Raw genomic sequence first — 57671 nt, 5'->3', positions numbered from 1 at the left:
ACCATTTTTAATACCGAAAAAACAGCGCTGATTGAGTATGCGAAAGGTCTAAACGAAGTAGAGCGGTTATTCGCTAATGTATCTACGTTAATGATATTTGATGATCATGATGTAACCGACGATTGGAACCTCACCGCAGGGTGGGAGCAAGCTATTAATCAAAACCCGTGCAGTAAGCGCATTATTAATAATGGCTTAATTAGCTATTGGCTATTCCAAGGAATGGGGAATGACGCACTAATAAAAACAGGTGAGCTATTAACGCCTTTTAAGCAAAGTAAATCTGCTAATAATGTTTGGCAGCTCCAAGCGTTTGATAAACTTTTAAATAATTTTAATTATTGGCACTACGAGTTAACAACAATACCTAAAGTTGTTGTGCTAGATACCCGCACACACCGATGGCGTAATGAGAGTAACTTTAATGAGCCTTCAGGGTTGCTCGACTGGGAAAGACTCACAGAGCTTGAAGAGAGCTTACTAAGCCACGATAAAGTGATTATTGTATCACCAGCCCCCGTTTTTGGTGTTAAATCAATTGAGGCAATACAAGCTGTGTTTAACATGTGCGGCCAACCGCTTATGGTTGATGTAGAAAACTGGATGGCTCACGAGGGCTCAGCTAAAAAATTACTCGATACCTTTAGACGAACCGATACCCCAAACGAGACACTTATTCTATCGGGCGATGTACATTACTCGTTTTGTTTTTCGGTGCAAAAACGTTTTGGTGATCACCCCAACCGAATATGGCAACTCACCGCCAGTGGAATTAAAAACGAATTTCCGCGTAAGCTAATTAACGTACTCGATAAGCTTGATTCAATTTTATACGGACCTAAAAGCCCGCTTAACTTTTTTACCAAACGCTGGCACATGGAAGTAGATAAACACCAAACCAAAGGCGAAGGTCAAAAGTATCTAGTAAGCGACTCCGCCATTAGTTTAATCACCCTAGAGCAGGGCGATTTAACGCGCTACCAATTAATCCATGGCGACGGCCATTTGACTGAGTTTAATTTAGAAGATAAATAAAAATGCCCAGAGCCATTTTGATGAGCTCTGGGCTACAAATGACTCTAAGTTGAGCCTTGCGCTAACTAAATGCACTTTCGTAATTCCTAGGGAGAAGAAAGTATTTAAAAGTTTAGTCAAGCTATTTAGAATTGCATAACTAAATCTGCCATTTTGTTACATTTTGCAACAAAATATTAGATTGATTATGCCCAGCTTATTAACTGAGTGTTTTGCACGAGATCCCGTGGTAAAGAGTTTTTGATCTTATTTTTTTGCCATTTACCTAGCCCAACAGGGCAACCACACAGCGTTAACACCACTTCACCTATTGTTTTAGTTACTTCAGTTAAACGTATATCTTTACCTTGAAAATAATCATTTGCTTGCTCGTTTGATAGAGCGTGCGTATTGCTTTTACATTCGCTCCCAAAAACGGTGGCAAATTCGTGAGTAAGCCTTACGCCATTTTTATGGATTATACCTATTTGAATACCTAAACGTGCGTACTTGATTTTATTTTGTACGGTTTCAAACCCGTCAGGAAATAACCACAGCTCTTTATCGCGTTGCATTAACTTACCTGGTAGTGTTTTTAACCCAAAATGCTTTTTAATCGATTGCATAAACGCGGCACTGTTTTTTTTATCAAACTCGCTAAACGGGAACGCACCTTTTTTAACAGTCTGGTTTGGGTTAATACAGCTTGCGTGTTTTTTAAATTTAGCAATAAAAAAGCCTTCGCTATCGAACGTTTGCGGCCATACATGTAAGTATCCCTCGGCGGTGGTGGCTTTTTCTGCGCCTTCAAATAAATCACTAAGCGATTGCGGCTCAATGTAGTCGCCAAATTCACTTAATAGGTAGTCGCATACTTGTTGGTTTTCGAGTGGAGTGAGCGTACAGGTTGAATACACCAGCGTACCGCCTGGTTTTAATGCGTAAAAGGCGCTTTTAATTAAGTCTTTTTGTACTTGAGCTATTTCTATATTTGATTCTATTGACCAGTTTTTAAGTGCGTCGGCATCTTTTCGCACTGTTCCTTCGCCTGAGCAGGGCGCGTCTAGCAAAATGCTATCAAAGCATTCAAACATGTAGTTACCAAATATAACGCCATCAAAATGCGAGAGTGCACAGTTACTTACACCCATACGTTTAAGCGTTGCGCTCAGTACTTTTAAGCGAGACGACGAAAGCTCGTTGGCAACAAGCACGCCTTGGTTATTCATAAGAGCGGCAAGTTGTGAGGTTTTAGAGCCAGGTGCTGATGCCATATCAAGCACATAGTTATTTTGTGAGTCTAAGCTTTCAATACTTTGCTTAAGTGCCATAGGCGGAAGCATTGAGCTTGCCTCTTGCACATACATGGCCCCACTTAGGTGTAAGTCGGTATTACCTAATGCTAAATTTTGTTCTTCATCGCTTGGGCGTTCTAGCCAAAAACCCTCACTACACCAAGGTATAGGTGTAAGTTGCCAGTTTTTTTGTTGCGCAAGTTTTAAAAATTCTTCAATCGTTATTTTTAATGTATTTACACGAATAGATTTTCTGAGAGGGCGACGACACGCATTTATAAAATCGTCTAAATGTAGATGCGCTGGTAAGTAGGTTTTTACGTCGTCAATAAAATGCTCAGGGATATAAGTGTTGGCGTTCACGGGTGGCTCGTACATTAAAAATAAAGCGTGATATTAGCACTTTTAAAGTGTTTTTTCAGAGTTAAATATTGAATTTGTTTGTTGATGATGTGTCGACACTTTGTGGCTTTAGTGCATTTTTAGTGTGTTTAAATGCGACTTTAGATTAACGGTGTCGACAATGGGTGTGTTTTTTACTCATTTAGGTAGGGCTAAGGGTTGACAAGGTTTTTTATTAAGCACATAGTTAACTTACCAATTGTCGACAATTTATTTATGAAACCATGACACAACCTTTTTTAAACGATACACCTATTACTACAGCATCTGATCAAGTGTTTGTAGATATGCGCCGCGAAATAGTAGAGGGCAGCATAGAGCAAGGCAGCAAAATATCAGAGCCGGAGCTTGCAAAGCGCTACGGTGTAAGCCGTGCCACACTTAGAGAAGCATTAAATCGTTTAGAAAGCTGTTACTTAGTGGAGCGTAAAGCCAACGTGGGCTGCCGCGTAGTTGCGCTTACAGCAGAACGTTTAATTGAAGTATACCAAGTACGAAGTTCCCTTGAAGGGTTAGCATGTAGACTTGCTGCCGACAATATGGAACCCGAAGAAGTTAAAGGCTTAAAGCAATTACTTAATCAGCATTTGCAAACACAACGTGTAAAAGAGGGCGAATCGTACTATCAAGAGGCAGGCGATTTAGACTTTCATTATCGCATTATTAAAGGCAGTAAAAACGCACACTTAATACATTTGTTATGTAACGGGCTTTATCAATTAATTCGTATGTACCGCGTTCAAATGGGTATGGTGGGGCCGCGTGTATCTAAAGCGTTTGACGAGCACTTAGCCATTATTAACGCGATAGAAAACCATGATGGTGAACTTGCCGAAATGCTGATGAAGCGACACATAAGTGCATCGCAAGCCAATATTCAAACCAAATTTGATTTTTTAGCGAAGTAGAGAGCATAAGCTGCTTCGCTACCAAAACAGCCAAAATTAAGATTAAAACTATAAGTTACTCCATGTAGCAACCGTTCAAAGTGAGGAGAAAGTAATGTCAGCAGGATTAAAATTTAAACAGGCTATTGCTAATAACCGCCCATTGCAGGTAGTGGGTACTATTAATGCCTACACAGCCATGATGGCTGAAAAAATGGGCCATCAAGCTATTTACCTCTCTGGTGCTGGTGTGGCAAATGCCTCTTTTGGTATGCCTGATTTAGGTATGACTAGCCTTGATAACGTACTTGAAGATATTCGCCGTATAACTGGTGCCAGCGATTTACCATTACTTGTTGATGCCGATACAGGGTGGGGCGGCGCGTTTAATATTGCGCGTACCGTTAAAGAAATGACCAAAGCAGGCGCGGCGGGTTTTCATATTGAAGACCAAGTAGCGCAAAAGCGTTGTGGCCATCGCCCTAATAAAGAAATTGTAAGCCAAGGTGAAATGGTTGACCGCATTAAAGCGGCGGTTGATGCAAAAACCGATAGCGACTTTTACATTATGGCCCGCACCGATGCGTTTCAAAAAGAAGGCTTAAGTGCTGCGATAGACCGCGCAGCCGCCTGCGTTGAAGCCGGTGCTGACGCTATTTTTGCAGAAGCCGTACACGACCTTGCTGATTATCAAGCATTTGCAAAAGCGATTAACGTTCCAATTTTGGCAAACATTACTGAATTTGGTCAAACACCTATTTACACAAAAGAGCAGCTAAGTGATGTAGGCGTTGAAATGGTGCTTTACCCATTAAGTGCATTTAGAGCCATGAATAAAGCCGCGCTTAACGTGTACTCTGCCATTTTAAATGAAGGTTCTCAGCAAAGCCAAATCGAGAACATGCAAACACGCGCTGAGCTTTACGACTTTTTAGATTACCACACATACGAAAACACACTTGATAACCTTTTTTCATCAAAATCTGACAAATAATAACTATTAAAATAAAAATCACACACAAATTTAAGATAGGAGAAGATCATGGTAGATAAAGCATTAGGCGGTGCAGGCTTACGCGGCCAAGTAGCAGGGCAAACAGCATTATGTACAGTAGGGCAAACAGGCTCTGGTTTAACGTATTGTGGTTACGATATTAGCGAACTTGCCGAAAAAGCACAGTTTGAAGAAGTGTCTTTTTTACTTTCGCGCGGCGAGCTACCAACAGCCAGTGAACTGGCTGAATATAAAGCAAAATTAAAAAGTTTACGTGGCCTGCCAGATGCACTAAAAACCGTGCTTGAAAATATTCCTAAAGACGCGCACCCAATGGATGTTATGCGTACCGGTTGCTCCATGCTGGGTAACCTAGAAATGGAACTTGATTTTAGCAAAGCAAACGATGCTATTGACCGTATGGTTGCGGTGTTCCCAAGCATTATTTGTTATTGGTACCGCTTTACACATGATGGCGTTCGCATTGAAACACAAACTGATGATGACTCAGTTGGCGCGCATTTTTTAAATTTATTACACGACAAAGCACCGAGTGAGCTTTCTGCCCAAGTAATGAATGTGTCGCTAATTTTATACGCAGAGCATGAGTTTAACGCCTCTACCTTTACGGGGCGTGTATGTGCATCTACTTTGTCTGATATCCATTCTTGTGTAACGGGCGCTATTGGCACGCTACGTGGGCCACTTCATGGTGGTGCAAACGAAGCCGCTATGGATATGATTCAAAACTTTACAAGTGCAGAGCACGCCGAGCAAGAAGTTATGGGCATGTTAGAGCGTAAAGATAAAATAATGGGTTTTGGCCACGCTATTTATCGCGAGTCAGATCCGCGTAACGTAATTATTAAAAAATTCTCTGAAAAACTAGCGGCTGAGGTGGGCGATGATGTGCTTTACCCGGTTTCTGTTCGTTGTGAAGAGGTTATGTGGCGCGAGAAAAAACTGTTTTGTAATGCCGATTTTTTCCATGCATCGGCGTATCACTTTATGGATATTCCAACCAAATTGTTTACGCCAATATTTGTTATGAGCCGTGTTACAGGCTGGACTGCACATGTTAAAGAGCAACGTGCTAATAACCGTATTATTCGCCCAAGTGCAGATTACACAGGGCCAGAGGCACGCAGCTACATGCCAATTGAATCAAGAGGCTGATTAGTTACGCATAATACCAATCCGCAATAATACTTAATTAAGCGGATTGGTATAGGGTGAGCAACAAGCTCACGTTTTCGTCTTTTACTTCCCGTCACTTATTAGCGAACATGTATTATGACCATAATTAATAACACCCAATACCGAAAACCATTGCCCGGCTCAAATATAGATTACTACGACACGCAAGCTGCGGTAGATGCAATAAAGCCAGGCGCTTATGCCACATTGCCTTACACATCGCGCGTACTTGCCGAAAACTTAGTGCGCCGCTGTGAGCCTGATATGCTAACCGATGCGCTTGAACAGCTTATTGAGCGCAAACAAGATTTAGATTTTCCGTGGTATCCGGCGCGCGTGGTGTGCCATGATATTTTAGGCCAAACTGCATTAGTTGATTTAGCAGGCCTGCGCGATGCCATTGCTGCAAAAGGTGGGGATCCTGCAAAAGTAAATCCGGTTGTGCCAACACAGCTGATTGTTGATCACTCATTAGCGGTTGAGCACGCAGGCTTTGATCCTGAAGCATTTGAAAAAAACCGTGCAATAGAAGATAGACGCAACGATGACCGTTTTCATTTTATAAACTGGACTAAAACCGCCTTTAAAAATATTGATGTTATACCGCCAGGTAACGGCATTATGCATCAAATTAATCTTGAGAAAATGTCGCCTGTTATTCAAAACCGCGATGGCATTGCATTCCCCGATACCTTAGTAGGTACCGACAGCCACACCCCGCATGTTGATGCACTTGGCGTAATTGCTGTAGGTGTAGGTGGGCTTGAAGCCGAAAGCGTAATGCTTGGCCGTGCCTCGTACATGCGCCTACCAGACATTGTAGGTGTTGAGCTTACAGGCACTCGCCAACCCGGCATTACCGCCACCGACATTGTGCTGGCTATTACCGAGTTTTTACGCGCTCAACGTGTAGTATCAACCTACTTAGAATTTTACGGAGAAGGCGCCGATGCACTCACCCTTGGCGACAGGGCAACTATTTCAAACATGACGCCAGAATTTGGTGCCACTGCGGCCATGTTTTATATAGATGACAAAACAATAGATTATTTGCGTTTAACAGGACGAGATGAAGAGCAAATAGCGCTTGTAGAAAACTACGCTAAAACGGCAGGCCTTTGGAGCGATAGTTTAAAAACCGCAAAGTATGAGCGTGTTTTGACCTTTGATTTATCAAGCGTTGGACGCAATATTGCTGGGCCTTCAAATCCGCATCGCCGTGTATCAACGAGCGATTTAGCAAAAAAAGGTATATCAGGCAAGGTTGAAAACGAGGAAGGCTTAATGCCAGATGGCGCGTGTATTATTGCGGCTATTACCAGTTGTACTAACACCAGTAACCCACGAAATGTAATTGCTGCAGGGCTTATTGCTCGTAATGCAAATGCTAAAGGCTTAATGCGTAAACCGTGGGTTAAAACATCTCTAGCGCCTGGTTCTAAAGCGGTGCAATCTTACCTTGAAGAGGCAAACTTACTCCCTGAACTTGAAAAGCTCGGTTTCGGTATTGTGGGTTTTGCTTGTACTACCTGTAACGGCATGAGCGGCGCATTAGACCCTGTTATTCAAAAAGAAGTAATCGATCGCGATTTATACGTAACAGCGGTACTTTCGGGCAATCGTAACTTTGATGGGCGTATTCATCCGTATGCTAAGCAAGCATTTTTAGCGTCACCGCCATTAGTGGTGGCTTATGCTATTGCGGGTACTATTCGTTTTGATATTGAAAAAGATAGTTTAGGGCAAGATCAAAACGGCGACGATATAACGCTAAAAGATTTATGGCCAAGCGATGAAGAAATAGACGAAGTAATAAAACAAAGCGTAAAGCCAGAGCAATTTAAAAAAGTGTACGAGCCTATGTTTGATTTAACCGTAGATTACGGTGAAGACAACGATCCACTTTATAACTGGCGCGAGCAAAGCACGTATATTCGCCGCCCGCCATACTGGGAAGGCGCTCTTGCAGGTGAGCGTACCATGACCGGCATGCGCGCACTTGCTGTACTTGGCGATAACATTACAACAGATCATTTATCACCATCAAACGCAATTATGGCAAGCAGTGCGGCGGGTGAATACTTAACTAAAATGAATGTCCCAGAAGAGGACTTTAACTCGTACGCAACGCACCGAGGCGATCACTTAACAGCGCAGCGTGCGACATTTGCAAACCCTAAATTGTTAAACGAAATGGTGCTTGATGAAAACGGCGAAGTTAAACAAGGTTCATACACGCGTTTAGAGCCTCAAGGTACAAATACCCGTATGTGGGAGGCAATCGAGACTTACATGAAACGTAAACAGCCACTAATCATTGTAGCGGGTGCCGATTATGGCCAAGGCTCATCTCGCGATTGGGCTGCAAAAGGCGTAAGGCTTGCAGGCGTTGAAGTGATAGCCGCAGAAGGATTTGAGCGCATACACCGTACTAACTTAATTGGCATGGGTGTATTACCGCTTGAATTTAAACCAGGCACTACCCGTAAAACCCTTAACATTGATGGTAGCGAAAGCTTTGATGTTAAAGGCGAACCAACACCTAGCGCGACCATTGATTTAGTGATTACGCGTAAAAGTGGTGAGGTGCTAATTGTACCGATGAAGTGCCGCCTTGATACCCAAGAAGAGCTTTCTATTTACGCCGCTGGCGGTGTACTACAGCGTTTTGCACAAGACTTTTTAGAAGCAACGCAATCAGCATAAGGGGCGTACACTATGTTTAAACCACAAATTAAAGTATCGGCAACTTACATGCGTGGCGGCACCAGTAAAGGCGTGTTTTTTAATTTAACTGATTTGCCAAAGCCCGCCCAAGTGCCAGGTGAGGCGCGCGATAATTTATTACTACGTGTTATAGGCAGCCCTGATCCATACGGCAAACAAACCGATGGTATGGGCGGTGCTACATCAAGTACCAGTAAAACAGTTATTTTAAGTAAAAGTGAGCAACCTAATCACGATGTTGATTATTTATTTGGTCAAGTTGCCATTGATAAGCCGTTTGTAGATTGGAGCGGTAACTGCGGTAATTTAACTTCAGCTGTAGGTGCATTTGCGATAACGAATGGCTTAGTTGAAAAAAATACAGTGCCCGACAACGGCGTTGCTATTGTGCGTGTGTGGCAAGCAAATATTAAAAAAAGTATTTTAGTTCATGTGCCTATGACCAATGGTGAAGTACAAGAAACCGGTGATTTTGAGCTCGACGGTGTTACCTTTGCTGCCGCTGAGGTAAAACTTGAGTTTTTAGACCCAGCCGACGGTGATGGCGCGTTATTTCCAACAGGCAATGTAGTGGATGACTTAGAAGTACCAAGTATTGGCACTTTAAAAGCGACCATGATCAACGCAGGCATTCCTACTGTATTTATCAATGCAAGCGATATTGGCTATACCGGCACTGAGCTACAAGATGACATAAATAATGATGTTGCAGCGCTTGAAAAGCTTGAAACTATTCGTGCTTATGGCGCAGTAAAAATGGGGTTAATTACTAATATTGACGAAGCACAAGCGCGCCAACATACACCTAAAGTAGCGTTTGTTGCTAAACCCGCAGACTACACATCGTCGAGTAATAAGCATATTAGTGCAAACAGTATTAACTTATTAGTACGCGCAATGTCGATGGGTAAGCTTCACCATGCCATGATGGGTACAGCCGCAGTTGCTATTGGCACAGCTGCAGCTATTGAAGGCACACTTGTAAATATTGCAGCTGGTGGCGGTGCGTTAAACGAAGTTAACTTTGGTCACCCCTCGGGCACGTTAAAAGTAGGAGCCGAAGCTAAAAATATAAAGGGTGACTGGCAAGTTACCAAAGCCAGTATGAGCCGAAGCGCTCGCGTACTGATGGAGGGGTTAGTAAAGGTTCCTCAATAGTTTTACGTTCTCATTAACGGCAACAAGCGTTGCCGTTAATGTTTAGCTAAAATTCATATTGATTCATCACGTTATAAACTTTGTGTTCAGGCTATCCCTCTAGAAACCCGCCTTTAAAGTCTCATGATTTTTCACTACACACTCCTAAATGAGTTTTTTTACATGTATATGCAGCATTTACTTGAAGAATCTTATTAACAAACTAAATTAAATGTAATATTCACTTAACATAGTGGATATATTGTACGTTAGAGCAATGCTTTTTAATGTCTTTAACATATGTTATTGAAAAATGGTAAAGGTTATAAAAAAGCATCGTTTGACTTGTTTTAAAAACATTCACTTTAATTGTATAGGAAGGTTGCAAAAAAAATATTATTTAACATAAATTCAACCTACTGGTAGTAAAGGTTTTAATTGTGTATGCGTTTGTATTTTATGTAAATCTTAACATTCATATTAATAAAATAATTACTGGTACTCATTGCAGGCTATCTAGGAGAGATAAATGGCACAACGTATGACTAAGATTACCCCAATCGCAGCTTCTGTTGCACTAACATTAGGTTTAGCTGGTTGTGGTTCAGACAACGATAGAAACATTTACGTTCCTCCCGTTGAATCGGTAACATCATCTGATGAAGCACAATTTAATGTAGAAGTAACAGGTAAAGCTGTTAAAGGTGCTATGAAAGGCGCCGTTGTCAGCGTAATGACTTTAGGCACATCGGGCGAAAGTGTACCTGTTGCATTTAGATTAGAAGCCTCAGCTGATGTTGAAACGTTTACAGGCGAGGCAACTTCTCAAGATACGGCAGATGCGGCAGTAGAAGCAAGCAAAATTGCAGGTAACCCTGATGCGCTAATCACTAACGATAGTGGTCGCTACAGCATTTACTTAGAAGATGATTTTTCTGGCCCTGTATATATTACAGTGACTACCTCAGAAGAAGGCGATGATAGTTTCTTAAGATGTGACGCTTACGTCGGTTGTGGAACTTACGATGAAGCCCCTGAAGAAGATGATGTTAACGATGGTGACACAAACATTGAATTTGGTGAGTGGTATAAAACAGATCTAGAGCTTTCCGTTGTTAAATATGTAGCGGCAGCAGAAGCCGACTCATCTGAGGCGAGCGGCGCAGCAGGCGATGCAAACGTAGCACGTTCGTTTAAAGCTAACGTAACCTTTTTAACTTCGCTAGTTGCTCAAACTCTGCTTGAAGTCGAGGGTGAAATTGACTCTGAAACTATTGCCTCAACAAACTTAAATACAGTAATTCAGGTTTTAGGACCAGATGCAGCAATTTTATTATCTGCACTTATTGGTGATCTATCAAATGGTGGCGCGGTAGATTTAAGTGATGTAGACGGCGAAGAAAGCCTTTCACAAGGTGTGTTGATGCTTGCTCAGTTGTCGTCTTCGGTACAAGGCTTACCATCAATTTCAGATGCTATGGCAAGTATTAAAGCCGGTATTGCGGCTGGTACTTTAAGTACAACTGATATTGCTGCAACATTGCAGACTTCTGTATCTAGCACTGCAAGCGTGTTTGTAGCTATTGCAACGGGTGATGAAGGTGCAATTAAAACGGCATTAGAAGCAGCCTACTTAGCTAATAACCCTAATGCATCAACTGCTGAGATTAATGCATTTGCACAAAACTCCGCTGGTATTGCAGCTAAAGCAAAAGAAGCAAAAGACAACGCAGTTAAAAACGGTGCAGCAACCGATGCAGAGCTGGCAGAGATTGCTTCTGTAGTACAAAGTGCTTTAGAAGAGCTGGGTTGTACTGGCGATGAGTGTGTTGCAGATGATGACTTTTTTGCAGATTTAGCGGTTGCGTTATCAGCGCAAATTGATGCATCTTCTACTGAGCTTACTGCTCTACAAACATCTATAGATTCAGCTGAAGAAATGCTTGCTGATGTTCAAGAAATCGGTGATGCCGTAACTGACGCAGCGACTGCAATTGAGTTTGTTGCGGCTGTAGCTGCACTTGAAAATGAAGCTGAAGCTGCTGGTTTAGCAATTGCGACAAATATAATTTATGTTAAAGCACAAGGTTATGTTAGCACCGCGTCTTTACTTGTAACTCAAAGCTCTGACTATCAAAGCATACAGGGTTCTGCAACTGCGCTACAGGCATTAGCTTTAAAAGAAGTTGAAAACGTAAGTACATATGATGCAGCGCTAGCACAGTTAGTTCTTGATGCAGAAGCCGCTATTACTGAATACGGAATTGAAGTTGAAGCTGCTAAAGAAATTGCGCTAAACACTGCCGATGCCGCAGATGTTAAGAAATCAGTTGCAGATACTGCTGAAGCCGCATCAACAAGTGCACTTGCTGATGCGCAAGCTGCCGTTGACTCGAGTGACGATGCACAAGCAACTGTTGAATCAGTTGATGTTGCGATAGCTGCTGCGTCAGAGTTTTCTGCTGCTGTATATGCACTTGAGCTTGCGATTGAACAAGCATTAGAAGCTGCAACGGAATATGAAGCTGTAGCAGTAACTGAAGCTGATATGGCTGAAGCCACAGAGTTAGTTGAAAGTGCAGAAATGATGGCCAAAGCTGCTGTAACTCAGGCTTTACTTGCTAATGCTCAGCTAGTAACCGCACTTGGTCTTAAAGCAGAAGCAGAGCTTGCGGTTGCAACAGCGTCGGTTAAAGAAACCTCAATGTCACTTTCTACAATGACGGTACTTACGAACTCTGGTGGCCACGCTGTTGTTGATGCAGCTGATGTTTTAGCAGACGTTATTGGTGAATTAGCTGAGATGGGTAACTCAGGTGAAGGCACTTCTACTCGTCAACCTGAGTGGGCTTACGAATATAGCTTAGACGATTTAACTTTAGTGCTTATAAACTCGATTACAGATAGCATGATTACAGCGTCTGCAGCTTATCAAGATAACCAATTAGTTGTTGCCTGGGGCGGTATGCTAACTACTGAAGGCGACGCAACAGTTGAGATTGTTACAGGTGATGTAGCCGAAGATGCACTTGAAGAGTGTCAAGCATTTGCTGATGGTACGATTACTGACTCTACACAAATTGATTCATGTTTAGTATTTACGTTTGACGAAGCAGTAGATGCAAGTTCAGTAGATGACGCTGAGCTAATTAAGTCTGAAGCTTGGAATCGTGTTGAAATTATGGATGGTGACTCAAGTTTTATGGGTATGCTAAACCTAAGCGTCATGGAAAACGCAGACATAACAATGCTAGAAGCAGCTGGTGTGTCGGGTGATTTAGACTTTAGTGTTATGTATGAGGTTGATGGTAGTGGTGACGAAGACAAAACCATGTTTGAAATTAAAGTAAATGGCGACGCCGCAATGGGCTACACCTTGTCTATGTCAGGTACTGAATCTGCAGGTTACATGGGCGATGTTAAAGCGATGTACGATGGCATGATGATGACCTTTGGTACAGCAACTAAAGTAACAAATGGGGTGTCGATTACGTATATTGATGATGAAGTAATTGATTACACAGATGTTGATTTAATCGACGCAAGTAAGTAATTTAAAACTTTAAAAGGGAAAAGCCGTGTGCTTTTCCCTTTTTTTATAGAAAGCGATTTTATTATGAAAAAAAAAATTCTCTTGGTAGGATTTTCGACAGCTCTTATTTCTCCACTTGCATCCGCAGATAATCAATTTCAAATTTTTACTCACTTTGACGCAGAAATTTATACCGAGGCACAACCAGTACAAGCCTTTGTTGATGATTTTGATGCGCCACTTAAATCGGGTGATAGTGCATTTACCTACAATATATTTGAAGTAGGTGTTGGTTACGGAAATTTTAAAGTTGGCTTACAGAGCCGTTACGATTACGTACTTAATTTTGATCCTGATACTGCGCTATATACACATACAGAAAAAAACGATTTAGCTTTTGAAGATAGGTTTTACACTTATTATCTAGATGCTAAACAAGCAACTTCTAATGGTGTTTTTGTATCGTATGACTTTAAATTTTTAGACAAAAGCGCATTAACGATTACACCCAAGCTATCTATTTTTGCCAGCTCTCACTTCCAAGATGCAACTGTAAACGGTCAAATATACAGTGATGAAATTGAAGGAGCTGTAACCGTAGATTACAACTTTTCAAGAGACATATTATTTAAAGAGTTTACTCCTTCTGATAGGCCTGATGGCTTAGGCTATAGCCTGGATATTTTTGCTGATTGGCAAGTAAACGATGAGCTTCAAGTAGGCCTTAGTGTAAAAGATTTACTTTATAACACTGATTACGACGATAGTGGTTCTGTAAAAGGGCAAACAACAGAGATCCCTTTTAGTGAAGACGATAATGGCGATATTGTTACTCAGCCAACAGTTTCACTACAAACATCTGCATATGGAAACACGCAATCACATGATTTAGAAATGGAGATGCGTTTACAAGCATTTGCTGATTACAGAATTAATGAGCGCTTTTCTACCCAGCTAACAATTAAACGCTACGATCAAGACACATTTAATCAGGTAAAAGGGCGTGTTCACTTTTGGGACCACTGGAAAGTGCAAGCTGGTTACGAAACAAAAAGTGAGGCTTTTTTGGTTGGTATAGAAAACGAGTATTTTGGTCTTAATTTACAAACTGATAGTTTAGATTTAGATAAAGCCTATTATGCAAATGTGAATTGGTATATGAACATTAAGTTTTAAGGAATGAAGATGCTAAAACAAATCTTACCTTTAGGGGCTGTTATCGCATTAGCTGGTTGCGGTGGTTCTTCATCTGATAGTGATGATACTCAAAGTGTTGCCGTTACTGTTGCTTCAACATCTTCCACTGTAAATTTTTATGTTGCAAATTGGCAGCCTTCTCAAGGCACTTTAAATGTAATTAATAGCGATGGGGTTGTTCAAGAGTCGATTGCAGTAGAGGATATCAACACCGCAAGCGTGAGTGTAGATCCACTTACCTTTAACAGCTTTGAATTTATTCCAGATGATACTACTTTAACATGTCCTCGTTTTACAGGTTGTGGTAGAACTGTTCGTGGGGATATTAACGATTTAAACGAAAACCGCTTGATTGATTATCAAGAGTCAACAGCGGTCATTTTAAATTACAAAGCGAGTGCTTTTAGTGCGCCAGGAGTAAATACAGTTTATTTATCGCCGCTTAGTAAAACGATTTCTGATGAAGGTTACAGTGCTGTTGCAGCAAGTTTAGCAGTAACTCCTTTTTACCATTTAACACATAGTAATTTAAGTGCAAGTGTTGAAGCTGAAATGGTGACTAATGCATTTACTTACGCTGCAATAATCGCGGGTGCCACAGATACAAGTTTTAGTGTTGAAAATGCATTTACTGACTTTGCTACTAAACAAGAAGACCAGCAAGCATGGCAGGATTATAGCGAGTTGGCAGCGCAATACGTTACCGATAATTTATTTAGTGAGCAAGGCAGCGCGTTATTACAAAACGTTGCTGGTGAAGTAAAACAAACGATAGCAAGTGTCACTACCTACTCTAATTGGCAAGCTAGAACACAAGACACTCAGAGCTTAGATTCAAGAGAATTACTTGTTGATACTCGTAATATTATTGGTGTTGCAAGGCTTCAAGAAAAAAGTTACTCAGATGAGCTGGATTCTAAATTTGAAGAGCTTGAGGGGGCTTTTGATGAGGATACTCAGCAAACGCTTAATGCACTTATTAACTCTCTAAACGAAGTTATTACTAATTACTCGCCATTAGCAGGTGATTCGACACCAGCAGGGCAATATAAACTTAGAGACTTAGATATTGATTATAGTAAATCGCCTTATGCTTGGGTTATAACCGGCACATATGATGATTTACCTATCACTATAGATTTATCTATTCCGACATTTCGTGTTAGCGGCGTGCTTGGCGATCAAATTGAAGGCGTGATGACTGCTTCAATCACTAATGGTGAAACAGTGCTCAATGTAGATGTAAGCGATTTACTTATACAGTTTGATGGAATTGACGTAGTTAATGAGTTAAACCCAGATGCCGAGACAGGCATTGCCCAGTTAACTACCAATGTAATTATTAGTAAAGCTGAAGGTAAGCTTGATGGTGATTTATCGCTAAGCTTAGAGCGCTTTGTAAACTCATTTGGTGAAGTATCAAACACATTATCAACATTCGATTTTGTTGGTAATTACGAAAGTAGTATTCAAAATACAGATTTTCATATTACAGCAGTGGAATCGTCACCATTTATAGGGGAAGAAAATGACGATTTAGCATTTACTTTTGAGCTAGATTTTCCCTTAAGTGGTGCGAGTGATTTTAAATTTGCGTATGTGGGTGATGCTGCAAACTTATCAGAGCTTACTTCAACAGATATTTTTGTGAGTGTACAAAATAGAGCTTTAGATCTTCGTATAAGAGATGTAAGTGGCAACCTTAATCTTATTGCTAAAGGTGAAAATGGCCGTTGGTTAGATGTAAAACAAAAAGGTCGTAACTACAGTGGAGGTCTATATTTTGGTGATACTAAAATTGCTGAAGTTACTGCAGTGAGAGGGATCCCAGGTGTATTATTTCCTAACGGTGATTTCGAATCGTTATTTTAACTAGCTTAAAGTACTAACTTATAAAGAAAAGCCCAACCTTTGTTGGGCTTTTGTTTTTATGAAATATATTTTACAAAAACTCTATACTTACCGTTTCACCTTTTGCGATGCTACCGCTTTGTGCGGGTACTACAATTAAGCAATTTGCTTTACTGAGTGACGAAAGTACGCCTGAGCCTTGTTTATTAAATGGCGTTACAAGCAAGTCACCTTGCTCATTTGTTGTAGCTGTAGCACGTTGAAAGTCGGCTCTGCCAGGGCGTTTTTTAACAACTGATGTTGTAATAGCATTAAAATGCATTTTAGGGGTTACTTGCCCAAGTCCAGAGAGCTTTTGTAGTGCAGGCTCTACTAGTTGATTAAACGTTACTGCAGCTGATACCGGATTACCTGGTAAGCCAAAAAAGTAGCTGTTCGGTAACTTACCAAAAGCGAAAGGTTTACCTGGCTTCATGGCTATTTTCCAAAAATGGATATTACCAATTTCATTTAATACTTCTTTAGTAAAGTCAGCTTCGCCAACCGATACACCACCTGAACTTATTACAGCATCTGCTTTTTCATCTGCACTTAAAAAAGCTTGAGTAATGAGCGCTTTATCATCGCGGATGATACCTAAATCAAGCACATCTATGTTTTGTTGCTGTAATGCACTAATTATTACGGCGCGGTTACTTTCATAAATAGCGCCTTTTTTAAGGGGCTGTCCAGGCTCAATGAGCTCATCACCTGTAGAAAACACGGCGACTTTTAATTTGCGAGTAACATTTATGTCGGCAATACCTAAAGAGGCGAGTAAGCCTACATCAACGGCTTTGAGTTTATCGCCTGCATCTAAAATAACGTCATTAATTGCAATGTCTTCACCGGCAAAACGAATGTTTTCATTAATGCCCGGCTGCGCAGTGAATGTGATTTGATCACCATCAGCCGATGCGTTTTCTTGCATTACAACGCCATTAGCACCCGGTGCAATGGCTGCTCCCGTCATTATTCTTACGCACTGTCCGGGAGTAAGTGTGCCTTCAAACGTTTGCCCTGCAAATACGCTCCCTACTTGTGTATAGGTTAAGCTTTTGTCTGAAATACAAACAGCATAGCCATCCATAGCAGAGTTATTGTGAGCAGGCACATTAATATTAGATTTAACATCACTGGCTAAAACCCGGCCAACACTTTGCATAATAGGAATGGTTTCATTATCCGAAATTGCATTGATAGAGCTTAGTATGTTTTGAATTGCCGTTTCTATTGGTAATAAACCGGGTGCATTGCAAACATCGTTCATATATATTGCTTACTTAAATCATTTTATTTTTAAAACAATACTTATAATGTCAAAGCTTTACAATACATTGCTGGGTTATTTTTTGTTTGTATTTTGTGTGTTCTCAAGCACGTTAAGCGCAAAAGAAACATTGCATGTCGCAGTAGCGAGTAACTTTAAAACTGTGTTACAAACTTTACTGCAAGAATCACCTTTACCCGGTGTACAAGTAAAAATATCGGCCGCTTCAAGCGGGGTTTTATATTCGCAAATTGTACATGGTGCGCCGTTCGATGTGTTTTTATCAGCAGATGATGTTCGCCCGCAAGCATTAATAAAAGAAGGGTTGGCAAGTCAAAGTAGCTTAGTTACCTACGCATTAGGTGAGCTTGCATTGTGGCAGCCCAATGCTGATAAGGTAAATAATAAAGTAGCCATCGCTAACCCGCGTTTTTCACCTTATGGTCGTGCATCGCAGTTTTATGCTAATGCCCATTTTAAAAAGCCAATAAGTTACGTATATGGTAATAACATTACGCAGGCCTTTCAGTTTGTTCAAAGTGGTAATGTATCAATTGGTTTGGTGGCGGTGTCTACGTTAAAAGCTGCGTATAGCAATACACAAAACCCTAAGTATTTAGATTACAAAGTGCTAGAGGCGAGTGAATACCCCGATATTATCCAGCAAGGCGTTATTATAAAATCGACAAAAAAAATGGCGAGTGCTAAAAAGCTTATGGATTTTTTAATATCAAGCAGCACTCAACTTAAGCTTATTGAATTAGGATACAGATCAAAGGACAGCAATGCTTCAAAGTGATTTAACTGCGCTGTGGTTAACAATTAAACTTGCCTTTATAACCGCTATATTACTACTCGCTTTTTGCATTCCGGTTGCTTATAAGTTAGCTGGCTATAAAGGTAAGTTTAAACCTTTTTTAGAGGCATTAATTGCTATGCCTTTGGTACTACCGCCCACTTTATTAGGTTTTTACTTATTGGTTCTTTTTTCGCCTACGCACGCTTTTGGGCAGTTTTGGTTTTGGTTAACGGGTACACAGCTTGCGTTTAGTTTTCAAGGTGTGGTTATTGGTTCTCTTTTTTATTCATTGCCGTTTGTAATGCAGCCTTTGGTTGCAGGTTTTAAACAAATAAACCAAACCTATAATGAAGCTGCAATCGCATTGGGGTTAAGCCACTATAAACGCTTTGTGTATTTAATTTTACCATTACTCAAGCCCAGTATTGGTAGTGCGTTTGCCTTGGGATTTGCGCATACATTGGGTGAATTTGGTCTGGTATTAATGATTGGTGGTAATATTCAAGGGCAAACACAAGTGGTTTCTATTGCTTTGTACGACCATGTTGAATCGCTAAATTACGCGGCTGCGCATCAGCTTTCTCTTATATTATTGGCTATTTCATTTGCGTGTTTAGTGCTGTTGTTCAAATTTAATAAAAGCATCGTTGGGGTTAAACAATAACATGATTAAATTAACCCTATTTAAAGCACTTAATAACTTTAATTTAGATATAAACCTGCAATTAGAGTCGTTTAATATTGCAGGTGTTTTTGGTCCGTCCGGATCAGGTAAGTCTACATTGCTGCGTTGTATTAGTGGCCTTGAAGGCAAGCAAAGTATTTATATTAATAATCAGCCTGTGCATCATTTACCTAGTGATAAACGCGGAGTAACACTGCAAGTGCAATCGTGTCCGTTATTTCCTCATTTAGATGTTGCCGGCAACTTAGCATTTACTCAAAAGCACTGCGCTAATAGGCAAACCGACTTATCTGAGCAAGAAGTGATTACAGCTCTTGAGTTACAGCCACTTCTTAAACGCAATGTACAAAGTTTATCGGGCGGGGAGCGTCAACGAGTGGTGTTTGCACGTACATTGTTGGCAGGTCAAAAGCTTATAATTTTAGATGAGCCGTTTAGTGCGCTCGACTGGCCACTTCGCTTTAAAACACTAACAACTATGAGTAATTTAGCAGCTAAATTTAACATTAAATTTATAATAGTGAGCCACTCTTTAAAGGAGCTATTGTTTTGCTGCGATACTCTAATTCAGCTTGAAAAAGGTAAGGTGATAAACCAAGGGCCAAGTGGGTTAGTCGCCAAGGCTATTTATGCTAACAACAAACAAACACCCCTGAGCTTACTTAATTATGACATTATTAAATTTGATGAAAAATACGCTGTTTATCACCTTCAAATAAAACAAAGCGAGCAGCAGTTATTTGTATCTCCAAGCGCCGTTGAGCAAGGTGGTAAGCTAGTTATAGAGAGCGAGCAAATTGCAATTAGTGCTATTAAACCAATACACTCAGAGAACACTAATGTATTGGTTTGTATACTGACTAGTGCTGAAGTTATTGATAGCAATTGGCAGCTCACACTTAATGTAGATGGGCAAACATTGTATTGCTTACTTTCAGCAAGAGTATGGGATCAAAGTAATTATAACGTGGGCGATACACTTTGTGCCGCTATCCATAACCTAGAGTAAATAATTAAAACGCGAGCTACTTACTACACGTGGGGCACTGACTGTTTTTAGGAATTTTAAAGCGGTTGAATTCCATGCTGAGCCCATCCACCAGCAACAAATGTTCACTTAAGCTACTTGGCAAACCCGCCATAATTTTTAGTGCCTCTGTGGCCTGAATGCTGCCAATTAACCCTACGATTGGCGAGAGCACGCCCGATTCTGAGCAGCTTTGTGTTTGCTCATTAAAAAATTGCGATAAGCACGCGTAGCAGTGGCTGTGCTGCTGCATGGTAAAGCAGGCAACTTGGCCTTCCATTCTAATTGCAGAGCCCGAAACGAGCGGTGTTTTTGTCTTAAAACAGGCGCTATTGAGCAAATTACGTGTAGGCAAGTTATCAGAGCAATCGATTACTATATCAATATTACTTAATAGCTCATCAAGGTTTGAGTTTTCACCTAAAAATGTATCGATTGTATGTATATCTATTTCATCATTTAAGCTAGTTAATTGCGCCTTAGCTGCGTGTGTTTTTAAGCTTCCCACATCTGTTTGCTTATAAAGCACCTGCCTTTGCAAGTTTGTAGCATCAACCACATCGTTATCTACAAGCGTTAATGTTCCTACACCTGAGGCGGCCAAGTACTGCGCAACCGGGCAGCCCAAACCACCTAAACCAACTATAAGTGCATGAGACTGCCACAGTTTTTCTTGTCCATCTATATCAAGTTGTACAAGCATAATGTGGCGAGAATAACGTAATTGCTGTTGATAAGTTAATGGCGGTTTTTGCATAAATTTTTGCTCAAATTTTTTTGTAACAATACCAAGTAGTTAAAACCCAGAGCAAGTAAAGCTTTAAAAATCTTTGCACTGTTAACGCACATTTAATCTGCTTTAGTAGTGCAAAGCGAAATAATTATCAACTGTGAAAAATGCAAGTCTTTGAATCGGTTGATTAATAATTGTTGGCTTAGTAATTGCTGAATGTGGTTAACGTTAATTTAACAACTGGCGCGGTTTATATGCTACCAAAGTAGTATGTACTGCTTAAAACAACAATCGTTACAAGGAAAAATAACATGCAACCGAGTTCTGGGTTTAATCTCATATCGTTTAGCGGAAAAATGAAAATACTGCATTTAAGCTGGATGGTGTTTTTTATCTCATTTTTTGTCTGGTTTAACCATGCGCCATTATTGGGTGCTATTGCAGGTTCGCTTGGCATCACTATGGCTCAAGTAAAAACACTCCTCATACTAAATGTGGCTTTAACCATTCCTGCCCGTGTTGTGGTTGGTATGCTAACCGATAAATTTGGACCTCGCATTGTTTACGCTGCACTACTTATTACGTGTAGTATTCCGTGTTTTATGTTTGCACTTGCAACAACGTTTGAGCAAGCAGCTATCGCCCGTTTTGCACTTGGCTTTATTGGTGCGGGTTTTGTTGTGGGCATTCGCATGGTGAGCGAGTGGTTCCCAGCAAACGAATTAGGCACAGCAGAGGGTATTTATGGTGGCTGGGGTAACTTTGGCTCTGCAGCAGCCGCAATGCTGTTACCAGTATTAGCGTTGATGTTTGGTGGCGAAGATGGCTGGCGTTATGCGATTGGCTTAACAGGTGTGTTAAGTGTCATATTTGGTGTTATTTGGTACTTAAATGTATCGGATACACCTAAAGGTGGCACGTACTTTAAGCCTAAAAAAGTAGGGGCAATGGAAGTAACCAGTAAAGGTGACTTTGTACTACTACTTATAATGAAACTCCCTATGTATGGTGCATTGGCGTTACTTACCTGGAAGCTTTCTCCTACTGGCGCAAACTTACTTTCTGACAATTTTGTAATTGGCACATACGTGTTTTTAGTGCTGCTTTATATTTACGAAGTGTATAAAACGTTTGATATAAACGGCCATATTTTTAAACAACCTGTTCCAGAATCTCATCGTTACGACTTTAAGCAAGTTGCTGTTTTAAACATCCTTTATTTTACTACATTTGGCTCAGAGCTAGCTGTTGTATCTATGCTGCCATTATTTTTTATGGAAGTATTTGGTCTTGATATGGTGTACGCAGGCTTATTAGCATCAGCTTATGCATTTATGAACTTAGCCTCTCGCCCTGGTGGTGGTTGGATTTCAGATAGAATGGGTCGTCGTAAAACACTTATTGTACTTACCACAGGCCTAGCTGTAGGTTATTTTGTTATGGGCTTAGTTGACGCAAGCTGGCCGCTTTGGCTTGCAGTTGCAGCAGCCATGGCGTGTTCGTTTTTTGTTCAAGCAGGAGAAGGCGCAGTATTTGCCGCAGTGCCACTTATTAAACGTCGTTTAACGGGTCAAATTGCAGGTATGACAGGTGCCTACGGTAATGTAGGGGCTGTTGTATATTTAACGGCGCTCTCGTTAGTTGATTACCAAACATTCTTTATGATTATCGCTGCCAGTGCATTGTTAGGTTTAGGTGCATTATTTTTCATGAAGGAACCCGATGGCCACATCACAGAAGTAAACGAAGATGGCACCGTTGAACTTATTTCTGTGACTTAAGGCAACCTTATGTTTGATGAAACCCAAAAAGCCAGCGCACTTACAAACGAACTTAACGTTGAGTTTGGTGGGCACAGTAGCAAAGGTATAAAAACCGAAAACCAAGATGCGTTTGCTGCTCTTAATACTCAAGCGCAAGAAAAAGAGTCAAAAGGGGTGATTGCCTGCTTGGCCGATGGGTGTTCATCAGCAAAAAATGCTAAACAAGCGTCACAGTTATCGGTAACGCACTTTATAAATGAGTATTTAAATACACCACCAAGTTGGGCCGTTAAAAAGTCGGTATCTAAGGTATTGGCCAGTTTAAATCAGTGGCTGAATTCTCAATCGGTTAATTACAATCACCTTGGCCAGCGCCAAGCAGATTGGATGACCACGTTTACAGCGCTTATTTTAAAATCGGCTACGGGTTATATTTTTCATTTAGGTGATACCCGAATTACGCGTTTACGTGCAAAAAATATGGAAGCGATAACACGCGACCATAAAGTAAACGATACCCTAACGCGGGCTTTAGGCGCACAGCTTCATCAAGAAATTGATGTATACGAAGTAGAACTTAAAGCTGATGATATTTATATACTTACCTGCGATGGTGTACACGATGTGTTGCCATACAGTGATATACAAAAGCTAATTGATGAGCATACTAATTTAGAGCACGCAGCAAAAGCAGTGACAGAGCTTGCCATAGCAAGAGGCAGTGACGACAACGTAAGCTGCTTACTTGTAAAAGTGAATAGTATTGCAAAACAAAATTTAGACGAGTTATATCACTCTTTAACGAGGCGAAAAATTCCGCCACCGTTAAAGGTTGGCCAAAAAATTGATGACTTTACTGTTATCCGTGAATTACATGCTAGTAGCCGCTCGCACATTTATTTAGTGCAACAAACACCCGATACGCCGCCTGTTGTATTAAAAGCGCCTTCGGTAAATTTTGAAGACGACGTGCACTACCTTCAAGGCTTTATAAGAGAAGGCTGGGTAGGGCAACGTATTAATCATCCCAATGTAATGAAAGTTTTAAATACGCAATCGCAAAGCCGATTTTTATATCATATTTGCGAATACATGGACGGGCAAACACTGAGTGATTGGAAGCATGATGTGCCGCATCCAGAAATTACCCAAGTGCGCAGTATTATTGAACAAATAGTACAAGCACTTAGAGCGTTTCAGCGTTTGGATATGGTGCATCGCGATTTAAAACTCGATAACGTGATGATAGACGCTCACGGCAAAGTAACATTAATCGATTACGGCACGGTAAGTGTTGCGGCAATGGATGAGTCGGTAAAGCAAATTGCTGATGATTGCCCGCAAGGTACGGTAGATTACACCGCACCAGAGACGCTTATAACGATGCACGCCGATTTTAAAAGTGATTTATTTTCGCTAGGCGTTGTTGCGTACGAATTATTATGTTCAAAATTGCCGTATCAGCCACTCGCGCATAATCATGTACCAAAAGATTACAGTCACTGGCAATACACAAGTATTCAAAAGCACAGAGCAGATATCCCGTTTTGGTTAGATCAGGCTTTAATGAAAGCATTGGCTCCCAAACCCGAATTCAGATACCACGCATTTTCTGAGTTTATAAGTGATATCAATAAACCTAATCCACATTTAAAAAGTACCGCCCCGAAAGACTCAATAATGAAACGCGATCCGGTTTTAGTCTGGAAAAGTATTTCGTTGTGTTTATTTATAGCCTTGATGTGCGTACTCATAATTAAAAATTAAGAGATAAACATGTTTAATCATAAAAAAAACTTACCTATTATTTTTATACTGGGTAGCTTAACTGCGCCTTCAATAAGCCAAGCGGCGCAAACCGATCTTAACTTTAGGCTGCGTTTTGAAAGCGCAGAGCAAGATAACGCACTAAAAGATGCAAGTAGCTTAACGCTGCGTACACGCCTCACTCATAAAACAGATGAAGTGAATGGGTTTTCTGCTCTTATTGAAGTTGAAGACAGCCGAAGCCTGTTAGGTGTGGACGATTATAATAATACACTGGGTAAAAATACTAATTACTCAGTAATAGCCGACCCAGAAACCACAGAGGTAGATCAGGGTTTTATAAAATACGCCAAAGATGCTTTAGCAATTAAAGTGGGTAGGCAAGTAATAGCACTTGATGGGCAACGGTTTGTGGGCCATGTTGGCTTTAGGCAAGACAGACAAACCTTTGATGCTGCTACAGTAAATTACACGTTTAATGATATTAACTTGCACTATAGCTACATAAGCAAGCGCAACCGTATATTTGCCGATAGCAAAGATATTGATTCATCCGATCACCTTATAAATGCAAGCTTTAAAACAAGCGTGGGTAAGGTGGTTTTATACAGTTATTTATTAAGTAACGACGCAGTAGATGATGACAGCTTAGATACCTATGGCGTGTCTTTTAATGGAAATAAAACGCTCAGTGATATTAAATTTTACTATAAAGCAGAGTACGCCACGCAATCTGCATCAACTAGCATGAGTGATTTTGACGCAGATTATTATGCATTTGAAGGCGGGATAGATTTAGGCGGTTTAGGTATTGAAACCGTTACATTAAAAGCCGGTATTGAATCACTGGGTTCTGATAATGGCGATTATGGTTTTGCTACGCCGCTTGCCACAATGCATAAATTTAATGGTTGGGCTGATACGTTTTTAGCAACTCCTGCACAAGGACTTGATGACACTTATGTAAGCTTAAATGGTAAAGCCTTTGGCGGTAAATGGTTAGTGGCGTATCACAACTTTGATGCAAACGACAGCGTCAATGGGGTTGATGATTTAGGCTCAGAGCTTAATGTGCAATACGTTAAGCCTATTAATAAAACCTATGCCGTGGGCGCTAAATATGCAGATTATTCAGCAGGCGACAGTGCGGCAGGCAAAGTTGACACCCAAAAACTGTGGGTGTGGGTAAGCGCCAAATTTTGAGTACTTAAACACAGGTACTTAGACACAGTTTAATCCTCGTAATTTAACGTGTTACAAGTTGGTGCAATAGCGCCAGCTTGTGGTGCTATCATTTTACTTTCAGTGCACCAAGTTGGATAACTTGCTGAAATATAATGCTTATATATCTGGCTTGCATATTGCTATAACAACCACATAACAAATTATACGTTTGAAGTATTAATTTATGAATTTAGTACTTTAAATCAAACAGGTGATTTTAATGCCAATTAAGCAGCGTGTTGTCGTCGTAGGAAACGGAATGGTGGGGCATCATTTTGTACAGCAACTAGTATCGCAACAAGGTGATAGCAAAAATATTGATATTACAGTGCTCAGCGGTGAAGACCGCCTCGCTTATGACCGCGTTCAGCTTTCATCTTTTTTTAAAGGTAAAACCGAAGACGATTTAGCACTTACCTGTAGTAAAGCCTATCAAGATTGGCAAGTGAGTTTTCATACTCATTCTAAAGTGGTTGATATAAACCGAGATGCAAAAACGGTGACTACTTCAAAAGGTGAGTCATTTACGTACGACAAGCTAATACTGGCAACGGGCTCATTTGCATTCGTGCCACCCATTCCAGGTAAAGATCGTGAGCACTGCCTAGTTTACAGAACCATTAACGATTTACACGCCATAAAAAAATCTGCACAGGACAGTAAAGTCGGCGTGGTTATTGGTGGTGGTTTATTAGGACTAGAAGCCGCAAATGCCTTAAAGCAGCTTGGCTTGCAAACTCACGTAATCGAATTTGCGCCACAACTTATGGGTGTACAAATAGATGGTGCTGGTGGTCGATTGCTTAAAAAGAAAATTACCGAGCTGGGCGTTACAGTTCATACATCAGTGGCTACAGAGCAAATTATTGAGGGTGAAAATAGCCGTTATAAAATGTGCTTTAAGGGTGGTCAAACCCTAGAAACCGACATGATAGTGTTTTCAGCTGGTATTCGTCCATACGATAACTTGGCTCGCGAGTTTAATTTAGAATTAGGTGAGCGCGGCGGCATAGTAATAAACAATCATTGCCAAACGAGTGATAAAAACATATACGCAATAGGCGAATGCGCCCTTTGGAATAACTTTATTTTTGGCCTTGTAGCACCGGGCTACGCTATGGCAAAAGTAGCGGCAGGGCATGTTTTAAAACAGCTTTTTTCAAGTACTGCTTCAGACACACCTTTAAGCAATTATTCAAACAATACTGATGAATTTAGCGGCGCCGATATGAGCACAAAGCTTAAATTAATGGGCGTTGAAGTAGGTTCAATTGGTGATGCCCACGCCCGCAGTGAAGGCGCAATTAGCTATTACTTTGAGGATCAGCCAAACGGTATTTACAAAAAAATAGTCACTAATGAGCAAGGCAACAAACTTATAGGTGCTGTACTTGTTGGCGATACCAGTGATTACGATAATTTATTGCAGTACCACTTAAATAGTATAGAGCTTAGTGTGCCTGCAGAGTCTTTAATAATGCCACTTGCAGGTGAAACGGGCGAACTAAGCGCTGATGATTTACCAAGTGATGCCATTATTTGTGCGTGCCACAAAGTGACAAAACACACTATTGAACACGCTGTTATGCAAGGCTGTAGTGACTTAAATACAGTGCAACAAGCCACTAAAGCAAGTACGGGTTGTGGAGGCTGTGAAAAATTAGTGCAAAGCGTTATTAGTAGCGCACTTAATAATAAAATTGCCACGCTAACGCCAGTAGATGAGCCAGTATCACAAAGCGCTTAACGCCAACAATAAGAGAGCAGTATGAAAACGTTAAACACATGTTCAAACACGCCTTTGCTTAAACAAACTACTTGCGCTTATTGCGGTGTAGGGTGCGGGGTTGATATTTCATTATTAAATAATACCCCAACAAAACTTGAAGGCATGCGCGAACATCCTGCTAATTTTGGCCGCTTGTGTGTTAAAGGCACGCATTTGTTAGATACCACCGGCACCGACAACAGATTAACATCGCCCCTTATTGATAACGAACCGGTCAGCTGGGATGCTGCAACCAAATATGTGGCTAATAGATTTAACGCCATTATTAAAGAGCACGGGCCGGGTTCGGTCGCGTTTTATGTATCGGGGCAGTTACTCACCGAAGATTACTACGTTGCCAATAAATTAATGAAAGGCTATATAGGCTCAGGCAATATAGATACAAACTCAAGGCTGTGTATGTCATCGGCGGTTGCCGGTTATAAACGTGCGTTTGGTGAGGACGTAGTGCCATGTACCTACGAAGATTTAGAGCAAACTGAGTTACTTATTTTAATTGGCTCGAATGCAGCGTGGACGCATCCGGTGCTTTATCAACGTATGGAGCGCGCAAAAAAGCTTAATCCAAACATGAAAGTAGTTGTTATTGATCCGCGTAAAACCGATACAGCTGAACTTGCCGATACCTTTTTAAATATAAAACCAGGCAGCGACGGGGCACTTTATAACGGCTTACTTAATTATTTAAGTGAACATAGCTTTTTAGATACGCAGTTTATTAACGAGCATACAAACGGTATTGAAACCGCGCTTGCAGAGGCGAAAAAGTGGAGTGTTAATGCGGTAAGTGACTTTTGTGATATTGACGTACAGCTAGTCAGTGACTTTTACGCCTTATTTGCAAAAAGTCCAACTGCTATTAGTTTTTATTCAATGGGTATTAATCAATCAAGCTCAGGGGTTGATAAGTGTAACGCCATTATAAATGCGCATTTAGCGTCAGGTAAGTTGTTAAAACCGGGCTGTGGTCCGTTTTCAATAACCGGGCAACCTAATGCAATGGGTGGGCGTGAAGTCGGTGGCTTGGCTAATCAATTAGCGGCTCACTTAGATATAGAAAATGAAGAACATCAATCTCTTGTACAGCGTTATTGGCTTTCACCAAAAATAGCTAAAAAAGCAGGCTGTAATGCGATTGATATGTTTGATGAAATAGCCAAAGGTAAAATAAAAGCTATTTGGGTAATGGCCACCAACCCTATGGTGAGCCTGCCTAATAACGCAGCAATACAACATGCACTTGAGCAATGTGAGCTGGTGGTTGTGTCTGACTGTATTGCCAAAAGCGATACCCTAAAATTTGCTAATGTGGCGTTTCCATCTACCGGATGGGGTGAAAAAAACGGCACAGTAACTAACTCAGAGCGCAGAATATCAAGGCAGCGGCCGTTAGTTGAGCCTTTCTCGGGGGCAAAAAACGATTGGCAAATAATATGCTCAGTTGCTCAAAAAATGGGTTTTGAAGGGTTTGACTTTACAGATCCAAGCGGCATTTTTGATGAATGGGCTCAGCTAACTGATTTTGAAAATAACGGCAGCAGAGCGCTTAATTTATCAGGCTTAGTAGGGCTTACGCAGCAGCAATACGATAATTTAAAACCGGTTATGTGGCCAGTACTAAAAAATGAGCCATATAAGAATGGGCAGGTTTTTGCTAATAAACAATTTAGCACCGCAGATAAAAAAGCTCGCTTTATACCTATAACGCCTAAACTTCCTGTGCAGCAAACATCAAGTGATTACCCTTTTGTAATGAACTCAGGGCGAATACGCGATCAATGGCATACAATGAGCCGCACCGGAAAAAGTACTGCGCTTTCAACACACATAACGCGCCCGTATATTGAAGTTAACCCCATTGACGCCAGCAAATTAAACATAAAGGCAAACGATTTAATAACGGCAAATGCTAAAACGGGGCAGGTTACAGCTCATGCTAAAGTGACGGATGCCGTGCGCAAAGGCGAGTGTTTTATGCCTATTCATTGGAACAAGCAATTTGCCTCATCCGCTACAGTAAGTGGGCTCTATCAATCGGTTGTAGATCCGATTTCGGGCCAAGCTGAGTGTAAGCATGGTGCCGTTGATTTAGTCAAAGCGCAGTTTGCTCAGTACATGCAAATTTTTAGCAAAACAGAGCTTAAAATAAACAGTGACTTTTGGCTTAAAGTTAACGCAAGTAATTGTGTTAACTACCAGTTAGCACTTAATGAGGCACAAAATGACTTACTTTATTATTGCCAAACCCTTACAGGGTTACAAGGGCTGTGGTCAGCAATGGGCAGTGCAAAAGCAATGCATGTTCAATGCATTCAAAATGAGCAGTTAGTGTTTGTTGCGGTAATTTCATCTTCTCAAAAAGACATATCACTTGAGTGGATAAACCATTTATTTGCAGAGACTTTAATAACCTTTAGCCAATTACAGTCATTGCTGTACGCCACGCCCGATGAAGAGTTTACCCAAGGCGCACAAGTATGTAGCTGCTTTAAAGTACGTGAGCAGCCCATTATAAATGCCATTAAAAGTGGTGCAAATACAGTGGAACAATTGGGGTCTAAACTAAAATGCGGCACTAACTGTGGCTCGTGTAAAACGCAGTTAAGCCAACTAATAAAGCAACATAGTACGCAAAGCGCTCAAAGTATTGATGTTGCAGTTGAAATGTAAATAAACAAGGAAGCATATGCTTAATGATCAATTTGGTCGGCAGTTTAACTATTTGCGCCTCTCTATTACCGATGTGTGTAACTTTAGTTGCACGTATTGTTTACCAAATGGGTATCAGTGCGATACTCCACGAAACTTTTTAAATAAAAGCGAAATAAACACCTTAGTAAATGCATTTGCGCAATTAGGCACTAAAAAAGTGCGTATTACAGGCGGCGAGCCGTGTTTACGCAGTGACGTTACCGATATTATAAAGCAATGTAAAAACACGCCAGGCATAGAAAAAGTAGCCATAACAACGAATGGTTTTAACTTATTTAATAAAATTGATGAGTTTTATAGTGCAGGCTTAGATGCGCTCAACATTAGTATTGATAGCTTAAACCCGAGCATGTTTAAATTAATTACAGGGCACGATAAGCTAACCCACATTTTAAAAGGGATAGACCGAGCAATTGAGCTTGGCATAAAAGATATAAAAATAAATGCCGTGCTGGCTAAGCAGTTTAATAAAAACCAATTAAAGGATTTTTTAAACTGGGTGAAATATAAAAAAGTAACGGTACGCTTTATCGAACTAATGGAAACAGGCAATGGCGCCACCTTTTTTGAACAAAATCATTTAAGCGGGCAAAGTGTTAAAACACAGCTTTTAGCACAGGGTTGGTTACAGGTAGTGAGAGGTAAATTAAATGGCCCTGCAGAGGAGTTTTGTCACCCCGATTTTGAGGGTCGCATTGGCTTAATTATGCCCTACAGTAAAGATTTTTGTAAAAGCTGTAACCGATTAAGAGTATCGTCATTAGGCAAATTATATTTGTGCTTATTTGCTGAGCAAGGTATAGATTTACGTCCGCATTTAAATGAGCAAGATACGCCAGCTACTGTAAACGCTATTCAAGCGGCAATGGGCAACAAAACTATTAGCCATGAGCTTGATAAGCGCTTAACGGGCGCCACAACCCATTTAGCTATGTTAGGCGGCTAAAATGAGCAATAAAGCAGTATTTACGGGGGTTGTGCTCGCTGGTGGGCAATCATCAAGAATGGGTAGCGATAAGGCCAATCTCATTTTAAAAAATAAAACATTACTGCAAAATGCCTGTGAATTATTAAAAGCAGCAGGAGCAAGTAATGTACTCATAAGTCGTAATGTACAAAGTGCTACTGCGCAATACATACCCGACGTTTACCCTGATTCTGGCCCGCTTGGGGGGATTTATTCAACCTTAATGGCAACAGAGCAAGATATACTTGTAACCGCTGTAGATATGCCGCTGCTTACCTGTAATTTATTATCGCAAATAGTATCTGTAGTAAGTGATAAATCCCATTTTCAAAAAAATCAGCCACAAATACATGCATGGCACTTTGAAAATGAACCGTTACCCCTGTATATTCGTAACACCCAAAGCGTTAAACGTCATTTAAAACAATTACTCATAAGCGCAAATAGTCATAAATCAATTAAACAGTTTACCCGTAGTATTGGTGCGCAAACGCTTAAATGTGATAAAGCACATGCGCTTGTTAATACTAATACACCGGCGCAATTTAAAGCTGTTAATGAGCAATTTGACCAACACAAACCTAATTTATTGAGAAGAACCCTATGAGCCACACAACTGAGTCACAAATAGCACTAAACATTGCCGTAATGACAGTAAGCGATACACGCGATGAAATAACGGATACCTCAGGCCATTATTTAATTAAAGCCCTTACTGAAGCAGGCCATCACTTAGCTGATAAAGACATCGTTAAAGATGATGTTTATCAAATGCGTGCAGTTGCCTCACAGTGGATTGCCGATGACACTATTCACGCTATTTTAGTCACCGGTGGTACGGGTTTTACCGAGCGTGATTCAACACCCGAGGCATTTGCACCGCTGTTTGATAAAAGCGTAGATGGATTTGGTGAGCTATTTAGACATATTTCGTACGGCGAAATTGGTAATTCAACTATTCAATCTCGCGCACTGGCAGGCCTTGCAAATAACACGGTTATTTTTTGTATGCCAGGCTCTACGGGCGCATGTAAAACAGCCTGGACAGGTATTATAAAAGATCAGTTAGACTCAATGCACAAGCCATGTAACTTTGCCCCGCATATTACTATTGGTAAAAAATGTGAATCACGAGAGCAATAATATGCTGAGCCACGTAGACGAAAATGGCCAAGCAAACATGGTTGATGTATCGCTAAAAGAGGTTACTCTGCGCGATGCATCTGCCGAGGCCAACATTAAAATGAGCAAACAGGCTTTTGAGCAAGTGCTGCTTAATCAAAATAAAAAAGGTGACGTGCTAGGCGTAGCACGCATTGCAGGTATTCAGGGCGCTAAAAAGTGCGCCGATTTAATTCCGCTTTGTCACCCGCTTGCACTGAGTAAAGTAGCCGTTGATTTTGAGCTTGATGAAGCAAATAGCCAAATTAAAGTAACCAGCTACTGTAAATTGGCGGGCAAAACGGGTGTTGAAATGGAAGCGCTCACCGCTGTATCTGTGGCTACCCTTACACTATTTGATATGTGTAAAGCCGCCGATCCGCTTATGGAAATACACGGTATGCGTGTAACACAAAAAGCAGGAGGCAAGCATGGCAGCTGGCAGCGAGACTAATTTAGATAATATGAATGCAGCTGCAGGGCAGGTAAAGGTACTGTTTTTTGGCCAACTTAAAGAACGCCTAAAGTGCGATAAGTTAACCGTTGAGATAGCGCACCCCCTTAGCATTAAAGCGTTTAAACACATGCTGGTTGAGCAAAACCCGCATTGGCAGGCATGGCTTGAAGAGCGTGATGTTTTGTGTGCGCTCAATCAAACTATGTCATCAAGCGATGAGCTTGTAAAAGCAGGGGATGAACTTGCTTTTTTCCCACCAGTGACAGGTGGCTAATGAGTATAAGCATTAAAGTACAAACCCACGATTTTTCAGTAGGTGAGCAACACAATGCACTTTGCAGTGATAATAAAAGTGATGGTGCCGTAGTCACGTTTACAGGGCTTGTGCGAGAATTTAGCAGTGGCGATAACGTAATCGCACTTGAGCTTGAGCACTACCCGGGTATGACTGAGCAACTACTGCAATCGATAGCCGAGCAAGCGCAAACACGCTGGCAACTTGCTCGCATAAGCATTATTCATCGAGTCGGCTATTTAGCGCTTGGGGAACAAATTGTATTTGTTGGCGTAACCTCCCGCCACCGCCAAGCTGCGTTTGAAGGCGCACAATTTATTATGGATTACTTAAAAAACCACGCCACGTTTTGGAAAAAAGAGCATTTTAAAGATTCATCAAACTGGGTCGAGTTTAAACAAAGCGACAAGCAAGCGTTAAACAAGTGGGAAAAGTAGGTCTGTGTAAGCCTATATAAATGCGTTTATAATATTAATGAAAAAATTCATCTCAAAAAGAGAATCTATAGAGTCAGCTTATCTTTGGATAGCGGCTCTACTTATTTTTATAATTATGTTAGAACTATTAACTGGCTGGTCAATGGGGTCCAAAAGCTCGCCGAGTCAATCTTTAAAGATTAATCCGGAGCAGTTTTGGTTTGAAATAAAACTTCACTGCGGTTTTGTTTCATGGGCAATTTTTAGAGCTTTTATTACATTCCCACTTTTTAGAGCGACATACAATGGCATGCTTCGCTTTAGAGAAAAACGAAAAATCATAGCAAATATCCTTTTCTATGTACTTACCCCCATACTCGTGGTGTTTCTTTTTTTAACATTATTATATATTACCGGCTTATAACATTGCTCTACTGTTCATCAAGGACGAAAGATGAAAACTTATACACTCTTTTTATTGACTATTTTTTTGCAACCGTTCTGTATTTACTTTGCGTTGTACGCAAAAGCGAAATATTCATCAGAAAATAAGCCAATTAACCAACTTGTATTAGGTGTAACACCAAGTCTTGCTTATATATCCACAGAAGACTTCTGGGGAGCCTTTGTTTTGCTTTTTATAGTTACTGCAGGGTCTCTTCTTTTATCGTTATTGCTAAATTTGAGATATGTGATGACAAGAAAAGTAAATACGAGCACTGTCCTCACTTCAATTATTTCATTTCTTTTGGCAGGTGGGTTCTTTAATTGGTTAATTGGCCACTTAATAGTTGAAAACTGGTATGAAACATATTGGCCCACACTTTATTTTTTAGGGCTACTTTGTTGTGTTTTTGTAATAAAAATTATTGAAAAGAAGCGACAAATTAAAGACGGTTTAAGTAATATGCTTGTGCTTGCTTTATGCGTTGCAGCATCAGTTGTTCCTGCATTCGGGGATGCATTTTTATTATGTACCTTTATTAATATATTTTTACTCATTCCAATAGGTGGGGCTATTATAAGCTCAGATGTAGATAAAACGTCTGCGGGTGGTATTGCCTTTTTTTATGGGTATGTATTTATTATGAGTTTTCCTCTTTCTGGCCTGCTTTATTTAGCGCTTAGCTCTAGTTAATGCCTGTTAAATATAGGTTTTGATAATAGTATAAATTAGCTACAGGCTATCTAACGTAGTTAATCAAAGGTTTAATATGAAAATAATCTCTACCAATATCTCTAAAATAAAAACGGTTGTGTATAACAGCAAAGAAGTTAAAACCGGTATTTTTAAAACGCCAACTAGTGAGCCAGTTGTTATTGAAAAGCTAAATATAATAGGTGATGAACAAGCCGATTTAGTTAATCACGGTGGGGTGGATAAAGCGGTTTATGCGTTTTCACACAATCATTATGATTATTGGAGGCGCATCCTTAAAAATGATGATTTAGCAGTCGGTGCTTTTGGTGAGAACTTTACAATTTCAGAGCTTGATGAGCAAAATATTCATATAGGCGATCGTATTCGTGTTGGCAGCGCATTGCTTGAAGTAAGCCAGCCCCGAGTGCCGTGCTTTAAATTGGCTATTGCTCTGAATAATAAACAAAGCCTAAAATTATTTACTCAGTATTACCACACTGGTGTTTACTTTAGAGTGCTTGAGCAAGGTATGGCAAAAACGGGCGATGCAGTCACTATTGAATATAAAGCTAAGCATAATATTTCAGTAAAAACGTTGTTTCAGGCGTTTTTTGATAAACAATACCCAGATTTTGAGAGCGTATTACTAGCAGCACTTGAACTACCCGAGCTTGCGCTTGAGTGGCAAATTAAGATTAAAAAGAAGCTCGCAATTTAACGCCGTTTGAGTGTTACTAAACGTTAGCTTTCCAATCACCTTCTTTTAAAAAATGTTGTTGTAAAAGGGTGAGTAAACTTTCAGTAACTGGGCCTGTAGGTCTACTTCTTGATACCACACAACCAATAGGCGTCAGCCAACCGCCTTGCTCATGTGTTACGGGAAGGGCAACTACGTCACCTTGTTTAAGTTGTTGCTTTATTGCCGACTCAGGTACCAACGCCCAGCCCACATTTTGTGTTACCAAATCTATGAGCGTTTGATGGGTATTTGCGTACCACACCTTAGCGCTTATAGCGTAGCTAAACCATAACTCTGATTGATTAAGGCTACGGTGAGCACATTGCCTATGTGCTTTTAAGTCACTGCTATTTACTTTACTGAGTTTAGCCAGCGCATGTTGTGGCGACGCAATTGTTAAAAATCGTACTTGGCCTAGCAGAAAAAAATCCATATCTACTTTTAGTTCACCATCACTATATATGATACCTAGTTGCGCTTTACCTGTTTTTACAAGTTTTTCTATATCAAACGTAGTCGCTGATATTAGCTCAAAGTTTGTAACAGGGTACTGCTTTGCAAAGGGGGCTATTATTTTTAAAACTCCGTGATTACTTATACTTTCGTCAATAGCAATGACTACGTCTTGTTCGTAGTTTTTAGCAAGAGACTCAACTTTTTGATCGAAATAAGTTTGTTGGTGCAGTATAGAATAAGCAACGGGAAGCAAAGCTTTTCCGCTATTTGTTAAAGTGGGTGTGTTTTTATTACGGTCAAACAATGTTTGATTCATTGCAATTTCAAGGTTAGAAATCGCTTGGCTAATACCTGACTGCGCACGCTTTAACTTGCGCCCTGTTGCTGAAAAAGAGCCTGTTTCTGCTACGGTTACAAATATTTTTAGTTGCTCTAAGCTATACATTTTATTCCACTCGATTTAAAACTACACACTTACCTTATCACTAATAGTGATAGTTGCTAACTTTTGTAACTAACTAAATCTGTCATTATCACAGCACTTAAATATTAAAAGATAAAAGGGGATATGATGACAGAAAAAATGGGTACAACAGAGCGAGTGTTTCAGGCAGTTTTGTTTGAGGTTTTAGCCGTGTCGTTATCAATTTTAGGTTTAGCACTATTTACAGAACATACAATTGGGGTTTTATCGGGCACGATGATAATTGTTGCGACCATTGCTATGTGTTGGAATTTTATTTTTAACTGGTTTTTTGACCGAGTGGCCACGGGCGCTAAAGAAAAACGCTCGTTATTGTTTAGAGTATTTCATGTCATTTTATTTCAAGGTGGCTTACTAATATTCACTATTCCGGTAATGGCATTCATATTAAGCGTTAATTTTTGGCAAGCATTTATAATGGATATTGGGGTCACCTTTTTTATAACCCTTTACGCTTTTGCATTTAATTTAATATACGACCACACACGCGCCTATATTTTACGATCAAAAAAATCAGCGCATACAGTCGATGCTTAACAATTTGTGTTAATCATCACTCAATTCAACAATTGTTTGCGCTACATTGTAAAGTGAGCTGTGGGAGTCCATAGCTTGCTTTTGCAATTGTTTATGGGCTTGCTCTTCGGTTAATTTTAATTGCTCTATTAATATATATTTTGCTTGATGAATCACTTTTTGCTCGGTGATCACCCGTTTTGCATCAACCAATGCTTGGTTAATTTGTTTGATGTGTTGGCTTTGCTCTAAAATTAAGTCGTACATGGTTTTATTACTGTTGAGCTTACTGGCCGCCATATTAGTTGGCTCATTGTCTTTAAGTGCTAACTGCCCGTCGGTTGCAGGCATATATTGTTGTTCTAAGGTATTAAGTATTTGCTTATTCGAATTTAATTTTCGTTGTGCACATGCAATTTGCATTGCGGCACAATCGATTAGATGATCGCTAATGTTTTGCTCTATTTTATGCATAATATCGATGCGTGTTGTGGTTACTTCGTACCATACTTCACTCAGCTGCGATAAAGGCTGCGCATTTTCGTCATCGAGCTTTTGTAATAAACTTCTTAGCTGATCCACTTGCTTATTTACCGGGTGCTCTATGAGGGAGCTATAACATTTAAGTAAGTGATCGTCTGCGTATTCATCAAAAAACGAAAAACTATGATTTTGTTCTTGCACAAAGTGAGCTAACTTAGTTTTTTGCTCTTCTGTAAATTTACTCGCTGCAAATGCTTGTGCTCCACAAGCCCGTTCTTGGCCTGCGTATTCTTTACCTTGCATAAAATTAAAATAAGCAACTAATAGGCGAGTAACGAGGGGGTCGCTTGCACCATCAGCAGCTTCTAAAATAATATTTAATAAACTCGCTATAAGTTGTGTAAATGATTGCGTAGCATGAACAGCGGTTACATTTTGTTTGTTTATTTGATGGCGTAAAGCCGGTAGCACATCAAGTGCCTGAAGGCTGTAGGTAATTAAATTGTATAACCTTGAATGACCAGGGTCGGCATTATCAGATATAAAGGTCGTTTTAAGAGAGTCATAAAACGTATTTTGAGCGCTTTGTGTAATGGGTATTTGCTGTGTTAGTTCATTACTAAAATGTAAGCTCTTAGAGGCTAAATAGATGTTGCTCATAGCGCGCTCTTTTTGTAACTGGTGTACAAAATCACCCAGTTTAGTAAGTGAAGCACAACTATTTTGCAATTGTTTTAAGGCATGTATTTCTTGATACTTTGCCGCAAGTAAAAACTGTTTTGTGAGAGGATTGCTTGTTTGCATAGGTTTAGTTCCGCACTTTTTAGTTTTTAAAGTGCAACCCTTGTTCCAATCATGAAAAAAATTAATTATTGAATAGAAAATCAATCTAAAACAGCCGCTTATTGTTATATTTTTATTTTATGAGTATTTTAAACTTTATTTTAGGCACACACATTTACCCTTTTTGGTGCATAAAAAGGGAATATTGCACACTGCTTGCATTGCAGTAAAAAGCGCGCTTACCCCTGGGGAGGAAATAAGCGCGAAAAGTGCATTATGGATTAAAATTGCATTAAGTATTAACCGTTTGAGCTAAAAGCTCTGGGCTAATAGTCATTTTATGATTTATTACTTCTCCAACAATTATAAGGGTAGGGCCTTGCAGGTTATGACTAAGCTGATCATTTACTATATTTTCTAATGTACTGGTAATTACTTTTTGCTTACTCGTTGTGGCGTTTTCGATAAGTGATATTGGTGTAGTACTTGGCCAATTTACCGATTGAAGGCCGCTACTTAGCTCTTTTAATCGTCCTAAGCCCATATAAACCACTAAAGTTGGATTATTGTTGCCTTGCACAAAGGCGTAATTGCTCCAGTTAGGCAGTTTTTTAGGATCAGCAAACTGGGCAGTTAAAAACGTGACGCTTCGCGCTACATCACGTGCTGTAAGCGGAATGCCTGTATATGCAGAGGTCGCACATGCAGTGGTAACGCCAGGCACAATTGCAAAGCTAATATTATGCTTTGTAAGGGCATCGGCTTCTTCGTTTATGCGCGCAAATATACTTGGGTCGCCGCCTTTTAAACGCACTACGTTTAGCCCTTGTTGAGCATATTTAACAAGTAGGGCGCATATATTGGCTTGTGTCATTGAATGCATACCGGCTCGTTTGCCTACAAATACCCTTTGCGCTTTTTTAGGTAATGTTTTTAGTAAATCTTCGCTTACTAGCCAGTCGTATAAGATGACGTCGGCTGTTTGTATTAAACGCTGCGCTTTTACGGTTATTAGCTCGGCATCGCCTGGGCCTGCTCCTATAATATAAACTTGGCCGTTTTTAGCTCCTTTACTAGTAAGCTCAGCGCCATTAGTGAGTTTATTAACAAATTTGTTCAGCCAACCATTTTCAATACCTGAAAAATAAGAAAGCACGCTCATAATAATCTCCTTACGCGACCGCTTTAATTATTTTTGGCTCGGCGCTTATAAGTACGTTGCCGTCTTGTATTTTTGCATCAAAAACCGGTAAATGTATTGCTTCTGCCTCTAGGCATTCGCCTGTTGCTAAGCAAAAATGCTGTTTATATAACGGCGAAGCTACGACCAGTTTCCCCTCTATAGAGCCAATAATACCGCGAGATAACACATTTGCTTTTCCGATTGGGTCGTAGTTACTTATGGCAAACACGCTTTCTTTGCTTTGGGGTACATAAAAAATAGCCACCTGCTGATTATTAACTAATGCGCATACACCACTATTAGCAACTAGGTCATCAATTGTTCCAATATTATGCCAAGACATCAGCTTGCTCCTCTTCAAGTTCCATTACTGGGATACGGTTTTGAGTCATTTTTTGCTCGCGTTTTTCAGCATCTGTAGCTGGGCGAATTTGATTTCGTTCCTGTACAAATAAAATATTGTCATCAGGATTAGGGCTATTAACAAACTGGCGGAACCGTTTAGACGCTTCAGGGCTTTCTACCGCTTTTTTCCACTCACATGCGTATGTTTGAGTAATAAGTTCCATTTGTTCTTCAAGCTCTTGGCAAATACCGAGGCTGTCGTCTATTACTACACTTTTAAGGTAGTCTAAACCGCCCTCAAGGTTTTCCATCCATACAGAAGTACGCTGTAGTTTGTCGGCGGTTTTTATGTAAAACATCAACACACGGTCTATGTATTTGATAAGTGTGGGTGTATCTAAATCGGTCGCAAATAAATCGGCGTGGCGAGGGCGCATACCGCCATTACCACATACGTATAGATTCCAACCGTTTTCGGTGGCAATAATACCTATATCTTTACTTTGTGCCTCGGCGCATTCGCGGGTACAACCCGACACAGCCATTTTAAATTTATGCGGTGAGCGTAAACCTTTATAGCGGTTTTCAATGTCTATTGCGTGGCCAACACTGTCTTGTACACCATAGCGACACCAAGTACTTCCCACACACGATTTAACCGTTCTAAGAGACTTGCCATAGGCGTGACCTGTTTCAAAGCCAGCTTCAATGAGTCTTCCCCAAATAACCGGGAGTTCTTCTAAACGAGCACCAAATAAATCGATGCGCTGCCCGCCAGTCACTTTACAATAAAGGTTAAAGTCTTTTGCTACTTGGCCAATGACAATGAGTTTGTCGGGCGTTATTTCGCCGCCTGCAATACGCGGTACTACAGAGTACGAGCCGTCTTTTTGCATGTTAGCGAGGTAGGTATCGTTAGTATCTTGTAGGCCAACATGGGCAGGTTCTAAAATAAAGTCGTTCCACGTTGAGGCTAAAATAGAAGCGATTGCAGGTTTACATATTTCACAACCATGATGCCCACTGCCGTGTTTAGCTAATAAATCATCAAAGGTTTTAATGCTTTCTACTTTAACCATATGTAGTAGCTCTTGGCGCGAATACGCGAAGTGCTCGCACACATGGTTGTTTACTTCAACACCACGACTAGCCAGCTCATCATCTACTACCGATTTAAGTAAAGCGGCACAACCACCACAACCACTGGCTGCTTTTGTACACGATTTAACAGCGGCTAAATCGCATGAGCCACCATCAATTGCACCTACAATGTCGCCTTTACTCACGTTATGACACGAACAAATGGTGGCGGTATCGGGTAGGGCGCTTCCCGCTAATGAAGGTGCGCCAGCGCTGTCTGGTAAAATTAAACACTCAGGATGCTCTGGTAAGTCCATATCGTTTAACATGTACTGAAGTAGTGTATCGTAATCGCTGGTATCGCCAACGAGTACTGCACCAAGGAGCTTATCGCCGCTTTCATTTAAAATTATTTTTTTATAGCAGTCTCTAATTGGATCTTGGTAAATAAGTTCTTTGCAGTTGAGTGTTTTTGCATGAGCGTCGCCAATAGAGCCTACTTCAACACCGAGCAGTTTTAATTTAGTGCTCATATCGGCACCTGAAAATTCAAGTTCGCCGCCACTTAGCTGGCTTGCTGCAACGCGGGCCATGTTGTAGCCAGGTGCAACTAAGCCAAATAGCTTTTTATCCCATAAGGCACATTCGCCAATAGCTAAAATATCAGGGTCTGACGTTTGGCATCGATTATTAATAATAATACCGCCACGCTCGCCAAGTTCTAGCTCAGCCACTTTACCCAGTTGATCATAAGGGCGAATACCGGCTGAGAACAAAATTAAGTCTGTTTCTAAAAACGTACCGTCTGAAAAGTTAAGTCTAAAGCGGCTACTTTCACCTTTAACAATTTCGCTGGTTGCTTTTGAGGTGTGAACAGTAACGCCTAGTTTTTCTATTTTATTTTTTAGTAACGTGCCGCCTTGCTCATCAAGCTGAACAGCCATAAGCTGCGGTGCAAACTCAACAACATGGGTATCGAGCCCTAATTGTTTAATTGCGTTTGCGGCTTCAAGCCCTAATAAACCACCCCCAATAACAACACCGCTTTTACTGGCTGCGGCACTGGCTTTTATTTGCTCTAAATCCTCTAGCGTGCGGTAAACCAAACAATGGGGTTGATCGTTCCCCTTAATTGGCGGCACAAACGGGAACGAGCCAGTAGCAAGTACAAGTTTATCGTACGGGTATTGATCGCCAGTTTGCGTTGTTACGACTTTATTTACTCTATCAATGCCTTCAACCCACTGTTTAGTATGCACATTAACATTAAGTTGTTGATAGTTCTCTAGGGTTGTTAGTGCCAAATCGGCGGCTGTTTTGCCATCAAACACGCTTGATAAATAAACGCGGTCGTATGCAAGATTTGCTTCACCACAAAGTACTGTAATATTTGCTTTGTCATCGCTTTGGCGCATTTGCTCAACAAAATGATGTCCGACCATACCATTGCCGATAATGAGTATTTTTTGCGAGGTTTGCATTAGGCATTCCTTAATGTGACGGTTTAAATTTTAAAAACAAAAAAGCCCGCCACAGATACAAATTCATGTACTGCGAGCGGGCTTCTTTGCCTGTGGTCATAACAACCTAAATATGTGCCGTTTAAATAACTGGCTTGTTAATTAATTGTTTGCAATAAAGTAGCCATGTTTTTAAGAGGCTGTTTTTAAAGAGTTAACTTAGTTTTTAAGTGATTTATCTGTACTTTATTGTTTTACTTTGGTGCGCAACTAGCACTAGGACAGTGCAAGAATTGTCTTTGTTATGTGCATTATCAGTCAATAAAACACGCATTATCATTATTCATGAGTTGAGTTAAATTTAATTTATTAAATATACACACTGACTTATGATCACAATGACAAACGCAAACAACTTAATCCCTTCTCCTTTTCATGAAGGTGAGCTGGCAATTCAAGACAAACTGGCCAAACGAGAACTAATGGATACATTTGGCAAGCGAGCTATTCGTTCCTTTATGCCTGAGCAGCATCAAGCCTTTTTTGCGCAGTTACCATTTGTGGTTGCAGGCAGTGTTGATGAAAACGCCGATGTATGGGCTTCTATTGTTTCAGGTAAGCCTGGTTTTTTAAGCGCCCCCACACCCACATCTTTGTTAATGACAAACACCGTTGATATAAATGATCCCCTCCATAAAACGTTAAAAGTTACAGGTTCGCCCATTGGTTTATTAGGTATTGAGCTAAGCACACGCAGGCGTAATCGTTTAAATGTGCGCGTAGGTGAGGTAATTGGCGATAATAAGTTGAGTTTTAATGTTGATCAATCTTTTGGTAATTGCCCTCAGTATATTCAAACGCGCGACTTAACATTTAATAGAGACGCTTTACTTAAAAGTAATGCAGTAAAAAAAATTGAGTTTAATACGCTTGATAATGACGCCGCTGATTTAATTGATAACACCGATACGTTTTTTGTATCGAGCTTTATAACCGCTAAAAACAATCCAAAAATTGAAGGGGTTGATGTTTCTCATCGTGGAGGAATGCCGGGCTTTGTAAAGCGCGAAGGCAACACATTAACGATCCCTGATTACGCAGGTAATAATTTTTTTAATACCTTGGGTAACTTTTTATTAAACCCAAAAGCAGGTTTGTTATTTCCTGACTTTAATACGGGTAATGTATTAATGCTTACCGGCAGTGTTGAAATTTTATGGGATGGCCATCCAGAGTTAGAGGGTTTTATTGGTGCAGACCGAGGCTGGAAATTTACCCTCACTAAAGGAATGTGGCTTAAAAACGTACTTCCATTTAGTGCTAAATTTAATGCGTATTCCCCTAACACTAAAATGACGGGCACGTGGCTGGAGGCTGATAAAAACAAACAAGCCGAAAAACTAAAACATACTTGGCAGCCTTTAAAAGTTGCTAAAATAATTAAAGAAAGTGATGTAATTACCTCCTTTTATTTAGAAGGGCATAACAATACAACCTTGTTAGCGTTTAAAGCTGGGCAGCACTTAACCGTACAAATACCAAGTAAAAATAGTAGCAATAGCAGTAATAACAAACCCGTTATTAGAACCTACACGGTGTCATCAAGCCCGCATGAGCAGTTTTATCGGTTATCGATTAAAAAAGAGCTTAGCGGTGAGGTGTCAAACTACTTTCATAATAACGTAAAACTCGGGAGTGTTATTTTAGCTAAATACCCACAAGGGCAGTTTTTTATTGATCCAACAAATACTAAACCTGCGGTACTCATTGGTGGTGGAATAGGCATTACACCTATGATCTCAATGGCTAAACACATTGCCAATGAAGGGTTAAGAACTCGCTATACACGCCCTTTACATATTTTTCACAGTGCTAAAAATAAACAGCAGCGCGCGTTTTACAATGAGCTAAAAGCACTTGCAGATAACAGTGGCGGCGCAATTGATTACTACTCGCTTTTATCGCAGCCTGAGCTTAATGAAAAACAAGGCAATGGCTCTAATTTAAAAGATGAGAGCTTTGATTTAAAAGGGCGTATAAATGCGGATGTGCTTAGGTATTATTTACCACTTGATGATTACGAGTTCTTTTTATGCGGACCAGAAGCATTTATGCAGCATGTATATAACGAGTTATTACTACTCGGTGTACGGGATAAAAACATATTTGCTGAAGCATTTGGACCCTCTGCTATTAAGCGCAAAGTACTTAATACAAACGATGCACCTAATAAAAACATAGAGGTTAGCACTAAGGAAGCCGACAACACTGTAATTAAATTTAGTAAATCGGGCTTTGAACAACGCTGGAATAAAGGCGATAACACTATACTAAGTGTAGCCGAATCCCATGGTTTAGAACCTGAGTTTGGCTGTCGCAACGGCAGCTGCGGCAGTTGCGCTGTAAAAATAAACGCAGGCGCTGTGGTGTATCGTAATAACGTAAGTTACCCAGTAGAGACAGGGCAGGCGCTAATTTGCTGCGCCGTACCGGCTAAAGGCATTGAGGTGCTTGATATTGAGCTGTAGCCGTCAAGCTGCTGTTAAACTGCGATGGATTAGTATCACATCTGTGGTTATAAGTAGGCTTCTCCATGTGAGGTCTTGATCGAAGCAATCCTATTTCTTAAATCAGAATTTGAAGATGAATAATCATTAGCAAGAGAGAATAAGCACAATTTGAAAATTGAAGCTATTAGGCTGCCATCACTATATCGGTTTGCCATTTCGTCATCGGTTACATCAAACTTAGTTAAAAGCTTGCTATAAGTGTTAAGCGCATTAGAAGCATTCAACTCATAATCTACGTTTATGTTTTATTGCGGGGGGAATTTATTTAGTGGTTAACGATTTTTTGATTCACTTTGGCTTATTTTTGTTTGTAATAAAGTAATACGAGAGTTTAGCTTTTTAAAAGCTAAGTGAGCGTAAAAATAATGCAGGAAAAAAGCAACAAATCCAGAAGCTGCAATTGCAATTAATGGCTCAGTAAAAAACAGTAAAGCCAATATGATTGTTGAAAATACGACCGATAGTAGTAAGAAGTGAACTGAGCTAAACATTTTTCTATTTTGCTTTTCAAGTTGAGTAATATGTGAATCTAGATCCATTTTTGAATGCTCCGTAATATTGCGTACTATGATTACGCTATCGCTTTAGCTCATCGGCCTCTATTATCGAGGTATATAAGTTACAAATATATATCCATTGATAGCAAACTCCTTGAGCTATTGTCAAAATTTAGATTAATTCGTGAAGTAGATTATTTTTTAAAAAAAGAGGCTAAGTAGCCTCTTATATAGCAGTATATAAAGCTTAAAATTAAGCCAACAAACCTGCTTTTGTTTCAGGCATTGCTATAAAGCCATCAAGTTTACGTACGTTGCTTAACCATCTTAAAATATTTGGGTATTGCTCAAGTGATACGCTGCCCTCTGGTGCGTGTGCTATGTACGAAAAGTTGGCAATGTCGGCAATAGTTGGCTGAGTACCTACTAAGTATTCACGATTTTGTAAATACGCATCCATTGTTTTAAATAATGTATGGGCAATGTTTATCGCATTTTGATGATCAAGCTCTGCGCCAAATACCGTAACTAAACGCGCTGAACACGGACCTGCCGCTACAAGCCCTGCAGCAACGCTCAACCAGCGCTGAATGTGCGCTTGAACAGTAATATCTTCTGGGTACCAGGTTCTGTTAGCATCAAATTTTTGTGCTAAATACATTAAAATAGCATTTGAATCGCTAATTACGTCATCGTTATGTTTGAGTACGGGTACTTGGCCAAATATATTCATTTGTAGAAACTCAGTGTGCTTTTGTGCGCCGTTTTGAAGTGCCACATCAACCATATTTACATCAAGCTTTAAAAGCGATGTAAATAGTTCTGCACGATGTGAATGACCAGATAAAGTAAAACGGTATAGCGTTAGGTTGCTCATGGTTTGTCCTGTTTTTAATTTTGGATGGTGTTTTTCAATAACGCTATTTTTCCATTTTTATGAGTTTTGAATAACCGCGCTAGCAAGGAATAAATGTCAATGCTATATTGACAATGATGGATACTATTACGGGTATTAAAACGATTATTGCAGTGGTTGAAACGGGTTCGTTTACAGCTGCAGGCGACAGGCTAGGGCTTTCAAAGGCACTGGTTAGTAAATACGTGGGTATTGTAGAGCAAGACTTAGGGGTTAGATTATTTAACCGCTCTACGCGCAGAATTTCTATTACCGAAGCGGGGCAAAGTTATTACGCAAGCGTAGTGCCAGTGATAGAAAGCTATAGCGAAATGCTCGATAATTTATCAGGGCAGGGCGCTGTGGCTAATGGGAAGCTTAGAGTAAGTGCGCCGGTGTCGTTTGGTGAGTCTAATCTTGCGCCACTTTTGCCCGAGTTAATGCGCCGCTATCCTAACTTGAGTATTGAGCTAGTGTTATCGGATAAAACGATTGATTTACTTGAGGAAGGTGTTGATTTAGCAATTAGAATTGGTAGTGTTTCTGACTCTAGCTTAATAGCTCGGCAAATTACCAGCTATCCTCTAATTTTATGTGCATCAAATGATTATATTGAACGTTTTGGTACGCCAACAAGCGTAGTGGAGCTTGAAAAGCATGCTACCGTTATAGACAGCAACTTTAAAATTGGCCGACATTGGCCAATAGTATCGCCAGCTGGAGAGGCCCTAACCGCAAATGTTAGCTCTCGTATCGCAGTTAATAACCCACGTGCAGTAAAAGAGGTTGTACTAGCGGGTGGGGGAGTTGGTCTAATTCCTGAAATAGTGGTTCAAGACGATATTGCAGCGGGGAAGCTTGTTCAGGTTATGAGTAACTATCAAACATTTGAGTTTGGTTTATTTGCTATTTATCCACATAGAAAATTTGTTGCGCAAAAAGTAAAAACGTTTGTTGAGTTTTTATTTGAAAAATTTAGCTAACTGCAGCAAATATACTATTTCAAACAAGTTTAAAGCCCTTAATTAAGGGCTTTATGATCTGCATTGTTACCTGTACTTTTAAGTGCATGCTCCAAGGCTTCTAATCGGGTTTTAAACATCACGGTTGCACTGTGATTTGCATTTATACTATTAAGTACGCGCTGCACCGCTTGGTTTGCACCACAAATATATAAACTACGACCAGAGGACAATGCATCAATTGTGACTGTTTCTACCGCCATAGCAGCCGATACATCCATAGTTGGTACGCGTGAAAAATCGAGTATAAGCACTTTAGAACCTGGTTTTACGCTTTCGCGAACATGGTGTCCTACATCAGCTGCAGCACCAAAACTAAGCGGGCCTCCAAAGCTAAAAAGTAAAACTTTGTCTTTAGCTTGTTTAAGCAGGGCGTTTTCGGCTTCGTCTTCTAAATTTTCAGGTAGGTTGTTAAGCTGCTCTAACTGAATTTGTGCAATTTGTCGTACAAATGCGAGCGCGGCTAAAACAACACCAACGCCTACAGCGGTTATTAAATCTACAAATACGGTTAAGCCTAACACTAATAGCATAAGTGCAAAGTCCCAACGTGGGCCTTTGTGGGCACGTTTTAAGTAACTCCAGTCGACAATGTCGAGACCTACTTTTACTAATATACCCGCCAAGACTGCATGAGGAATTTGGCTTGCAAGCGGGCTTAAGCCTAAAATAACAGCTAATAATACCAGTGAGTGGATCATGCCTGAAAGGCGCTCTTTACCACCACTTCTTATATTAACTACAGTACGCATGGTTGCACCTGCACCCGCTATACCACCCATTAAGCCTGCTACAGTATTACCAATACCTTGGCCTACTAATTCTTTATTTGAATTATGGCGAGTACGGGTCATATTGTCGGCAACAAGTGAGGTTAATAAGCTATCTATAGAGCCTAAAATAGCTAATATGATTGCAGCTTCGAGCACTAAAAATATGCTTTGTGTATCGTAAGCGGGTAGTTGTAAGCTCGGTAAGCCAGTAGGGATTTCGCCTAAAACTGGTACGCTAATAAATAAACTTGCTAAAGTACCTATGACTAGAGCAGCTAATGCTCCAGGTATATATTTGCCTAATTTTGCAGGCCATTTATAGGCAATAACTAATGTACCAATGCCAAGCGCTAAAGTAGCAAAGTTTATATCAGCAAGCGCTGTTGGTAAGTAGGATAAAGCACCAATAGTCCCGCCTGGTGGCTCATGACCAAATACTCGACCTAATTGTAAAATAATAATAATGGCGCCAATACCGGTCATAAACCCTGAAATAACAGGGTAGGGAACTAAGCGAATATATTGCCCAATGCCTAAAAAGCCAAAGGCAATTTGAATTAAGCCCGCTAAAATAACGGCTGTAAATATTAGCTCTATATTACCAGATAAGCTCGCAAATAAGCCCGCTAGTACCACCACCATTGGCCCTGTAGGGCCTGAAATTTGTGAAGGCGTACCACCAAAAAGAGCGGCAAAAAAACCAACAGCCATAGCACCGTATAAACCAGCCATAGGGCCAAGGCCTGAGGCAACACCTAATGCTAGAGCTAAAGGGAGCGCGACAACGCCCGCAGTTATACCGCCGGTTATGTCGCCTCGTATATTAGAGAGCATTCCCTGCATCATTTTGCTTCTTTGGCTATGGTTGCTTCGTAGGTGTCTTTTACGGGTTTAAATTCTCTTGTTGCTTCGTCGTAGGCTTTAATTTCAGCCGATTCAAAATCGTATACCCAACCGTGTAGCTCAATTTGCCCAGTTGCCATTTTAGCGGCCACTGCAGGGTGAGTTTTAATATGCTGTAATTGTTGGATAACGTTTTCTTCTGTTACAAGACCTAGGTGATCTTCGTTAGAGAGTGAAGTACATCCACATTTTTCTTTTACAACTTCTGTTGCAACTCGGCTGTGGCCTAACCATTCTTTTACGTGGGGCAAACTTGCTAGGCCTTCAGTGTTTATTGCCCCTTTCATTGCACCACAATCAGAGTGACCACAAATAATAATGTGGGTTACCCCAAGCGCTGCTACTGCAAACTCAATTGAAGCAGTCATACCGCCTGTTTGATTACTATGAGGAGGGACTATGTTACCCGCATTACGGCAAATAAATAATTCACCAGGCTCAGTTTGGGTTACTAAGTTAGGATCAATACGAGAGTCAGCACAGGTAATAAACAACACTTCTGGGTTTTGGCCGTTTGCTAGCTTTTGAAAAGCTTCTTTTTTAGCTGGGAAAACGTCTTTCTGAAATTTAGCCACGCCCGAAATAATATGTTCCATGAACAGCTCCTATTTTGTGTAATTTAATATTGTGATTTTTTGCATAGTTATTCTTGCCTGATAAATTTATAGTAGTACAGGCATGTTCGTGATAGCTTTGTGCTATCAGCTTAGGTTTTAGGTAGATAAAAAATGAATCAAGGTTCGCAAAAGTCTCCTTCTATTTCTCAAATAAAATACTTTGTTAAAGTTGCTAAAACACTGAGTTTTAGGCGTGCAGCTCAAGCGTTAAAAATCAGCCAACCTACGTTAACTAACCAAATAGCCGCGCTTGAAAAATTGCTTAATTTGCAGCTGTTTGAACGCTCAAGAAGTGGTACTGTTTTAACACCTCAAGGGCGGGCGTTACTCTCTCAGGCTGATGTTTTGCTCCAGGCAAGTATGCGTTTTGACGAATTAGCCAGAGACTTAAATGATGACTCACAAACTACCTATCGTTTGGGTGTAACAACCTCAGTAGGACCTTACTTACTTCCGCATATATTGCCAAAGCTACATAAAAAATATGCGCAGCTAAAATTTTATGTCCGTGAAGACACCTCAACAAATTTACTACAAGGACTCTATAATGGCGAATATGATTTAATTCTTACTGATCAAGTACAAAAATCCACCCAACTAGTAGAAATACCTTTGTTTATAGAGCCCATAAAATTTGTAATGGCAAGTGATCATAGATTAGCAGGAAAACACATTATTGACCCCGCTGACATTAAAGGTGAAGTTGTATTAACACTAGAAGGTGCTCATCATTTTCACGATCAGGTGCAAGGGCTATGTCACAAAGTTGGAGCTGTATTACATCGTGATTACGAAGGTACGAGTTTAGATACGCTTCGTCAAATGGTTGTAATGGGGATGGGCTCTACATTTTTACCGGGTTTATATATTCATTCAGAAATACATCGGCCAAATGAGCTACAAGTTTGTGAGCTAAAAGACATGGGCATAGTGAGGCAGCATAATCTTATGTGGCGAAATACGTCGTCTAGCCGTGTGTTTTTTAGAGAGTTAACTCAGTATATACGTTTAATTATAAAAACTAAATTAAGCGATGTTGTTAGTGTAATTGACTAATAATGTAGCTTAATGAGTAAGTTACATTATTATAAAGCCTAAAGCCTAAAGCCTAAAGCCTAAAGCCTAAAGCCTAAAGCATACTTACTTTAGGCTTTAATAAAGCTTTATGGTTTAAGAATTATTTAAGCACTACCACGGGAACCGCAGCGTTTTCGAGCATTTTAATGGTGTTGCTACCAACAAAAAACTGCCTTAATTTTGAATGTGCAAATGCACCCATTACGATTAAATCAACGTTGTTTTGCTCTCGGTACTGCAAAAGTGAATTAGAAATATCTCCCTCTAAAAAAGTAGCAGTTACATCAAAGCCTTTAGTTTTAAGCATGTGTTGTGCGTTTTTAAACTTTTCTTTGAGGTCGGGCTGATTATTTTTAATACTCACTAAGTGGCAATGTAAACCTTGCAGTAAACCACCATCAATAACCTGTTTAAGTGCTTTATCGGCAGTATCACGGCCATCATATGCAATCATGAACGATTTTGGTGTATTAAATTCATCGGGCAATATCAAAATAGGTGCTGTTGAGTTGCGTATTAGTGTTTCGATATGTGAGCCCAATGTACTCATACTTTGGCTATGATCCATACCACATCGACCAATAACAATTAAACGCGTATCTGCTTTGTAATCAATAATTGCATCGTATATATCGCCATGTCGCTTAACTAATTCAACATGGTTTACACCCGCATTTTTGACTTGCTCGCTTAACGAATTGAGTAACTCATCTGCTAATTTTAATGAGATTTTTGCTCGTTGCTCGTCAAGTTGAGTCATTTCATCGAGCAATAGTGATTGCGCGCCAAATCCAATAGCGCCTGTGTAGTCACCCGCTTTTTGCTCGTGGTGCTTTTCAAGCGTATGAACAAGGCTAATTGGTTTGTTAAGTTTTTTTGACGCCCAAATAGCGGCATCAGTCACGGCATGTGTAGTTGCTGAGCCATCTACACAAGTGATAATTTTATTCATTGCATTCTCCTTAATGTCCGCCAAGTAGCTTTTCGACTTCTTTAGGGTCGTTGTGTACGCCAAATTTATCGACAACGGTTTCGGTGGCGCTGTTCATACCTACAATATTTACCGTTGCGCCTTCTCGTCTAAATTTAATCACAACTTTATCAAGTGACGATACCCCGGTTATATCCCAAAAATGGGCATGGGTTAAATCTATAACAACATTTGATACTGCATTTTTAAAATCAAATGATGCAATAAATTGCTCCGCAGAGGCAAAAAAAACTTGGCCAGCAACTTCATAAGTGACTTGGTTATTTGCTTCATCGTGCTTAGCTGTTACAGCCATAAAGCGGCCTATTTTGTTGGCAAAAAACAACGTAGCTAATAAAACACCTACCAATACACCCATTGCTAAATTATGCGTTGCTACGACCACAATAACGGTTGAAATCATCACTACATTTGACGATAGCGGGTTCTTTTTTAGCTCTTTAATAGATGTCCAGGAAAACGTGCCAATTGAAACCATAATCATTACTGCAACAAGCGCTGCCATAGGGATTAATCGTAGCCACTCATCTAAAAACACCACCATAACAATTAAAAATGAGCCTGCAATAAAGGTAGAAAGTCTGCCACGGCCACCCGATTTAACGTTAATAATTGATTGCCCAATCATGGCGCAACCCGCCATACCGCCAAATAAACCCGCGCCAATATTTGCTATACCTTGACCTTTACACTCTTTATTACGATCGCTTGTGGTATCGGTTAAGTCGTCAACAATAGTTGCAGTCATCATCGACTCAAGTAAACCGACAACGGCTAAGCCTATAGAGTAAGGTAAAACAATTTTTAAAGTTTCAAGTGTGAGCGGCACGTCGGGCCATAAAAATATAGGCAGTGTGTCTGGTAGTTCGCCCATATCGCCCACAGTTCTTATATCAAGGCCTAAATAAATACACAAAAGTGTTATTACAACAATACACACAAGTGGGGAAGGGATAACCTTACCAATGGTTGGTATATACGGGAACAAGTAAATAATACCCAAACCCGCTGCGGTCATGGCGTAAACATGCCACGTCACATTAGTTAGCTCGGGTAACTGCGCCATAAATATTAAAATCGCCAGTGCATTTACAAACCCCGTAACAACAGAGCGCGATACAAACCGCATTAACTCACCGAGCTTTAACAATCCAGCAAATATTTGCAGCACGCCGGTAAGTAAGGTAGCAACCAGTAAGTATTCCAAACCATAATCTTTAACCAGCGTAACCATCAACAGTGCCATTGCACCTGTAGCTGCTGATATCATACCTGGACGCCCGCCTACAAAGGCAATAATAACCGCAATACAAAAAGAGGCGTATAAGCCTACTTTTGGATCAACACCGGCAATAATAGAAAAAGCAATCGCTTCAGGTATTAGGGCAAGCGCCACAACAATACCAGCAAGCACATCGCCACGAACATTAGAGAGCCAATCTCTTTTTACGTGATCAAACATGTAAATAACCTAATTAGTTAGTTTCCCAAAGTATAGGGGAGTATTTTATTTAAATAACAGTGATTCTCGCGCAGACGGCGATTAAGGTTGCACGTAATGTGCTGATTAAAAAGGGGAGTGGTTGCCTAGGGCGGCGTAAGTTTCAAGAAAAGGCTCCTTTTTGATTTATTTACTTAACATATAAAAATAACATAACCAAAAATTTGTTTCTAGATAATAGTAAAGCTGGAAAGTCCAAACTTATTTGTTTAGCAGAATACATTTTATACCTTAGAAGTATACTCTACCATTGAAGAATCTAACTGTAGTTTGCTTGTTCATTATACAAAAGTTAGATGAAACTTTAACATTTAATTACTAAGGTAATTATAATGTTGTGTTATTTGAAGTACTTGTTTTTCGCACTAATTTAGTGCGTTTTAACGTTGTTATGATTGTTTTCGGGGCGTTATTTTATTTTAAAAAATGTTCTAAACCTATATCATTGACAAGATGTAACCAGTCGCTATTATACACTCCCCAAAAAATTCAAATTACTTCTATTTTAAGTGAAAATAAAACATGTTTGATGTTAATAATGGAATTAAATAAGTGAAAATGGAGCAGTTAAGGAATCTTTACGGTTTTACCCTTATCGAATTAATGATAGTAATTGCAATTTCCGGTATTTTATATTCTGTTGCACTCCCAAGTTACACCAGTTACATACAGAAGAGTCGAAGAGCCGATGTTCAACAGGCTTTACTACAGCAAACAGCTATTCTTGAAAGACAATATACACGTGTTGGTGGATACCCTGCTACTTACACCTTCCCTGACTCGGATTATTATTCATTTACCTATACAACTGATGCAACTGCAGGCATGTCTAACGGAGCAGAGTTTACAATTGAAGCTGCGCCTAAAAGTGCACAAAGCAGTGATGAGTGTGGCAAGTTGTCTGTAAACCAAAGCGGTATTAAGTCAGCGGATAAATCGCAATGTTGGTAAAAAAAAAACATCGGTTTTACTTTACTCGAAGTTTTAATCACTATGACCATTATCGCTATTCTGTCTGCTGTTGCGGCTCCTTCGTTTGTTACTTTTATAAAGCGAGATAGGTTAGTAACAAACTCTAACCAATTACACAGTGTTTTTAAATTTGCGCGTAGTGAAGCTATTAAAAGAGATAATAGTGTCTCTCTAAAGGCCTTGAATAAACAATGGATAGTACAAACAACGATTAATTCAACACAAACCACGTTAAATGTTTTTGAAATTACGCATAATAGTATATCTATAGATTTAAAAGATATTAATATTTTCAGTACGGGTGAATTAGGCCATATGTCCCAGATTTTAGTGAGTGATAATGACAGTTCGACTGCTGACCTCACTTTATGTATTTTACAAAGTGGGCAAAGTTGGTTAGTTGAGGCCCCAGAGACATGTTAAAAAATGACAGCAAAGGCTTTTCTCTTCTAGAAGTTATGATTGCTTTAATTGTTGCGACGGTTGCCTTATTAGGGCTTGCCTCAGGACAACTAAAGTCATTGCAATATATTACAAACAGCTTTAATTATACGGTGTCAATAATTGAGGCTAATAATGTTATAGAGCGTATTTGGCCTCATTTATGCGAGCTACAACAAACAAACCCAAGTTTGTATAATGATACTGATTTTAGAAATTATTTATCCCCACAAATTGATGCATATTCACTCACTCTACCTGCTAACTTCTCAAATGATTTACAAGTTGAAGTAACTTGGCAAGATAAGCGTTTGACTGACAATTTAGAAAATCGCGTTGTAATTATTGGGACTTTTCCAACATTGCCTGATGGTTGCACGTCATGAGAGGTTTAATAAATAAACATAAAGGTTTTACTCTAATTGAGCTTATGGTTGCACTTGCTTCAGGTATGCTTCTATTAGGTGGTGTAAGTCTGGCTTACTCTTCAATTAATAGCAGTACCAGCACTGCAAAAAATTTAGAAAATGCATTAGATGTAATCCGATTTACCAGTAAAGTATTTACACGAAGTCTGAAACAAACCAACTCAGTGCCTATTTACACAAATAATATTCTAAGTGTTGCTCAAGAGGCGGGTGCATATGCATGTACTGGTTTAACTGTTAGTGCGCCATTTACCGAGAAATATAGCCTTGAAGGCGATTCATTATTTTGTGATATAGGTAACGGCAAAGTAAAAATATTAAAAGGTGTAAATGCAATTAGCTACGTAATTGATAACAACGTTGTGAGTGTGCATGTGGAACCTACAAGCCTTCCAAGCCAATTCAATAATAGCTTAGTTATTGATATATCTTTGTCGCAAATGGTAATGAATATGGCATTTCAATAAATGAAAAATACATCTGGATTTACGCTTGTTACTGTACTTATTTTAACATCTATAGCTTCAATTGTTGTACTGAGCACTCTTAGAGATAGTGTGATCCAGGAGCGCTTGAGTGGTAATTTTCAAAAAAAGCTGAATGCAAGGTTGATGTCTGAAAAAGGGGTGTTTGCAAGTATTGAAAGACTCGAAGCAGCAATGACTGATGACCCGACTATAAGTATTAACGATTTGATAGTCCGTAATAGTGAAGTTTCTGGTACGAGCTCACTTGAATCCAGTATATATAATGCAACTATTGAGATTGACAGTAATGGCGATATTTTAGTTTCTAGCGAGGGTACTCGCTTTGAAGGTGAGAGCCAAATGCAAGCTATATTCGAATATGTGGCAGGTGGTGGAGGGGCTATCAGCAGTGACTCAGTTTTTTCTAATGGTATTACAGGGTGTTCTGGTGCTGTAATTAGTGGAAGTGGCTTAATTGATAGCTATGACTCATCTTTAGGAGATTATAATGACACGCTAGCTGATGGTAGCAAAAATATATCAGAAGAGTTTGTTGTTAATACAGTTAACGAGTCTGGTGATATTACACTTAATGGTAGCAGTACAATTGAAGGTAGTGTCCTATCATCTAGTAATTTATCAATTATTCAAGGTGCAGATGTTACAGGCAACATTCATAGTAATGGAAATTTAATACTCTCAGGTGGTGTGGTTGTTGGAGGAGATGCATCTGCATACTTAAACTACACACAAAGTAGTGGTACGGTTTTAGGTAATATCTCTGCAAACCAATCTATATCAATAAAGCAAGCACCAGTTGGTGGTGATATCAGTTCGTTAGGTCCAGTTTCTATTACAGGTAATGCAATCCAGGGTTTCGTTAGTTCATATGATTTAATCGCTCTTAATCAAACAACAATACATAACGGTGTTTATACCTCCGGTAATTATGAGCAAACAGGGGGGACTGTGTATGGTGGAGTGCGTGTTCAAGGTAACGTGACGCTTAAACAGTGGGGTAGTACTATTGATAGTAAAGACCTTAGATACGCAGGTAATGGCTCTTTTAAGGGCGATACACCAGAGTATGCTTTTTCACCATATAAAGTATCAAGTAAAGCTATATCAATACCAACAATTGAGCCGGTTGAAAAAATAACGCCAGAAAGTGAAAATAATAGAGGGCTAACGGCATGTGACCCACTTGATATTGCTACTGCAATTGATGGTGTATCAGTCAACACGACAAGCCCTGACCTTTTTATCAACAATAATAGCAGTGCAGGTGACTTACTTGAATTAGCAACTAATGAGGCTAACTTTTTAGTAGATTATGGAAGTACTCCTGATGGTCCCATCACTGCTAAAGCAGCGACTTTTCTTGGTTCAGAAACTCAAATATTTTATTTTGATGATGTAACAATTAAAGGGCGAATGCAGGTAAAAAGTAATCACAATGCAGTGATGTTTGTAGATGGTGATTTTACAATGAATGGCGCAAGCTCGTTAACAATCCCTGATAACAGCAGCTTAACGATTATAATTAAAGGAAAGCTTAAGATAGGAAATGGGGCACAAGTTTACGCACCTGATAATGGAATTACAAATGAAGGCAGGCCCGTTTTCAGTATTTATAGTTCTTACAGTGGAAGTGACACTGGAGTTGAGTTTTCAGGTGGTACACGAGAACTTTATGCTGTTGTATATGCACCACTTTCACAAGTTAAAGTAACTTCTGCTGTTGGCTTTAAAGGGTCTATTTTAGGGGATGCTGTTATTTTAAGCGGCGCCGGTGGTATTCACTTTGATACGGCATTAAATGAAGCTAGTTTCGGTGGCTCTTCATCTAGCGGTTCGTCATCTGGTAGTAATGGATCAGCAGGCAAGTTAGTTTTTAAAGGATGGCGTTTTACCCCCGTTGAACAAAGCAATTAGGCAGTTATTCATTGCTCATTCTTATAAGGGAATCTATTACGATTGTTAAATTAATCACTCCACTCAAGATTTATTCGTCTAAAACTAAATTCTTTTAATATTGGAGCTGACATAAATTCAAAGTAGTTTTAGGCTAAATGCATTAACGGCTATTTAGACTCACCAGCCTTAGGCTAATTGTTTGTTAGAATATGATTTTGATTCAAGTTGTTTGCCTTAATCTGTAAAAATGTCTGTTTAAAATCGTTCTGTATATGCCGCAAAATTAGTTTTCACTTCACTTTCATTTGATTTTTTAAGTTGCACACTTGTTAGAATTAAATGATAAGAAATTTTATATTTATAAATAAATGAAATGCTTAAGGCAATTGTAAGGTTTATCCGAAGAAACTAAGTTCTTATTGTAAGTATTTGAATTGGTACAACTGGGTGTGCTCAAACCATTGAACTTTGGAGTGGGCAATCAACAGTAGGGTGTGCTTTTTCTTAGGTTTCTATTACTTTAAAGTGGTACGACTGAGTGGATTCGAACCACCGACCCCTACCATGTCAAGGTAGTGCTCTAACTGTAGTGA

Annotated in this window: 49 protein-coding genes (1 of these 49 running past the window's edge); 35 read left to right on the top strand and 14 right to left on the bottom strand. The window is 40.0% G+C overall.

What is annotated here, in order from left to right:
* On the top strand, positions 1–1035 hold the 3' portion of the coding sequence (locus J8L73_RS09090) for an alkaline phosphatase D family protein (protein WP_211016443.1). Its footprint begins 822 nt before the window's first position; only the last 1035 of its 1857 coding nucleotides appear in the window; its start codon lies beyond the left edge, outside the window; the stop codon is at positions 1033–1035.
* Positions 1036–1220: 185 nt separating this feature from the next.
* On the opposite strand, the gene rsmF is transcribed toward J8L73_RS09090, so the two are convergent.
* A complete protein-coding gene (rsmF, locus tag J8L73_RS09085) occupies positions 1221–2672 on the bottom strand; it encodes a 16S rRNA (cytosine(1407)-C(5))-methyltransferase RsmF (protein WP_211016441.1) in 1452 nt (483 codons plus the stop codon).
* A 263-nt stretch (positions 2673–2935) separates the two neighbouring features.
* Between rsmF and J8L73_RS09080 the strand changes: the two genes are divergently transcribed.
* The 8 genes from J8L73_RS09080 (at position 2936) to J8L73_RS09045 (ending at position 16254) form a co-directional block, all read left to right on the top strand.
* On the top strand, positions 2936–3619 hold the full coding sequence (locus J8L73_RS09080; protein WP_211016439.1) for a GntR family transcriptional regulator: 684 nt from the start codon (positions 2936–2938) through the stop codon (positions 3617–3619).
* 94 nt (positions 3620–3713) lie between these two features.
* A complete protein-coding gene (prpB, locus tag J8L73_RS09075; protein ID WP_211016437.1) occupies positions 3714–4592 on the top strand; it encodes a methylisocitrate lyase in 879 nt (292 codons plus the stop codon).
* 48 nt (positions 4593–4640) lie between these two features.
* Positions 4641–5768 (top strand): 2-methylcitrate synthase, encoded by a 1128-nt coding sequence (gene prpC / locus J8L73_RS09070; protein ID WP_211016435.1) that lies wholly within the window; start codon positions 4641–4643, stop codon positions 5766–5768.
* Positions 5769–5885: 117 nt separating this feature from the next.
* Positions 5886–8495 carry a Fe/S-dependent 2-methylisocitrate dehydratase AcnD gene (acnD, locus tag J8L73_RS09065; RefSeq protein WP_211016434.1) on the top strand — a complete coding sequence of 870 codons (2610 nt, stop codon included), beginning with the start codon at positions 5886–5888 and terminating at the stop codon, positions 8493–8495.
* 12 nt (positions 8496–8507) lie between these two features.
* Positions 8508–9674: a 2-methylaconitate cis-trans isomerase PrpF gene (gene prpF / locus J8L73_RS09060; protein ID WP_211016432.1), complete on the top strand. Its 1167-nt coding sequence runs from the start codon at positions 8508–8510 to the stop codon at positions 9672–9674.
* 508 nt (positions 9675–10182) lie between these two features.
* The gene (locus J8L73_RS09055) at positions 10183–13206 is read left to right on the top strand and encodes a hypothetical protein (protein ID WP_211016430.1); all 3024 of its coding nucleotides are present in this window, start codon (positions 10183–10185) and stop codon (positions 13204–13206) included.
* 63 nt (positions 13207–13269) lie between these two features.
* Positions 13270–14361 (top strand): hypothetical protein, encoded by a 1092-nt coding sequence (locus J8L73_RS09050; RefSeq protein ID WP_211016428.1) that lies wholly within the window; start codon positions 13270–13272, stop codon positions 14359–14361.
* 9 nt (positions 14362–14370) lie between these two features.
* Positions 14371–16254 carry a hypothetical protein gene (locus J8L73_RS09045; protein WP_211016427.1) on the top strand — a complete coding sequence of 628 codons (1884 nt, stop codon included), beginning with the start codon at positions 14371–14373 and terminating at the stop codon, positions 16252–16254.
* Positions 16255–16324: 70 nt separating this feature from the next.
* Here J8L73_RS09045 and glp read toward each other — a convergent pair whose 3' ends face one another.
* A complete protein-coding gene (gene glp, locus J8L73_RS09040) occupies positions 16325–17542 on the bottom strand; it encodes a gephyrin-like molybdotransferase Glp (protein ID WP_211016425.1) in 1218 nt (405 codons plus the stop codon).
* Between the two features lie 46 nt (positions 17543–17588).
* On the opposite strand from glp, the gene modA reads away from it, so the two are divergent.
* The 3 genes from modA to J8L73_RS09025 are packed head-to-tail and all read left to right on the top strand — an operon-like array spanning position 17589 to position 20035.
* Entirely contained in the window at positions 17589–18341 is a 753-nt protein-coding gene (modA, locus tag J8L73_RS09035) for a molybdate ABC transporter substrate-binding protein (protein ID WP_211016423.1), read from the top strand.
* Complete coding sequence (gene modB, locus J8L73_RS09030; protein ID WP_211000522.1) at positions 18328–19005, top strand: molybdate ABC transporter permease subunit; 678 nt, start codon at positions 18328–18330, stop codon at positions 19003–19005. The genes modA and modB overlap by 14 nt, the downstream gene beginning before the upstream one ends.
* Before the next feature lies 1 nt (position 19006).
* A complete protein-coding gene (locus J8L73_RS09025) occupies positions 19007–20035 on the top strand; it encodes an ATP-binding cassette domain-containing protein (RefSeq protein WP_211016421.1) in 1029 nt (342 codons plus the stop codon).
* 16 nt (positions 20036–20051) lie between these two features.
* Here J8L73_RS09025 and moeB read toward each other — a convergent pair whose 3' ends face one another.
* The gene (gene moeB, locus J8L73_RS09020) at positions 20052–20810 is read right to left on the bottom strand and encodes a molybdopterin-synthase adenylyltransferase MoeB (RefSeq protein ID WP_211016419.1); all 759 of its coding nucleotides are present in this window, start codon (positions 20808–20810) and stop codon (positions 20052–20054) included.
* 287 nt (positions 20811–21097) lie between these two features.
* On the opposite strand from moeB, the gene J8L73_RS09015 reads away from it, so the two are divergent.
* The 14 genes from J8L73_RS09015 to J8L73_RS08950 all read left to right on the top strand — a co-directional run bounded on the left by J8L73_RS09015 (position 21098) and on the right by J8L73_RS08950 (position 35196).
* Entirely contained in the window at positions 21098–22567 is a 1470-nt protein-coding gene (locus tag J8L73_RS09015; protein ID WP_211016417.1) for a NarK family nitrate/nitrite MFS transporter, read from the top strand.
* Positions 22568–22576: 9 nt separating this feature from the next.
* Positions 22577–24316 (top strand): bifunctional protein-serine/threonine kinase/phosphatase, encoded by a 1740-nt coding sequence (locus tag J8L73_RS09010; RefSeq protein ID WP_211016415.1) that lies wholly within the window; start codon positions 22577–22579, stop codon positions 24314–24316.
* Between the two features lie 9 nt (positions 24317–24325).
* Entirely contained in the window at positions 24326–25519 is a 1194-nt protein-coding gene (locus J8L73_RS09005; protein WP_211016414.1) for an alginate export family protein, read from the top strand.
* A 241-nt stretch (positions 25520–25760) separates the two neighbouring features.
* Positions 25761–27287 carry an FAD-dependent oxidoreductase gene (locus J8L73_RS09000; RefSeq protein ID WP_211016412.1) on the top strand — a complete coding sequence of 509 codons (1527 nt, stop codon included), beginning with the start codon at positions 25761–25763 and terminating at the stop codon, positions 27285–27287.
* Between the two features lie 21 nt (positions 27288–27308).
* Positions 27309–29999: a nitrate reductase gene (locus J8L73_RS08995; protein ID WP_211016410.1), complete on the top strand. Its 2691-nt coding sequence runs from the start codon at positions 27309–27311 to the stop codon at positions 29997–29999.
* A 16-nt stretch (positions 30000–30015) separates the two neighbouring features.
* Entirely contained in the window at positions 30016–30987 is a 972-nt protein-coding gene (gene moaA, locus J8L73_RS08990) for a GTP 3',8-cyclase MoaA (protein ID WP_211016408.1), read from the top strand.
* A 1-nt stretch (position 30988) separates the two neighbouring features.
* Positions 30989–31615: a molybdenum cofactor guanylyltransferase gene (locus tag J8L73_RS08985; RefSeq protein ID WP_211016406.1), complete on the top strand. Its 627-nt coding sequence runs from the start codon at positions 30989–30991 to the stop codon at positions 31613–31615.
* On the top strand, positions 31612–32151 hold the full coding sequence (gene moaB / locus J8L73_RS08980; protein WP_004587753.1) for a molybdenum cofactor biosynthesis protein B: 540 nt from the start codon (positions 31612–31614) through the stop codon (positions 32149–32151). The genes J8L73_RS08985 and moaB overlap by 4 nt, the downstream gene beginning before the upstream one ends.
* 1 nt (position 32152) lies before the next feature.
* Positions 32153–32623 carry a cyclic pyranopterin monophosphate synthase MoaC gene (gene moaC / locus J8L73_RS08975; protein ID WP_211016404.1) on the top strand — a complete coding sequence of 157 codons (471 nt, stop codon included), beginning with the start codon at positions 32153–32155 and terminating at the stop codon, positions 32621–32623.
* Positions 32601–32900: a MoaD/ThiS family protein gene (locus tag J8L73_RS08970; RefSeq protein WP_211016402.1), complete on the top strand. Its 300-nt coding sequence runs from the start codon at positions 32601–32603 to the stop codon at positions 32898–32900. Before moaC ends, J8L73_RS08970 begins: the two co-directional genes overlap by 23 nt.
* Complete coding sequence (moaE, locus tag J8L73_RS08965) at positions 32900–33358, top strand: molybdopterin synthase catalytic subunit MoaE (protein ID WP_211016400.1); 459 nt, start codon at positions 32900–32902, stop codon at positions 33356–33358. The genes J8L73_RS08970 and moaE overlap by 1 nt, the downstream gene beginning before the upstream one ends.
* Positions 33359–33395: 37 nt before the next feature.
* The gene (locus J8L73_RS08960; RefSeq protein WP_211016398.1) at positions 33396–33761 is read left to right on the top strand and encodes a hypothetical protein; all 366 of its coding nucleotides are present in this window, start codon (positions 33396–33398) and stop codon (positions 33759–33761) included.
* Between the two features lie 30 nt (positions 33762–33791).
* A complete protein-coding gene (locus J8L73_RS08955) occupies positions 33792–34475 on the top strand; it encodes a hypothetical protein (protein WP_211016396.1) in 684 nt (227 codons plus the stop codon).
* A gap of 76 nt (positions 34476–34551) precedes the next feature.
* Positions 34552–35196, top strand: a complete 645-nt coding sequence (locus J8L73_RS08950; RefSeq protein WP_211016393.1) for an MOSC domain-containing protein — start codon at positions 34552–34554, stop codon at positions 35194–35196.
* 16 nt (positions 35197–35212) lie between these two features.
* Here the strand turns inward: J8L73_RS08950 and J8L73_RS08945 are convergent, their stop codons facing one another.
* Entirely contained in the window at positions 35213–36118 is a 906-nt protein-coding gene (locus J8L73_RS08945; protein ID WP_211016391.1) for a LysR family transcriptional regulator, read from the bottom strand.
* 126 nt (positions 36119–36244) lie between these two features.
* Between J8L73_RS08945 and J8L73_RS08940 the strand changes: the two genes are divergently transcribed.
* Positions 36245–36694, top strand: a complete 450-nt coding sequence (locus tag J8L73_RS08940; protein WP_211016388.1) for a PACE efflux transporter — start codon at positions 36245–36247, stop codon at positions 36692–36694.
* Between the two features lie 9 nt (positions 36695–36703).
* Here J8L73_RS08940 and J8L73_RS08935 read toward each other — a convergent pair whose 3' ends face one another.
* From J8L73_RS08935 to nirB, 4 genes are all read right to left on the bottom strand, one after another.
* Positions 36704–37960 carry a nitrate- and nitrite sensing domain-containing protein gene (locus tag J8L73_RS08935; RefSeq protein ID WP_211016378.1) on the bottom strand — a complete coding sequence of 419 codons (1257 nt, stop codon included), beginning with the start codon at positions 37958–37960 and terminating at the stop codon, positions 36704–36706.
* 271 nt (positions 37961–38231) lie between these two features.
* Positions 38232–39101 carry a uroporphyrinogen-III C-methyltransferase gene (cobA, locus tag J8L73_RS08930; protein WP_211016376.1) on the bottom strand — a complete coding sequence of 290 codons (870 nt, stop codon included), beginning with the start codon at positions 39099–39101 and terminating at the stop codon, positions 38232–38234.
* A gap of 10 nt (positions 39102–39111) precedes the next feature.
* The gene (gene nirD, locus J8L73_RS08925) at positions 39112–39465 is read right to left on the bottom strand and encodes a nitrite reductase small subunit NirD (protein ID WP_211016374.1); all 354 of its coding nucleotides are present in this window, start codon (positions 39463–39465) and stop codon (positions 39112–39114) included.
* A complete protein-coding gene (gene nirB, locus J8L73_RS08920) occupies positions 39452–42028 on the bottom strand; it encodes a nitrite reductase large subunit NirB (protein ID WP_211016371.1) in 2577 nt (858 codons plus the stop codon). The genes nirD and nirB overlap by 14 nt, the downstream gene beginning before the upstream one ends.
* A 377-nt stretch (positions 42029–42405) precedes the next feature.
* Here nirB and J8L73_RS08915 point away from each other — a divergent pair, with 377 nt between their 5' ends.
* Positions 42406–44535, top strand: coding sequence for a pyridoxamine 5'-phosphate oxidase family protein (locus J8L73_RS08915; RefSeq protein ID WP_211016369.1), 2130 nt, complete (start codon positions 42406–42408; stop codon positions 44533–44535).
* 314 nt (positions 44536–44849) lie between these two features.
* Here J8L73_RS08915 and J8L73_RS08910 read toward each other — a convergent pair whose 3' ends face one another.
* Entirely contained in the window at positions 44850–45116 is a 267-nt protein-coding gene (locus J8L73_RS08910; protein ID WP_211016368.1) for a hypothetical protein, read from the bottom strand.
* A gap of 211 nt (positions 45117–45327) precedes the next feature.
* Positions 45328–45951 carry a glutathione S-transferase gene (locus J8L73_RS08905; RefSeq protein ID WP_211016367.1) on the bottom strand — a complete coding sequence of 208 codons (624 nt, stop codon included), beginning with the start codon at positions 45949–45951 and terminating at the stop codon, positions 45328–45330.
* Between the two features lie 116 nt (positions 45952–46067).
* Here J8L73_RS08905 and J8L73_RS08900 point away from each other — a divergent pair, with 116 nt between their 5' ends.
* The gene (locus J8L73_RS08900) at positions 46068–46952 is read left to right on the top strand and encodes a LysR family transcriptional regulator (RefSeq protein WP_211016581.1); all 885 of its coding nucleotides are present in this window, start codon (positions 46068–46070) and stop codon (positions 46950–46952) included.
* 38 nt (positions 46953–46990) lie between these two features.
* Here J8L73_RS08900 and J8L73_RS08895 read toward each other — a convergent pair whose 3' ends face one another.
* Both J8L73_RS08895 and J8L73_RS08890 read right to left on the bottom strand, forming a co-directional pair.
* Entirely contained in the window at positions 46991–48610 is a 1620-nt protein-coding gene (locus J8L73_RS08895) for a SulP family inorganic anion transporter (protein ID WP_211016366.1), read from the bottom strand.
* Positions 48607–49263, bottom strand: coding sequence for a carbonic anhydrase (locus J8L73_RS08890; RefSeq protein ID WP_211000545.1), 657 nt, complete (start codon positions 49261–49263; stop codon positions 48607–48609). Before J8L73_RS08890 ends, J8L73_RS08895 begins: the two co-directional genes overlap by 4 nt.
* Positions 49264–49395: 132 nt before the next feature.
* Here J8L73_RS08890 and J8L73_RS08885 point away from each other — a divergent pair, with 132 nt between their 5' ends.
* Positions 49396–50340: a hydrogen peroxide-inducible genes activator gene (locus tag J8L73_RS08885; protein ID WP_211016365.1), complete on the top strand. Its 945-nt coding sequence runs from the start codon at positions 49396–49398 to the stop codon at positions 50338–50340.
* Positions 50341–50461: 121 nt separating this feature from the next.
* On the opposite strand, the gene J8L73_RS08880 is transcribed toward J8L73_RS08885, so the two are convergent.
* Both J8L73_RS08880 and J8L73_RS08875 read right to left on the bottom strand, forming a co-directional pair.
* Complete coding sequence (locus tag J8L73_RS08880) at positions 50462–51313, bottom strand: universal stress protein (protein ID WP_211016364.1); 852 nt, start codon at positions 51311–51313, stop codon at positions 50462–50464.
* Positions 51314–51323: 10 nt separating this feature from the next.
* Entirely contained in the window at positions 51324–52814 is a 1491-nt protein-coding gene (locus tag J8L73_RS08875) for a SulP family inorganic anion transporter (protein WP_211016363.1), read from the bottom strand.
* 597 nt (positions 52815–53411) lie between these two features.
* On the opposite strand from J8L73_RS08875, the gene J8L73_RS08870 reads away from it, so the two are divergent.
* From J8L73_RS08870 to J8L73_RS08850, 5 genes are read left to right on the top strand one after another with little or no spacing between them, the layout of a single operon-like run.
* On the top strand, positions 53412–53804 hold the full coding sequence (locus J8L73_RS08870; RefSeq protein WP_211016361.1) for a type IV pilin protein: 393 nt from the start codon (positions 53412–53414) through the stop codon (positions 53802–53804).
* Between the two features lie 9 nt (positions 53805–53813).
* Positions 53814–54248, top strand: a complete 435-nt coding sequence (locus tag J8L73_RS08865; RefSeq protein ID WP_348771976.1) for a GspH/FimT family pseudopilin — start codon at positions 53814–53816, stop codon at positions 54246–54248.
* Positions 54242–54652 (top strand): prepilin-type N-terminal cleavage/methylation domain-containing protein, encoded by a 411-nt coding sequence (locus J8L73_RS08860; protein ID WP_211016357.1) that lies wholly within the window; start codon positions 54242–54244, stop codon positions 54650–54652. The genes J8L73_RS08865 and J8L73_RS08860 overlap by 7 nt, the downstream gene beginning before the upstream one ends.
* Complete coding sequence (locus tag J8L73_RS08855; RefSeq protein WP_211000552.1) at positions 54649–55161, top strand: prepilin-type N-terminal cleavage/methylation domain-containing protein; 513 nt, start codon at positions 54649–54651, stop codon at positions 55159–55161. The genes J8L73_RS08860 and J8L73_RS08855 overlap by 4 nt, the downstream gene beginning before the upstream one ends.
* Positions 55162–57096 carry a PilX N-terminal domain-containing pilus assembly protein gene (locus J8L73_RS08850; RefSeq protein ID WP_211016349.1) on the top strand — a complete coding sequence of 645 codons (1935 nt, stop codon included), beginning with the start codon at positions 55162–55164 and terminating at the stop codon, positions 57094–57096. It abuts the gene before it with no gap.
* The last annotated feature ends 575 nt before the right edge of the window (positions 57097–57671 follow it).

This window comes from Pseudoalteromonas sp. MMG006, assembly GCF_018101025.1.
GTDB lineage: Bacteria > Pseudomonadota > Gammaproteobacteria > Enterobacterales > Alteromonadaceae > Pseudoalteromonas.
This window is presented reverse-complemented; position numbering and strand designations above follow the sequence as displayed.

What these genes read in the sequence shown, in the direction of transcription:
- J8L73_RS09000 (WP_211016412.1), top strand. Translation starts at nt 25,761, where the DNA reads ATGCCAATTAAGCAGCGTGTTGTCGTCGTAGGAAACGGAATGGTGGGG.
- J8L73_RS09080 (WP_211016439.1), top strand. Translation starts at nt 2,936, where the DNA reads ATGACACAACCTTTTTTAAACGATACACCTATTACTACAGCATCTGAT.
- J8L73_RS08960 (WP_211016398.1), top strand. Translation starts at nt 33,396, where the DNA reads ATGAAAAAATTCATCTCAAAAAGAGAATCTATAGAGTCAGCTTATCTT.
- moeB (WP_211016419.1), bottom strand. Translation starts at nt 20,810, where the DNA reads ATGCAAAAACCGCCATTAACTTATCAACAGCAATTACGTTATTCTCGC.
- modA (WP_211016423.1), top strand. Translation starts at nt 17,589, where the DNA reads ATGTCAAAGCTTTACAATACATTGCTGGGTTATTTTTTGTTTGTATTT.
- J8L73_RS08860 (WP_211016357.1), top strand. Translation starts at nt 54,242, where the DNA reads ATGTTAAAAAATGACAGCAAAGGCTTTTCTCTTCTAGAAGTTATGATT.
- J8L73_RS08940 (WP_211016388.1), top strand. Translation starts at nt 36,245, where the DNA reads ATGACAGAAAAAATGGGTACAACAGAGCGAGTGTTTCAGGCAGTTTTG.
- prpB (WP_211016437.1), top strand. Translation starts at nt 3,714, where the DNA reads ATGTCAGCAGGATTAAAATTTAAACAGGCTATTGCTAATAACCGCCCA.
- J8L73_RS08950 (WP_211016393.1), top strand. Translation starts at nt 34,552, where the DNA reads ATGAAAATAATCTCTACCAATATCTCTAAAATAAAAACGGTTGTGTAT.
- J8L73_RS08945 (WP_211016391.1), bottom strand. Translation starts at nt 36,118, where the DNA reads ATGTATAGCTTAGAGCAACTAAAAATATTTGTAACCGTAGCAGAAACA.
- J8L73_RS08905 (WP_211016367.1), bottom strand. Translation starts at nt 45,951, where the DNA reads ATGAGCAACCTAACGCTATACCGTTTTACTTTATCTGGTCATTCACAT.
- J8L73_RS08915 (WP_211016369.1), top strand. Translation starts at nt 42,406, where the DNA reads ATGACAAACGCAAACAACTTAATCCCTTCTCCTTTTCATGAAGGTGAG.
- J8L73_RS09025 (WP_211016421.1), top strand. Translation starts at nt 19,007, where the DNA reads ATGATTAAATTAACCCTATTTAAAGCACTTAATAACTTTAATTTAGAT.
- J8L73_RS09045 (WP_211016427.1), top strand. Translation starts at nt 14,371, where the DNA reads ATGCTAAAACAAATCTTACCTTTAGGGGCTGTTATCGCATTAGCTGGT.
- nirB (WP_211016371.1), bottom strand. Translation starts at nt 42,028, where the DNA reads ATGCAAACCTCGCAAAAAATACTCATTATCGGCAATGGTATGGTCGGA.
- J8L73_RS09005 (WP_211016414.1), top strand. Translation starts at nt 24,326, where the DNA reads ATGTTTAATCATAAAAAAAACTTACCTATTATTTTTATACTGGGTAGC.
- J8L73_RS08850 (WP_211016349.1), top strand. Translation starts at nt 55,162, where the DNA reads ATGAAAAATACATCTGGATTTACGCTTGTTACTGTACTTATTTTAACA.
- J8L73_RS08970 (WP_211016402.1), top strand. Translation starts at nt 32,601, where the DNA reads ATGGCAGCTGGCAGCGAGACTAATTTAGATAATATGAATGCAGCTGCA.
- acnD (WP_211016434.1), top strand. Translation starts at nt 5,886, where the DNA reads ATGACCATAATTAATAACACCCAATACCGAAAACCATTGCCCGGCTCA.
- J8L73_RS08870 (WP_211016361.1), top strand. Translation starts at nt 53,412, where the DNA reads ATGGAGCAGTTAAGGAATCTTTACGGTTTTACCCTTATCGAATTAATG.
- J8L73_RS08985 (WP_211016406.1), top strand. Translation starts at nt 30,989, where the DNA reads ATGAGCAATAAAGCAGTATTTACGGGGGTTGTGCTCGCTGGTGGGCAA.
- J8L73_RS08955 (WP_211016396.1), top strand. Translation starts at nt 33,792, where the DNA reads ATGAAAACTTATACACTCTTTTTATTGACTATTTTTTTGCAACCGTTC.
- moaB (WP_004587753.1), top strand. Translation starts at nt 31,612, where the DNA reads ATGAGCCACACAACTGAGTCACAAATAGCACTAAACATTGCCGTAATG.
- J8L73_RS08880 (WP_211016364.1), bottom strand. Translation starts at nt 51,313, where the DNA reads ATGAATAAAATTATCACTTGTGTAGATGGCTCAGCAACTACACATGCC.
- J8L73_RS09015 (WP_211016417.1), top strand. Translation starts at nt 21,098, where the DNA reads ATGCAACCGAGTTCTGGGTTTAATCTCATATCGTTTAGCGGAAAAATG.
- prpC (WP_211016435.1), top strand. Translation starts at nt 4,641, where the DNA reads ATGGTAGATAAAGCATTAGGCGGTGCAGGCTTACGCGGCCAAGTAGCA.
- modB (WP_211000522.1), top strand. Translation starts at nt 18,328, where the DNA reads ATGCTTCAAAGTGATTTAACTGCGCTGTGGTTAACAATTAAACTTGCC.
- J8L73_RS09050 (WP_211016428.1), top strand. Translation starts at nt 13,270, where the DNA reads ATGAAAAAAAAAATTCTCTTGGTAGGATTTTCGACAGCTCTTATTTCT.
- J8L73_RS08935 (WP_211016378.1), bottom strand. Translation starts at nt 37,960, where the DNA reads ATGCAAACAAGCAATCCTCTCACAAAACAGTTTTTACTTGCGGCAAAG.
- J8L73_RS08885 (WP_211016365.1), top strand. Translation starts at nt 49,396, where the DNA reads ATGAATCAAGGTTCGCAAAAGTCTCCTTCTATTTCTCAAATAAAATAC.
- J8L73_RS08890 (WP_211000545.1), bottom strand. Translation starts at nt 49,263, where the DNA reads ATGGAACATATTATTTCGGGCGTGGCTAAATTTCAGAAAGACGTTTTC.
- glp (WP_211016425.1), bottom strand. Translation starts at nt 17,542, where the DNA reads ATGAACGATGTTTGCAATGCACCCGGTTTATTACCAATAGAAACGGCA.
- moaC (WP_211016404.1), top strand. Translation starts at nt 32,153, where the DNA reads ATGCTGAGCCACGTAGACGAAAATGGCCAAGCAAACATGGTTGATGTA.
- J8L73_RS08855 (WP_211000552.1), top strand. Translation starts at nt 54,649, where the DNA reads ATGAGAGGTTTAATAAATAAACATAAAGGTTTTACTCTAATTGAGCTT.
- J8L73_RS08900 (WP_211016581.1), top strand. Translation starts at nt 46,068, where the DNA reads ATGGATACTATTACGGGTATTAAAACGATTATTGCAGTGGTTGAAACG.
- J8L73_RS09055 (WP_211016430.1), top strand. Translation starts at nt 10,183, where the DNA reads ATGGCACAACGTATGACTAAGATTACCCCAATCGCAGCTTCTGTTGCA.
- J8L73_RS08910 (WP_211016368.1), bottom strand. Translation starts at nt 45,116, where the DNA reads ATGGATCTAGATTCACATATTACTCAACTTGAAAAGCAAAATAGAAAA.
- J8L73_RS08895 (WP_211016366.1), bottom strand. Translation starts at nt 48,610, where the DNA reads ATGATGCAGGGAATGCTCTCTAATATACGAGGCGACATAACCGGCGGT.
- moaA (WP_211016408.1), top strand. Translation starts at nt 30,016, where the DNA reads ATGCTTAATGATCAATTTGGTCGGCAGTTTAACTATTTGCGCCTCTCT.
- moaE (WP_211016400.1), top strand. Translation starts at nt 32,900, where the DNA reads ATGAGTATAAGCATTAAAGTACAAACCCACGATTTTTCAGTAGGTGAG.
- cobA (WP_211016376.1), bottom strand. Translation starts at nt 39,101, where the DNA reads ATGAGCGTGCTTTCTTATTTTTCAGGTATTGAAAATGGTTGGCTGAAC.
- nirD (WP_211016374.1), bottom strand. Translation starts at nt 39,465, where the DNA reads ATGTCTTGGCATAATATTGGAACAATTGATGACCTAGTTGCTAATAGT.
- J8L73_RS08875 (WP_211016363.1), bottom strand. Translation starts at nt 52,814, where the DNA reads ATGTTTGATCACGTAAAAAGAGATTGGCTCTCTAATGTTCGTGGCGAT.
- J8L73_RS09010 (WP_211016415.1), top strand. Translation starts at nt 22,577, where the DNA reads ATGTTTGATGAAACCCAAAAAGCCAGCGCACTTACAAACGAACTTAAC.
- J8L73_RS08995 (WP_211016410.1), top strand. Translation starts at nt 27,309, where the DNA reads ATGAAAACGTTAAACACATGTTCAAACACGCCTTTGCTTAAACAAACT.
- prpF (WP_211016432.1), top strand. Translation starts at nt 8,508, where the DNA reads ATGTTTAAACCACAAATTAAAGTATCGGCAACTTACATGCGTGGCGGC.